Origin of the sequence: Caulobacter sp. X (assembly GCF_002742635.1) — a bacterium.
Classification (GTDB): domain Bacteria; phylum Pseudomonadota; class Alphaproteobacteria; order Caulobacterales; family Caulobacteraceae; genus Caulobacter.
The window spans coordinates 286,218-343,888 of the sequence record NZ_PEGF01000001.1 but is presented as its reverse complement, the minus strand read 5'-3'; the positions used below and the strand labels follow the sequence as shown (position 1 = coordinate 343,888).

The following is a 57,671-nucleotide window of genomic DNA, read 5'->3' as shown; positions in this document are numbered from 1 at the left end:
GATCTCCCTGGGGCATCGCCATCTGGGCTTCATCCTGGGCAATCCCGATCAGGCGGCCAGCGGCCAGCGCCTAGCGGGCTTCCAGGACGCCGTGCGCGAGACCCCGGGCGTGACAACCGTGATCGCCCAAGGCGATTTCAGCTTCGCTTCAGGCCTGGGCGCCGCCGAGCAGCTGCTGGAAGCGACACCGCCGCCGACGGCGATCTTCGCTAGCAATGATGACATGGCCGCGGCGGCCGTTTCCGTCGCGCATCGTCGCCATCTGGACGTGCCGCGCGAACTGACCGTGGTGGGCTTCGACGATACGCCGGCCGCCGTCACCCTCTGGCCGCCGCTGACCACGGTCCATCAGCCGGTCCGCAAACTGGCCGCCGAAGCGCTAGGCCTGCTGACGGCCGAGATCGCCCGGACCTCGCCGGACAGCCCGGCGCGGCGCGAACACGTCCTCGAACACGAGATCGTCGCGCGTCAGTCCACGGCGCCCCTTTCGCTCGGCTGAATCGACGACCTAGGCCCCCTACGCTCACCCCAGCAACCATTATGTCGGAGTATTGACTCCCAAAACGCATCGGAATACCACCGGTATGGTAACGTTACCGTTCCTCGTTGAAGGGGGCTCGGCGACGTGAAAAACGCGCGAGCGCAACGACGTCGCGCGCCTTGGGAGGGAAACCGAAAATGCGTGCCACAGGCATGAACCATACGCGTGCGCCGCTGCCTTCGGCGCGGGCCGAGACTGACAATTTTGCGACTGACGGATCGTCGCCAAAGCTACGGAGGCTGGCGCTGATGTCGGCCGGCGCCGCGGCGCTGATGTCGATGCTGGTCGCCGGGCCGGCCCTAGCGCAATCGACGCCGAAGCCCCCCTCCTCCGCCGGCGACGACGCCACCGTCAGCGAGATCGTCGTGACGGGCACCCGGATCCAGACCACGGGCTTCACCGCGCCGACTCCGACCAGTGTGATCGGCGAGGCCCAGATCCAGAACAACGCCCAGGCGAACATCTTCGCCACCATCGTACAGCTGCCTTCGCTGCAGGGCTCCAGCGGCTCGACCACCAACACCTTCAGCACCTCGAGCGGCCAGCAGGGCCTGTCCTCATTCTCGCTGAGAGGCCTGGGCACGATCCGAACCCTGACGCTGCTGGACGGCCAGCGGGTGGTCGGCGCCTACTACACCGGCGTCACCGACGTCAGTCTGTTCCCGCAACTGCTGGTCAAGCGCGTCGACGTCGTGAATGGCGGCGCCTCGGCCTCGTACGGTTCGGACGCCGTCGGCGGGGTGGTCAACTTCATTACCGACACGCGCTTCGAGGGTCTGAAGGGCAACATCCAAGCGGGCGTCACCACCTATGGCGACAACGAACAAGGCCTGATCCAGCTGGCCGGCGGCCGCAGCTTCCTGAACGATCGGCTGCACGTCGTGGCCAGCGGCGAATACGCCAAGGAGCAGGGCGTCGGCCCCGGCGATTTCGGCCTCGACCTGGCGGGCGATCGCGACTGGTTCATCCAGACGACGATGATCAACCGCAACGTCACCAACGACGGCTCGCCGCAATATGTGATGCGCGCCTACGCCCAGCCCTACAACTACACCAAGTACGGTCTGATCACGAACGGTCCGCTGCAGGGCATCGCCTTCGACCAGAACGGCAATCCGTTCCAGTTCCAGTACGGCTCGAACGGCGCGCCGGCCAAGAACGCCGCAGGCACGGTCAACGGCTGCTATCCGGGCTTCTGCGTCGGCGGCGACCTGTCGGGCAATGTCGACACCGGCCGCACCCTGCAGTCGGCGATCGAGCGCCGCATCGCCTATGGCCGGGTCGGCTACGACTTCGCCGAGAACAACGAGATCTACGCCGCCATCAACCTGGGCCAGGTCAAGACCCACAACCAACCGGTCAATGGCGAGAACCGTCCAGGCCTGACCCTGCAGTGCTCGAACCCGTTCGTGCCCGCGTCGGTGCAATCAGCCTGCGCCGCGGCTGGCGTGACCAGCTTCCAGTTCGGCACCAGCAACGCCGTCCTGCCCAACACCATTGTCCACACCGATCGCCGCCAGGAGCGCCTGGTGGTCGGCGCGAAGGGCCGCTTCGACTTCCTTGGCTCGCCTTGGGCCTATGACGCCTATTACGAGCACGGCGTGAATCGAACGAAGGTCGATGTCGATCACATCATCCTGAACCCGCGCTTCAACCAGGCGATCCAGGCCACGGTGGTCAACGGCGCGATCGTCTGCGCCGATCCGGTGGCGCGCGCCGCCGGCTGCCAGCCGCTGAACATCATCGGCGGCAAGCCCCCCTCGGCGGCCGCCCTCGCCTACGTTCAGCCTGAGAACGGCCCCTTCCAGCGCCTGCGCATGACCCAGGACGTGGCCAGCGCCAACTTCTCGGGCACGCCTCTGAACCTCTGGGCTGGCCCCCTGTCCGTGGCGTTCGGCGCCGAGTACCGCCGGGAGTACTATACCGTTCGCGCCGACGCCTACGGCGCTGGCGTCGCGGAAAAGAGCCCGAACACCGGCGCATATCCGGCCGATCCGGTGCTCTCGACGCTGGGCAACAACTGGTACGCCGGCAACTACAAGAACGGCGGCGGCAAGTATGACGTGAAGGAAGCGTTCCTAGAACTGGACCTGCCGCTGTTCGACAACGACAAGGCCGGCCGCGCCAATATCAACGGCGCTGCTCGCGTCACGGACTACAGCACCTCGGGCACCATCTGGACCTGGAAGGTTGGCGGCTCCTGGGCCACGCCGATCGACGGCCTGCGCCTGCGCGGGGTCACCTCGCGCGACGTCCGCGCGCCCAACCTGTCGGAGCTGTTCGCCGCGCCGGTCACGACCACCCTGCCCAACTTCCTCGACCCGACGCGCAACGTCACGGTCGTGGCGATCCAGAGCGTCGTCGGCAACCCGAACCTGACCCCCGAGATCGCGCGCAACACCGAACTGGGCGTCGTGCTGTCCAACCCGTCGTGGCTGCCGGGCTTCAGCGCCTCGTTCGACTATTACAAGATCAAGATGCGCGACGTGGTCTCGAGCCTGGGGGCGGCGCAGATCGTCGACTACTGCTATCGCAACATCCTGCCGCAGACCTGCGGGACCTATAATCTGAACAACCAGAACGGCCCGAACTACATCAACGTCCAGTCGTTCAACCTGGCCTCGATCAAGACCTCAGGCTTCGACATCGAGGCCAGCTATCGCTGGCAACGCCCCTTGGGCCTAGACGGTTCGCTGACCTTCCGGGCGCTCGCCACCCACATCCGTGAGTACCTGACCGATACGGGCCTGCCAGGAACGATCCCGACCGATTCCGCCGGCGTGAACACCGGCGCGACCCCGCACTGGAAGTGGCTGGCGATCCAGAGCTACGAGAACGAGCGCTTCACCCTCACCTTGCAGGAGCGCTGGTTCAGCAACGGCAACTACGGCAACCAGTACGTTGTCTGCGCCCCCGGCTCTTGCCCGGTGTCGACGGCGAACGCGCCGACGATCGACCAGAACTTCATGCCCGGCGCCTTCTATGTGGACGTCGGCGGCTCGTACAATATCCGCGAAGGCGTGGTCGGTTACGTCAAGGTCGACAACCTGTTCGATCGCGATCCGGCCAAGTCGCCCTCCTACGCCAATCCGGCCCTCTACGACATCATCGGCCGGACCTACCGCGCGGGCGTCCGCTTCAAGTTCTGATCGGCAAGTCGGCGTGGCGTCATGCGGCGCCGCGCCGACACTTTCGGTTGCAGGCGTACGGGCCGATCAACTTGACCCGTCTATTTGTCTGACTATTATCCGACGCGCGCTCGTCGCGCATCAAACAATCCGAGCGCCGCTGACAACTGGCGCCGTCGCGAGAAGGCGATCTCGATCGCCCGCGTCCTGGGAGAAGACATGTTCCGATTTGCCCGTCCGCTGGCCCTCTCCGTCTTCGCCCTGTTGTTGGCCGCGCCGGCGCTGGCCCAGACCAAGGCCGACGCGCCGATCCCGCTGCGGATCGAGACGGGGTCGCCCGGCCCCAAGATCGACCGGAACATCTTCGGCCAGTTCGCCGAGCACCTGGGGACGGGCGTCTACGGCGGCGTCTGGGTCGGCAAGGACTCGCCGATCCCCAATGTTCGCGGCGTCCGCACGGATGTCGTCGAGGCGCTCCGCGCCATCAAGGTGCCGAATGTGCGCTGGCCCGGCGGCTGCTTCGCCGACGAATATCACTGGCGCCATGGGATCGGCCCGGCCGAAGCCCGGCGCAAGACGATCAATTCCAATTGGGGCGGCGCGGTCGAGCCCAACACCTTCGGCACGGACGAGTTCATGGACTTCGTCAGCCAGATCGGCAGCGAGGCCTATATCTCGGTCAATGTCGGCTCGGGCACGGTGCAGGAAGCCGCCGAGTGGGTCGAATACATGACCGCCGATCCGGCCACGACCGCCGGCAAGGAGCGCGCCGCCAACGGCCACGTCGCGCCCTACAAGGTCAAGTTCCTCGGCATCGGCAACGAGAGCTGGAGCTGTGGCGGGGCGATGCGCCCCGAGTACTATGCCGACGAGATGAAGCGCTACGCCCGCTTCGTCCGGAACTACAATCCCAAACAGACCGGCGCCGAGGCGATGCAGCGGATCGCCGTGGGTCCAAACCAGGCGGATCCCGCCTATACCGAGGCGGTGATGGCGGCCCAAAAGTCGCATGACTGGGCCTGGAACATCGAGGGCCTGTCCCTGCACTCCTATACGACCGGCGGCTGGCCGCCATCCTATTCCAGCACCAAGTTCGACGAGACGGCCTACGCCAAGCTCCTGAAGGAGACGCTGGGCATGGACGACCTGATCGCCAAGCACGCAGCGATCATGGACAAGTACGATCCCGAGAAGAAGGTCACCCTGGCCGTCGACGAATGGGGCGTCTGGCTGGCGCCGCTGGAGGGGACCAACCCTGGCTTCCTGGTCCAGCAGAACTCGCTGCGCGACGCGATCGTCGCGGCCCTGAACCTGAACATCTTCGCCCGCCACGCCGATCGCGTGCGGATGACCAACATCGCCCAGATGGTCAACGTCCTGCAGGCGATGATCCTGACGGACAAGGACAAGATGGTCCTGACTCCGACCTATCACGTCTACAAGATGTACGTGCCTTTCCAGGACGCGACCTTGGTCCCGGTCAGCCTGGACAAGGGCGTCTACACGCAAGGCGACGTCACCCTGCCCCGCGTCGACGCCATCGCCGCGCGCGATGCGCAGGGCAAGCTATGGCTGGCCGTCACCAATCTTGATCCGTCGCGACCGGCGAAGATTTCCGCCAATGTCGCGGGCGCCAAGAGCGCTTCCGCCAAGGGACAGGTGCTGACCGCGGCGCGCGTTGACGCGATCAACACGTTCGAAGCGCCGGGCGTCGTTGTTCCAAAGCCCTATTCCGCGAAAGCCGGCGCCAAGGGGCTTGATCTCGATATCCCGGCCAAGTCCGTGGTGGTCGTCCAGCTCGAGCCGTAAGGGGCCTGACAACTTGCCAAGGCTTGCTCGGTTGCGCTTATAGAACCTCGAACGCCGCCAGGAGTCTGACGCATGCCGACCGAAGAGCCTGACACCAAGTCGATCCCCAAGTCGACGAGAGGCTCCGGTCGGCGTCTGCGCGGCGCGGTCGCGCACTATCTTGGCACGGCCATCGTGTCCGGCCAGATCGCGCCGGGCGAAAAGCTGACGGGCGAGATCGCCAACGCCGAGGCGCTGGACGTCTCGCGCAGCGCCTATCGCGAGGCCGTGCAGGTGTTGACCGCTAAGGGCTTGGTCGAGAGCCGTCCCAAGGCCGGTACGCGGGTGCTGCCGCGCAGCCGCTGGAACATCCTGGATCCGACCGTCCTGGCCTGGGCCTTCTCGGCCAGCGAGCCGGACGTCAGCTTCGTGCGGGATCTCTTCGAGCTGCGGTCGGTGGTCGAACCCGCCGCCGCGCGCTTCGCCGCCGAACGCCGCGACAAGGACGACATCAAGGCGATGAAGGACGCCCTGGCCGGCATGCGGCGCCACACCCTGGCGACGGAAGCCGGGCGCGCGGCCGACCGCGCCTTCCACGACGCCCTGCTGCGCGCCACGCACAACGACGCGATGATCGCGCTCAGCGCCAGCATCAGCGCCGCGGTCAGCTGGACGACGGAGTTCAAGCAGCGCTCGCGCGCCCTGCCCCGCGATCCGGTTCCGGATCACGCCAAGGTCTGCGACGCGATCGCGGCCGGCGACCCCGAAGCCGCCAGCGCGGCCATGCGGACTCTCGTCGAACTGGCGCTCGAGGACACTCGCTCGGCGATGTGAGCCTTAGGGCTTCGAGAGCGTTAAACTGTCGACGTCCAGCCGACCTTCGCCGCCGTTCGGGTTATAGCAGAACAGGCCGTACTGCTCGCCCTGGAAGGTCCCCGTCCGCCAGTCATAGGCCAGCGGGAAATCGCCCGGCAGCGTGGTCCAGGCCTTGCCGTCAAGGCTGTAGGCCAGGGCCGACTTGTCGGTGGCGAAGTCCATCTCGACCGACAGCCACAGGTCCTTCAGCGCGATCGGGATCGTGGCGCCGCGCGGCGTGGTGACGGGACCGGCCTGGGTGCTCTCGACGAGCCGGGCGCTCAGCTCCCCCTGCCCTGCTGCGTTGCGGGTCAGCACGATCTGGCTGGAGAACTTGCCGAACGTGCCAAAACCGCAGGCGTCGCCAGCGGCCAGGCCTCGGGCGTCCACCTTAACCACGGCTCGACTCTTGGGCCCCTGCCCTTTCTGCACCAACGTATTGCGCGCGCTCCAGAGCTCGGCGGCCTTCGTTGTCTTGAGTCGCAGGTAGCCGGGACGTTCGCTCAGCGACCAGCGGCGATCGTCTGGATTGTGGTTCCACTGCCATTGGCGGCCCAGCGTGCGACCCGTGAAATCGTCTGAGCTCGGCGGCTCGACGAACGGCTTGCCAAGGATCGGCTTGGCGGCGGTCGCCGGAACCCGGCCAGGCGCCTCGGGCGTGCCCCAGACCGGCCAGTCGTCTTGCCAGAACATCGGGCTGATATTGGTGACCCGGCCGATGGCGCCCGCGTCGCGCATGACGAAGCCGTACCAGCCGCCGCCGGGCAGATCGACCAGGGCGCCCTGGTGGCCGCCCGTCTTGTCATCGATTTGATCGCGGGTCTCCCACGGGCCGGTCAGCGACCGCGCGCGCGACACCGTCATCCCCAAGCGCCGAGGGATAGAATTGAAGATGTAGTACCAGCCCTCGCGCTTGATCAGCTTCGAGCCTTCGGCGCCCTTGATGTAGTGGATCTTCTGGGCGTTCGTGACGGCCGTGAGGTCCTCGTTCAGCGTCAGCAGGGTGATCGTCCCGTCGGACCCGATCGAGGTCGCCATATAGGCTTGACCGTCATCGTCGAAAAACAGGGCCGGGTCGAAGGCCTCGCGATCCAGCTCGTGCATGGCCCATGGACCGCTGATGTCGGTCGCCGAATAGATGCGCGTCGGGCGGCCCACCGGCGTGACGGCGATGTAGAACCGTCCCTTGTGATAGCGAAGGCTCGGGGCATAGACGCCGTGGCGATAGTCGCCGCCGTCGGTGAGATCGTACTTCGGATTGCCCGTCAGCCTGGGCATCACGTGACCGACGATGTCCCAGTTCACCAGATCCTTCGAATGCAGGAGGGTGAGCCCCGGCGCGTTCACGAAGGTGGTCGAGGCGAAGTAGAAGTCCTCGCCCACCCGGATGATGTCGGGATCGGGATAGTCGGCGTTGAGCGGCGGGTTGCGATAGGTCCCGTCGCCGGCGTCCGAGCGCCAGACCTGGGCCTGGGCCGCGCCGGCGCCTAAGGCGAGCGCCGAAGCGACGACCAGCATGGCGCATCCGAAAACCTTGGCCATGCCGGCCTCCCTGAAGCTCTTACTTGTGACTAGTGGTTATCCCTTGGCAGGCCCTTGGTCTGGGCGATGCGCTGGTATTTGACGGCGGGTTCGAGGATGGCGCCGGTTTCGAGCTGACCGACGACGGCGCGCTGGATCTCCTGCCAGGGGGTCTGGCTTTCGGGATAGGCATAGCCGCCGGCCGCTTCCAGAGCCTTGCGGCGCTCGACGATCTCGCTGGGCGAGACCAGAACGTCGACCCGCGACTTGCGCAGATCGAAGCGGACCTTGTCGCCGGTCTTGAGCAGGGCCAGCCCCCCGCCCACGGCGGCTTCGGGCGAGGCGTTGAGGATCGACGGCGAGCCGGAGGTGCCCGACTGGCGGCCATCGCCGATGCACGGCAGCTGATGGACGCCCTGTTTGATCAGGTAGTTGGGGGCGCGCATGTTCACCACCTCGGCCGCGCCCGGATAGCCCACCGGCCCCGCCCCGCGCATGAACAGGATCGAGTTGGCGGTGATGCCCACCGACGGATCGTCGATCCGGTGGTGATAGTCCTCGGGCCCGTCGAACACGACCGCCTCGCCCTCGAAGGCGTCCGGATCGTCGGGGTTGGACAGATAGCGCTCGCGGAACTCTTTGGAGATCACGCTGGTCTTCATGATCGCCGAGTTGAACAGGTTGCCGCGCATGACCACGAAGCCCGCCCGCTCGACCAGCGGCCGCGAGAACGGCCGGATGACGTCCTCGTCCTCGATCTGGACCCCGCGATACTGCTCGCCGATCGTCTGGCCCGAGACGCAACGGACGTCCTCGCAGATCAGCCCCTGTTCGATCAGCTGACCAAACACCGCCGGCACGCCGCCGGCCCGGTAGTAGTCCTCGCCCAGATACTCCCCGGCCGGCTGCAGGTTGACCAGCAGCGGCACCTCCTCGCCCTTCTCCTGCCAGTCGTCGATCGAAAGCTCGACGCCCACGTGGCGGGCCAGGGCGTTCAGGTGGATCGGGGCGTTGGTCGAGCCGCCGATCGCCGAGTTGACGACGATGGCGTTGAGGAAGGCCTCGCGGGTCAGGACGTCGGAGGGCTTGAGGTCTTCCTTGACCATCTCGACGATGCGAAGGCCCGTGCGGTAGGCGTTCTCCTGCCGGTCGCGATACGGCGCGGGGATCGCCGCCGAGCCGGGCAGCGACATGCCCAGCGCCTCGGTCAGCGAGTTCATGGTCGTGGCCGTGCCCATGGTGTTGCAATAGCCCGTCGAGGGCGCGGAGCTGGCCACCAGCTTGATGAAGCCGGCGTTGTCGATCTCGCCGGCCGCCAGCATCTCGCGGGCCTTCCAGACGATGGTGCCAGACCCCGTCCGCTGGCCCTTGTGCCAGCCGTTCAGCATCGGCCCCACCGACAAGGCGATGGCCGGGATGTTCACCGTCGCCGCCGCCATCAAGCAGGCCGGCGTGGTCTTGTCGCAGCCGATGGTCAGCACCACCCCGTCCAGCGGATAGCCGTAGAGCAGCTCCACCAGACCCAGGTACGACAGATTGCGGTCCAGCCCCGCCGTCGGCCGCTTGCCCGTCTCCTGGATCGGATGGACCGGGAACTCCAGCACGATGCCGCCCGCGCTGCGGATCCCCTCGCGCACCCGCTCGGCCAGCACCAGGTGGTGGCGGTTGCATGGCGACAGGTCCGACCCCGTCTGGGCGATGCCGATGATCGGACGACCCGACTGCAGCTCCTCCAGCGTCAGCCCAAAGTTCAGATAGCGCTCCAGATAAAGCGCCGTCATGTCGATGTTGTCCGGATTGTCAAACCACGCACGCGAACGAAGCTTGGGGGGAGCGCCAGACGAAGACGACATGGATAGTCCTGCGAGAGTCTATGATGGCGCGCCGCGTCCGCGCCCGCGAAACCGTGGGGACGCTCGCGATGGCCATCCTTCGGATGATCTTGTCTGAGTATATCCCCGGACAACGAGCGTCAATTCGACCTCAGCGGCGCAGCGCGGCGTCGCCCCAAGTGACCGGATCGGCGTTACCCTGCCCGCTCGTCCGCGCGACCAGTTCGACCAGCTTCACCCCCGAGATATCGACGTCCAGGGCCTGCGGCGCCTGTCCCCACTTGGTCGGTTTCGACCGCGCCAGCAGCTTGCCGTCGCCATAGACCTGGAAGGTCACGGCGCGCGCCTTGTCGACCGCCGAGTCATCGACGCCGACGCTGGCGGTGAAGCGGCGGAAGCCAGCGTTGCGCACTTCAAGGCGCGAATTGCCCAGCACCCCGATGCCGGTGTCGAACGCGCGCCCCGCGATCGCCAGCTCCTGGTCGAAGGGCGTGCGGTCGGCCTGGGCCCCGCCCCAGCCGCCGTAGCGCGGGCGCTCACCAAAGCCGCGCGTGTTCCGCCACGGCAGCGGCGCGCGATGGATCATCGGGTCCGCGATCGGCGTGGCGACGCCATCCACGGCCGGGTTCACCGCCCCCGGCTGCTCGGACAGGAAGAGACCATCAGCCAGGCGACGCGTCCCCTTGGCGCGGAACAGCAGGGTCTGGCGCGGCTCCAGCTTGAACTTTCGTTCGCCCTGGAAGCTCATCCGCTCGCCGGTCCAGAGATTGGTCAGTTCAGTATCGGCCTTGGCCAGAAATTTCAGCTGCTCGGCCGTGAGCACCACCTCGAGCGGCGCGGACGTCCGGTTGAAGATCGCCACGCCCTTCTCGCCGCTGGACAGCGTCTTTACGAAGATCGAGACGTCGTCGGAGTCGTAGGCCAGCACCGCCTGGTTGCCGGCCGGATCCTGGTTCAAGGCGATCACGTCGCGCGCGCCCAGGATCTCCAGCAGCGCCGGCGTCGCCTGGCGTAGGTCGTAGCCGATCAGCAACGGCGCGTTGACCATCGCCCACAGCGCGAAATGCGACCGCGCCGCCTCCAGATGGCCGACGTCGAAATCGCCCTTGCCGACAAACAGCATGTCGGGATCGTTCCACGTGCCCGGATGGGCGTAGAGCGGCCGCCGTGACACGCTGTCGAGATTGTGCAGCATCCGGCCCCAGGTCGGCGAGATGTCTTCGCTGGTCCGCGACATGGCGCCGACGTTCTTCCCCCACGCCCGCACATCGGCCGAGCCCCAGATGCAGAGCGAGAAGACGAAGTCGCCATCGGGATTGTGCTTGTCGAGCGCGCGGCCGACCTCTTCGTAGAGTTCGCGCACCTTGACGATGTCGGTGCGGCCCAGGGAGTCGACGTCGATGATCGGCTCCAGAGCGCGGTACTGACCGGCCTGAACCCGCTTGTCGCTGGCCGGCAGGCCGCGCACGCCGCAGCCATCGACCTTGATCAGGTCGAAACCCCATTCAGCGAAATAGAGGGCGATGTCCTGGTCGACGTGGCCGTAAAGCCCGACCTCGCGCTCGGCGACATTGCCCTCGGGCTGATTGGGAAAGGTCGAGGTGAACACCTGGCCGCAGCTATTGCGGCCGATGTCGGAATAGATGCCGGCCTTCAGCCCCATGCCGTGCAGCCGGTCGGTCAGCGGGCGGAAGCTGGTCGCGCCGTCGGGCGTGGCCGCCGAGGGGAAGCGGGCGGCGCGGGCGATCATCCGACCGTCCGACTCCCGGCGCTTCAGCCACCAGCCGTCGTCCAGGTTCACATAGCGATAGCCCTTCGCCGCGAGGCCCGTGTCGACCAGGGCCTGGGCCGAGCCCATGACCTTGTCCTCGTCGAGATCGCTGGTGAAGGCGTTCCAGCTGTTCCAGCCCATCGGCGGCGTCTGGGCCGCGGCGCGGCTGTAGGCGCTCCAGCGACCGGTCGCCGCCAGGGGATCAGCCGCCGCGACTGACGCCGCGGCTAGAAGCGCCGCGACCAAGGCCGCGCTCGCATTTGAACGCCATCTCATACGCATACTCCCCAAAGTCGCTTAGCGGGCCTGAAACGCGAGATTCTCGCCGAAGAACGGCAGGACATGGTCCTGGAACCGGATCGCCACGTCGCTGGTGTGGTCACCCGGATAGATCTCGAAGCTATTGGCCAGGCCGTAGCGATCGAAGACCTCATGCAGCTTGGTCGCGTCGTCCTTCAGGCCGTCACGATCGCCGACGTCCATAGCGATCGCCTTATAGCGACGCAGGGCGCCGATATACTGATCGACAAAGGCGAGCGGCGCGTTGGCGGCCCACTTGGCCAGGACGTCGGTTCGCACCGCGCCGTTCTCGATCGGCAAGTCCAGATAAAGCGGCGGACGCTTGGGATTGGGCGACCAGGCCGCGGCGGTCGCCAGCTGAGCGCGCAGGCCCCACGGCAGCTTGGTCGCCTCCTCCGGCGTCTTGATATCGGCCAGCTTGGCGGCCGCTTCGGGATCCATCTTGCCCGGCTCGCGCGGCGACAGGCAGCACGGGCTCATCATGTAGAGCGCGCCGAACACGTCGGCGTGGCGCATGCCGATCCGGCTGGTGCCATAGCCGCCCATCGAGTGACCGACCAGGCCGCGGCTCTCGCGCCGGGCCAGGGTGCGGTAGTGCTGATCGACATAGGCGACGAGGTCCCGCGACACGAAGGTCTCGAAGTCGCCGGTGGTCGGCGAGCTCGAATACATCGAGCCATTGTGCAGCGTCTTGCCATCGGGCAGCACGACGATCATCTCGGCCACGCCCTTGCCGAAGGCGCCCTCGATGGTCTGCGGTACGTGAATCTCGCGGCTCCACTGCTCGGCGCCGATCGAATAGCCGTGCAGGGCGTAGATCACCGGATAGCGCTTCTTCGGATTGGCGGCGTAGCCGGGGGGCAGGACGACGAGCACGTCGCGATCGGCGCTCTCGCCTTCCAGATTGCCCTCGATGGCGGCGGAGTGGACCTTGATCCGCTGGATCGTCACGGGCTTGGCGCCCGCCACCTCGGGCGGCGCCTTGGTGCCCACCTGCGCCAGGACGGTCGCCGGCGTCGTCAGCACGCAGGCCGCCATCAGAAGGGCGCGGAGCCCGCCGCGCGGCGTCCTGCGCTTCAAGTTGCGCTGCTTCCCTGCCGTCATCCTGTCCTCCCTGACCGCCGCCTAGGCGCATCGCCTGGCGATCTCGATGTGAGCGTTACCTTTTGTCCGCTTAAACGGATGGGCGTCAATCGCCTTTCCGTCATCCCCACCCCCGACGGGAATGCCGACTAAGATCGTAAAACGCGTGATTTCACCGAAAATCGGACTCGCCGGCCACGCTTCAGCGACCTAAGGTCGAGCAAAATAGACAGAGTAATAGGGAGGGTTTGATGCGTTATAAGCTGATCGTGGGCGCTTGCCTGGCGTGGACATTGACGGGCGTCGCGAGCGCCGCAACGCCGGCGCCGATCAAGGTGGATATCGACGGAACACGCCGTTCGGCCGCCGTCACCAAGTATGAATACGGCATGTTCATCGAGCCGATCGGCGGGCTGGTGGCGCGCACGCTCTGGGCGGAACTGCTGGATGACCGCAAGTTCTACTACCCGGTGGTTCCGGAGGCGCGCGACACGCCTCCGCCCCTGAACGCCGAGGGGCGTCCCGGCGTCTCGTACCGCAAATGGCGCCCGGTCGGCGGCGACGATGTCGTGGTGATGGACACCAAGGCGCCCTATGTCGGCGCCCAGACCCCCAGCGTTACGGTGGATGCGGCCAGCAAGCGAGGCCTCTCGCAGTCCGGGATCGGCCTGGCCAAGGGCAAGCGCTACGACGGCTATGTCCAGCTCTCGGGCGACGCTAGCGCCAAGGTCGAGGTGACCCTGGTCTGGGGCCCCGGACCGGCCGACCGGCAGACGGTCAGCCTGGCCGCGCCCAGCGCCGACTGGAAGCGCGTCGACTTCAGCTTCGCCCCGACCGCCGACGCGACCGACGCGCGACTAGAGATTACCGGCCAGGGCCAAGGCCTGTTCAAGATCGGCGCGGTTTCGCTGATGCCGTCTGACAACATCCGCGGCTGGCGCGCTGACACGACCGCCATCGCAAAGTCGCTGAACTCCGGCTTCTGGCGCCTGCCCGGCGGCAACTTCCTGTCCGACTGGGACTGGCACGGGGCGATTGGTCCCCGCGACAAGCGCGCGCCGATGTTCGACCACGCCTGGAGCGCCATGCAGCCCAACGACATCGGCATGGACGAGTGGCTGGACCTGACGAAGATCATCGACGTCGAGCCCTACATCACCGTCAACGCCGGCCTCGGCGACGCCAACTCGGCCGCCGAGGAGGTCGAATACATCAACGGCCCGGCGACCAGCTATTGGGGCGCTCAGCGGGCGGCCAACGGCCATCCCGAGCCCTATCGCGTGAAGTTCTGGAACATCGGCAACGAGCCCTACGGCTGGTGGCAGATCGGCAAGACCACGCTCGACTACTACATGATCAAGCACAACCACTTCGCGGCGGCCATGCGGGCCGTGGATCCCAGCATCACCCTGATCGCCTCGGGCGCCATGCCCGACCAGCTGCATCCGCGCGACGTGAAGGAAAACCCCACGCTGGAAAGCATCGCCCACAAGTTCGGGACCGAGGAGGACTGGACCGGCGGCTTCCTGGCCAAGGCCTGGGGCAATTTCGACGGCATCTCCGAGCACTGGTACGACCGTCCCGAGGAGCGCCCGAACGCCCCGGCTGACATCGAGCTGATGGAGTGGGCGCGCTCGCCGTCAAACCATGTCCGCATGAAGGCCGAGGAATGGAAGATCTACCAGTCCCGCTTCCCGGCGATGAAGGACAAGAACATCTTCCTGTCGATCGACGAGTACGCCTATTTCGGCCAGGTCAATCTGAAGTCCTCGCTGGCCTACGCCATGGTGCTGCAGGAGATGCTGCGCCACACCGACTTTTTGACGATGTCGGCCTTCACCACCGGCGCCTCGACCATGGACATAACCCCGACAACCTCGGCGATGAACGCCACGGGCCTGGTGTTCAAGCTCTATGGCGAGCGCTTCGGGGCGGGCGTGACGCCCCTGGCGGTCGACGGCGCATCGCCCCAGCCCGCGCCGAAATATGTGGTCGGTTCGGCCCACCCGCAGGTCCGCGCCGGCAGCCCGACCTATCCGCTGGACGTGATCGCGGGCCTTAGCCCCGACGGCAAGGCGCTGCGCATCGGGGTGGTCAACGCCACCGTCGACACCCAGACGCTGGCCCTGAATCTGAAGGCGCTGAAGGCCAAGAGCGCCGGGCGGAAGTGGGTGCTCACGGGCGCCTCGCTGAAGGCCGAGAACAAGGTCGGCCAGCCGGCGGGAGTCACGATCGCCGAGAGCGCCGCCAAGCTATCGGGCGGCCGCCTCACGGCCGCGCCGACCTCGGTCACGGTGTTCGAGTTCCCGCTCGACGGACGCTGATCCAGGAGGGGGCGCCGGTTCGCCCGGCGCCCTACCCGCCCCTTAATGTCCGCATGACGAAGGCGCGGATCCGGCCATAGGCGTCGCCCGCCAGCGAGCCCAGGGCGCCGCGCTTTTCTTCCGGCAGGTGGGCCAGCGGATGGCCGTGCGGGCGGAAGACGTAGTGGTCGTAGAAGGCGCGCCAAGCGAGGCGCTCCGCCTCGGGGCGCTCGGCCAGGGTGATCATCGACAGCATCATCGCCGCATAGGGCGCGTCAGGCCCCGCCGCGAAACCGTCCCACCAGTAGTTGACCAGCAAGTTGCGCGGCTCCAGCGCCTCGACCTGATGCCACCATAGCTTGGGCAAATAGAGGCCATCGCCAGGCTCGAGCTCGACGACCAGGGCGCGCGCCTGGGCGGCGGCGAAACGGGGATAGCGCGGATCGTCCGGCGCGGCGCCGGCCGCTAGGGCGACGGGCTGCCCAGCCATGGTGTGGTCGATCGGACCGACATAGAGGTCGCCAATCGCGTCCGGCGGATAGAGCGTGAAGCGGCGGCGGCCCGCGACGACGCAGGCCAGGTTGTCGAAAGCGTCGTAATGGCAGGCGACATGGCTGGCGTTGCCCAACCACAGCCTCGGTCGCGCGGTCGGTGGCAGGAAGCCGACCGGGTTCTCGGTCGCGAAGGCGGGGAAGTAGTCGTCGGCCGGCAGAGAGCCCAGATAGACGCTCTCCAGCGACGGATCGGCGGCGGCCGCGTCGATGCGCTGCAGCGCCCGCCCGACGGACAGGGACTCGCGCTTGAAATTGAAGCCTTCGAGGTCCTGGCCGTAGTCGTAGCGGCCCGCGATCGCCGGCGCGCCGATGAAGGCCTCGCCAGAGCGACCAGCGTCCAGGCGCGACAAGTAGGCGGCCAGGCGATCCCAGCCCTGCGCCGCCTCCCGGCTGACCGGCCAAGGGCGGCAGACGCCGCGCAGCACAACGGGCTGACAGGCGACCATGATCTCGCGATTGAACGTCGCCGGATCCAGGCCGGCCAGCGCCTCGACCTCGACGACGCGCATGGGCGCCGTCTCGCTCCCCGTCACGCGGCCAGCCTGTCGTTGCGCAGCGCCGCCAGGCGCGAGAGCTGCTTCAGCGAGCCGGCCATGGCGTAGGCCAGTTGCAGTCGTCCGCTGCGAAAGAACTCCAAGACGGCGGCGTCATCGAGCTCCCCCAGACTGTCCAGGCTGACGGTGTAGAGACCGCCGAGACTGAGACTGCGGCCGTCGTCGAACGACAGGTCGATGTCGATCGGCTCGACCAGCTTGTGAGCCAACAGCGCCTGGATGAAGGCGTCGGTATCGCGCACGCCGGCCTGCAGGCGACCCAGGGCCTGCTGGATGCGCCTAGCGGACTGGCTGGGCTGACCGTCGCTTTCGAACAGCGCCGCTCCACGTCCTGTGGAGAATCGCGGATGGCCGGGATCGACCAGCACCTCGCCCTCGGGCCCGATGAAGAAGCCCTGGCGCTCCAGATCCAAGGGCTGGAACAGGCGCGCGCCGCCCTCGGTGGCGTCCAGCAGGTTCTCGCCGGGCTCGAAGCCGAACATGGCCCCGGCGTAGAACTGGCCGGTCTCGGCGTTCTTGGTCAGGAAGATCGGACAGGCCGCCGCGGCCGTCGCGAATTCGGCCGCCACGATCTGCACGAAGTGCGGTCGCCGCCCCGGCGGATCGCCCAGACGTAGGCCCGCGTGGTCGTTGGCGTTCAGCTGTTCCAGGTCGGCCAAAGGCTTCCTCCCCTCGCCCCTTGTTTCCAGGACGATACCTCAACCCACGATCACACGCCCAGGATTTGGCCGCAATAATAACACCGACAAAATATACATTGATACCGCTACCTTTGCGCGTTACCGTCCCTCACATAACAACAATATGCAGGGAGGAGTTATATGCGCCAGGATATCACAGGACCGCCTAAACACCCTCTCTGACAAGGAAATTCGAGACGCATCGCGATCTCGGATCACCCGGCGCTGCATCGCCGGCAAAGAGTCATCCATAACCTCAGGAGGGGAAACGATGAGAGGGACTAATCCTAGTAACCTGAGTAAAATCAGGCGATCAGGCGCATCCAAGGTTGCGCTTGCGGGCGCTTCGAGCCTGCTGGCCCTGACGGTGTTCGGCGTCGCGCAAGCGGCCGAGCGTCCGTCGGACGAAGCGATCGCCACGGCTTCGGCGCTCAACGCCCCGGCCGAGGCGGAGCCCCAGGCGGGCGGCCAGAAGGCCTCCGACTCCAGCGTTGTCGAACAGGTGGTCATCACCGGCCTGCGCGGCTCCCTGCAGCGCAACCTCGACATCAAGCGATCCTCGCCCGGCGTCGTCGACGCGATCTCGGCCGAGGACATCGGCAAGTTCCCGGACGCCAATGTCGCCGCCTCGCTGCAGCGTCTTCCGGGCGTGTCGATCCAGCGGTCCGGCTCGCGCGGCGAACCGCAAGGCATCACCGTCCGGGGCTTCGGCGGCGACTTCAACGAAACCCTCTATGACGGGCGCCGGATCTCGACGGCCACCGGCGGCCGCTCGGTGGACTTCAGCACCGTCGGCGCGGACTTCGTGGGCGGCCTCAGCGTCTACAAGACGCCGGACGTGTCGCTGTCGAGCAGCTCGATCGGCGCCACCGTCAACGTCGCCTTCCCCAAGCCCTTCGACAAGCCGGGCCGCCGCATGGCGGTCACCGCGTCCGGCTCGCTGCAGGACGACGCCGGCAAGATCGTGCCGACCATCGGCGCTCTGTTCAGCGACACCTTCGCCGACAACAAGTTCGGCGTCCTGGTCGATGGCATGTACACGCGCCACGACACCCAGACCAACCGCGTCTATGTCAGCGGCTGGCCGGGCGGCTATTATGCGCCGTGCCAGCTGACCCCGACCTGCGCGCCGGGCCAGCTGACCGCGGCTAACAAGAGTGTTCTCGGCTGGTTCGAGCAGCAGTACGGCGCCAGCCAGATCTATACGAAGGACGAGCGGATCGACGGCCGCATCGCCCTGCAATGGAACCCGGCCGAAGGCGTCACGGTCACCCTGGACGACAACTATTCGCGCCAGAACATCCGCGCCGACAACTTCGGCTTCGGCATCTGGTTCAACCAGGAAGGCCTGCGGAACGTCAAACTGGACCCGAACGGCACGACGGTCGACTTCACCCAGTCGGGCTCGCAGACCGATTTCGTGGCCGGCACCGACCGCTCGATCCTGCAGACCAACCAGACCGGTCTGAACGTCCAGTGGGAGGTCTCCGAAAATCTGAAGTTCGAGGCTGACGGCAGCTACGCCAAGAGTTGGCAGAACCCGGACGGCAAGGTCACCAGCGAGAACGCCGACGTCGGCTACGGCTTCGGCATCGGTCCGTCCCTGGGAATCAGCATCGGCGGCGGCAGCAAGAACACGATCCCCGTGCTGCACAACTACGGCCCGAACGCCGACGCCGCGCGCTGGGCGGACACCTCGGTGCTCGGCTCGCACGTCACGGTCCGCTCGGCCCAGCAGAACACCGACGTGGTCAAGCAGGTGCGCTTCTCGGGCAGCTGGGAGCAGGAAGGGTTCCGCATCAAGGCGGGCGGAACCTACCTGGAGGATCACTACCAGTTCGAACAGGCCAACACCTTCGTCAACAACTTCTGGCAGGTCTACTCAGGCTACGGCCCGCCCTCGGGCAACAACGGCGGCGTGCTGGTTCCGGCCAGCCTGTTCACCGATCGCGTCAGCACCAACAACTTCATCCCAGGCTTCGACGGCGCCCTGCCGCCCTACCTGCTGAAGTTCGACGCCCGCGAGTACCAGAAGTTCCTGGAAGGCCTGGGCAACCCGCAGGCCAAGAACATCCCAGGCTTCAACTACGGCGGCGTCAACGGCTACACGGGCACGATCGATCTGGCCCGCGACAACGGCAGCATCCGGGACATCACCGAAAAGACCTGGTCGCTGTTCGTGAAGGCCAATTTCGACGTCGACGTGGCCGGCATGCCGTTCCACTTCAACGCCGGCGTGCGCGAGGAGAACACCCACGTCACGTCCAAGGGCTTTGGCCAGGTGCCGACGGGGATCACTCGCAATCCAGGCGACCCGACGCTGCTGACCGTCGCCCTCAGCCCGCCTCAGAGCGTGTCGACCAAGAGCAACTATTCGTATCTGCTCCCCAGTGTCGACATGAAGCTGGAGCTGACCGAGGCGATCCACCTGCGGCTCGACGCCTCGCGCACCCTGACCCGTCCCAGCCTGAACCTGCTGACGCCCGTCGCCAGCGTGGGCACGGGCCAGCGGGTCGGCGCCCTGACGGCCAGCGGCGGCAGCCCCACGCTGAAACCCTACCTCGCCGACAACTTCGACGCGGCCGTGGAGTGGTACTACAAGCCGAACTCGTACGCGGCGGTGAACTTCTTCATCAAGGATGTCAGCAACTTCATCGTCGGCGGCACCACGCGCCAGAACATCAACGGGGTCATCGACCCGAGCACCGGCCAGCCGGCGATCTTCGCCGTGACCCAGCAGGTGAACGGGCCCGAAGCCACCGTGCGTGGTGTGGAATTGGCCTGGCAGCACGTGTTCGGCGACAGTGGCTTCGGCTTCAACGCCAACGCCACCTTCGTCGACACCAACAAGCCCTACGATCCGAAGGACATCTCGCAGAGCGGCTTCGCGATCACCGGCTTGGCCAACTCCGCCAACCTGGTGGCCTTCTATGACAAGAACGGCCTCGAGGCGCGGGTGGCGGTCAACTACCGCAAGGAGTACCTGCGCGGCTTTGGTCAGAACCAGAACACCGGCGCCTTTGGGTCGGAGCCAACGTTCGAGAACCCGAACCTGCAGATCGACTTCTCGACCAGCTACGCCCTGACCAAGCAGATCAACCTGTTCTTCGAGGCTCTGAATCTCACCAACGAGACCCAGAGCACTCACGGACGGTTCGACAACCAACTGCTGGACGTCTTCGCGTACGGCCGTCGGTACACGGCGGGCGCGCGCTTCCGCTTCTAGTTGCACTCCCCCTGGCTGGGAGCGTCAATGGCGCTCCCAGCCGTTCTTTACAGCGTTCGATCTCCATGGTCCGTCCGGTCAAGAACATCGTCATCGTCGGCGGCGGCACCGCCGGTTGGCTCACCGCGGGCGTGATCGCCGCCAAGCACAAGGCGCGGCGGGTCTCGGGTTTCACGGTCACCCTGGTGGAGTCGCCCAACACGCCGATCATTGGCGTCGGCGAAGGCACCTGGCCGACCCTGCGCACGACCCTGGCCAAGATCGGGGTCTCCGAAACCGATTTCTTCCGCGAGTGCGACGCCGCCTTCAAGCAGGGCGCCAAGTTCGCCCGCTGGACAACGGGCGCCGAGGACGACGCCTACTACCACCCGCTGGTGCTGCCCCAGGCCTTCGCGCAGGTGAACCTCGCGCCGCACTGGCTGGCCAATGGCGGAGACGTCAGCTTCTGCGACGCGGTCTGCCCGCAGGGCGTGCTCTGCGACGAGGGCCTGGCGCCCAAGACCATCACCGCCGCCCCGTACCAGGGCGCGGCCAACTACGCCTACCACCTGGACGCCGGCAAGTTCGCGCCGTTCCTGCAGCGCCATTGCTGCGAGAAGCTGGGCGTGCGCCATGTGCTCGCCGACGTTCAACGCGTCGATCTCGCCGAAGACGGCGATATCCGCGCCATCATCACCGAGCAGGCCGGCGAGATCGAGGGCGACCTCTTCGTCGACTGCACCGGCTTCCGGTCCCTGCTGCTGGGCGAGGCGTTGGGCGTGCCGTTCAAGGACTGCGGCGACGTCCTTTTCTGCGACACCGCCCTCGCGATCCAAGTTCCGTACGAGAGCGAGAGCAGCCCGATCTCCACCCACACCATCTCGACGGCCCAGTCGGCGGGCTGGATTTGGGACATCGGCCTGCCCACCCGGCGGGGTGTCGGCCATGTCTTCTCCAGCCGCCACATCTCTGACGAGGACGCCGAGCGCGAGCTGCGCGCCTATGTCGGCCCCGCCGGCCGCGACCTCCCCGTCCGCAAGATCGCCATCCGCTCGGGGCATCGCGAGATCTTCTGGAAGCGAAACTGCGTGGCGGTAGGCTTGGCCGCCGGCTTCCTGGAGCCACTGGAGGCCTCGGCCATCGTGTTGATCGAGCTGTCGGCCAAGCTGATCGCCGAGCAGATGCCGGCCTGCCGCGAGGTGATGGATGTCATCGCCGGCCGCTTCAACGCCGCCACCCAGTACCGATGGGGCCGGATCATCGACTTCCTGAAGCTGCACTATGTACTGAGCCAGCGGAACGACTCCGCCTTTTGGCGGGACAACCACGATCCCGACACGATCCCCGAGCGCTTGTCCGACCTGCTGCGTCTGTGGCGGCACCAGCCGCCGTGGCTGCACGAGGAGTTCGATCGCGTCGAGGAAGTCTTCCCGGCCGCCAGCTATCAGTACGTGCTCTATGGCATGGGCTTCCGGACCGAGGTCGAGCGCGAAGCCCTAGCCGACGAGGCGGCGGTGGCCCAGCGCGCCCTGCGTGAGAACGCCCTGCAGACCGAGCGCCTGCGCGCTGCGCTGCCCCGGCATCGCGACCTGATCCGCAAGATCGTCGAGCACGGGCTCCAGCCGGTCTGAGCGCCTCTGGCGACACCCATTCAAGTTTTCAGTTCGAGGGGAAATCCATGTCCAGGTCTTCACGGCGCCGTCTGGGCGCGAGCACCGCGCTGTGCCTTAGCCTGGCGCTGGGCCTCGCGCCCGTCGCACAGGCGCAGACCGCCTCCCCGGCCCGTCAGAAGGCCGACCAGATGGCGGCCAACCTCGTGGCGAAGATGACCACCGAGGAGAAGCTGGACCAGCTGCTCAACACCGCCCCGGCGATCCCGCGCCTGGGCGTGCCCGCCTACAACTGGTGGACGGAGTCGCTGCATGGCGCGCTGGGCTCGTTGCCGACCACCAACTTCCCCGAACCGATCGGCCTGGCGGCCACCTTCGATACCGATCTCGTCAAGGACGTCGGCGGCGCGATCGGCGCGGAGGTGCGCGGCCTGCACACCCTGGCGCGCGCCACGGGCCGCATGGGCCGCATCGGCACGGGCCTCGACACCTGGTCGCCCAACATCAACATCTTCCGCGACCCGCGCTGGGGCCGCGGCCAGGAGACCTATGGCGAGGATCCGCACCTGACCGCGCGCATGGGCGTGGCCTTCGTCGAGGGCGTCCAGGGTCCCGATCCCGACCTGCCCCAGGTGATCGCGACGCCCAAGCACTACGCGGTCCACAGCGGCCCGGAGTCCACCCGCCATCACGCCAACGTCTATGTCTCGCGCCACGACCTGGAAGACACCTACCTGCCCGCCTTCCGCGCGGCGATCGTCGAGGCCAAGGCCGGCTCGGTGATGTGCGCCTATAACCGCATCGACGGCCAACCAGCCTGCGCCAGCGACCTCTTGCTGAAGGACCACCTGCGCGGGGCCTGGAAGTTCAACGGCTACGTCGTTTCGGACTGCGACGCGGTCAAGGACATCGCCGACAATCACAAATACGCGCCCGACGCGGCGGCCGCCGTGGCCGCCGCCGTGCGCGCCGGCGTCGACAACGAGTGCAACGGCGCGACCCTGACCGATACGGCGGGCCTCTCGAACCGGTATCGCGACGCGCTGCGGCAAGGCCTGATCACGATCGGCGACGTCGACCAGGCGCTGGTGCGTCTCTACTCGGCCCGCCTGCGCGTCGGCGACCTGCCGGGCGTGCGCCCCGTCGAGACCGCGCCCAAGGCGCCGGCCGCCGTCATCACGCCCGAGCACGAAGCCCTGGCCCTGGCCGCCAGCGAGAAGAGTCTTGTCCTTTTGAAGAACGACGGCCTGCTGCCGCTGAAGCCCGGCCTGCGCGTGGCGGTGATCGGCCCGCTGGGCGACGCCACCCGCGTGCTGCGCGGCAACTACTCTTCGGCCCTGTCGGCCCCGCCGATCTCTGTGGTCGACGGCCTGCGCCGCGCCCTGCCGGGCGCCAAGGTCGCCTACGCCCCGTTCAGCCAATCCTACACCGACGGCGATAAGGTCCCGACCTCGGCCCTGCGGTCGCCCGACGGCAAGCCGGGCCTGCTGGCGCGCTACTACAACCCGACCGAGCCGCCGCCCAAACGCTTCGAGCCGGGGACCTTCGGCGAGATCGTCTCCAAGATGCGCTTCGCCGACCAGCCTGTTGTCAGCCGCGTCGAGGCCAATGTCGCCGCGCGAAGCCTCGATTTGCCCACCGTGCTCGACCACCATCGCGTGGTCTGGACCGGCTTCCTGGTTCCGCCGGAGACCGGGACCTATCGTCTGGGCCTGACTGGCTTCAACGGCGAGATGAAGCTGGACGGCAAGCCGTTCGCGGACCTGAAAAAGTCCGGCTGGGGCAGCCTGCCGACGATGAAGACCATCAAGCTGGAGAAGGGCCGCCGCTACGCGATCGAGGTGATGTCGGAAGCGCACGCGCTCTCCGGCGTCGATCTCGTCTGGAAGCGGATCTCGACCGATCCGACCGCCGAGCTGAAGGCCGCCGCGGCCCAGGCCGACGTGCTGGTCGCCGTGGTCGGCCTGACCTCGGATCTTGAGGCCGAGGAGTCGCCGGTCGAGATCCCCGGCTTCAAGGGCGGCGACAAGACCACGCTCGATATCCCCGCCGACCAACAAGCCCTCCTGGAGCAGGCCAAGGCGCTGGGCAAGCCGTTGATCGTGGTGGCCATGAATGGCAGCCCGCTGAACCTCTCCTGGGCCAAGGACAACGCCTCGGCGATCCTGGAGGCCTGGTACCCAGGCCAGTCTGGGGGCCTGGCCATCGCCAACGTCCTGACGGGCAAGACCAATCCGTCGGGCCGCCTGCCGCTGACCTTCTACAAGTCGGTCGACGACCTGCCGCCGTTCGGCGACTACCGGATGGACGGACGGACCTATCGCTACTTTACGGGTCAGCCGGTCTATCCGTTCGGCTACGGCCTCAGCTACACGAAGTTCGACTACGCGCCGCTGAAGGTCGAGCCGGTCAAGGGCGACGCCGGCCAGGGCCTGCGCGTCACCACCACGGTCCGCAACGTCGGCGCGCGCGCCGGCGACGAGGTGGCTCAGCTCTACCTGAACTTCCCCGACACCCCGGGCGCGCCGCGCGTGGCCCTGCGCGGCTTCCAGCGCGTCAGCCTCAAGCCCGGCGAGGCCAAGTCGGTGACCTTCTCGCTCTCGCCCCGCGACTTGAGCTCGGTCGACGCCGACGGGATGCGCCAGGTCGCTGTGGGCGCCTATAAGGTCAGCGTCGGCTCGGGCCAGCCGGACAGTGGCGTTCCCGGCCGCTCGGCCGACTTCTCGGTGGCGCAGGCCGTGGCCCTGCCGAAGTAGGAGGACGACTTGAATATCCAGGCTCTTCTCGCGAGCGCCGCCATCCTGGCGCTCGCAACCTCCGCCTCGGCCGCGCCAACCCTCGATGGCGCGCTGGGCGACCACGCCGTCCTGCAACGCGACCGGCCGATCGTTCTGACCGGCAAGGCTCTGCCGGGCGAGACCGTCTCGGCCAACCTCGCCGGCAAGACGGTGAGCGCTCAGGCCGACAAGGCTGGACGCTTCCGCCTCGCCCTGCCCGCGCTGGACGCCGGCGGTCCCTATCGGCTGCTGGTCGAGGCGCCCAGCGGCCAGCAAGTGTTCGACGACCTGCTGATCGGCGACGTCTTCCTATGCTCGGGTCAGAGCAACATGGAGCTGACGACCGAGCAGTCGCAGAACAGCTTTCAGATCTGGGGCGCCAGCGATCCGCAGATCCGCTTGATGACCGTCCCAAAGCGCCTGGCCTTCGCTCCGCAGGACAAGCTGGACGCCCCGCCGGTATGGGCGGCCGCGACGCCGGCGACGATCGGCAAGTTCTCGGCGGTCTGCTTCTACATGGGCCAGTCCCTGCGCGAGACGACCAAGGCCCCGATCGGCCTGATCCACGCCAGCTGGGGCGGCTCGCGGCAGTCGGCCTGGCTGTCGCCCGATGGCCTGGCGCAAGCGGGCCTGGGCGAGCCGGCCAGGACGTTGGCGCTCTACACGCGCGACACGACCGCGGCGGAGAAGGCGGTGGCCAGTCAGTGGGAGGCTTGGTGGCGCGAAACCTCTGGCCTCGCTAACGGCCGCGAACCCTGGCGCGACGATACTAGCCTCGAATGGAAGCCTGTTCCGGTCATCGGCTCGTTCAATCGCTGGGGCCTTCCCGAGATGAAGGGTTATCTCGGCATGGTCTGGTTCAAGACGGAGGTGACCCTGACCGCCGATCAGGCCCGTCAGGCCTCGGTGCTGGGGCTCGGCGCCATCGACGACGCGGACCGGACCTGGGTCAACGGCCAGCCGGTCGGCGGGACCAGCCTGGGCCGCGCGCGCCAGTATCGCCTGAAACCGGGCGTCCTGCGCGAGGGCCGCAACGTCATCCTGGTCAACGCCGACAACGTCTATGCCGACGGCGGCATGCTGGGTCCGGCCAATGCCCTGCAACTCCGGTTCGACGACGGGACTAGCCTGCCGCTCGACCAGGGCTGGCGCTACGCCCCGGCTGGGCGCTCGAAGTCCAACGCCCCGCGCTCGCCATGGGACGACATCAATGGCGCGGGCACGCTCTACAATGGCATGATCGCGCCGCTGGGCCCGGTCGGGCTGGCGGGCGTGGCCTGGTACCAGGGCGAGTCCGACACCGGCCTGCCCGGCTATGACCGCCGCCTCTCGGCGATGCTGAAGGACTGGCGCGCCCGGTTCGAGACGCCGAACCTGCCGTTCGCCATCGTGCAACTGTCGGCCTATGGCGACACCGCCAAGCGGCCGGTCGAAAATGGCTGGGCTGAGGTCCGCGACGTCCAGCGCCGGGTCGTCGAAGCCGACGGCCACGCCGCCGTCGTCATCACCATCGACCATGGCGATCCGCTAGACATCCATCCCGGCGAGAAGCAGGAGGTCGGCCGTCGCGCCGCTCGCGCCATGCGCGCCATCGCCTATGGCGAAGCGGTCGCGCCGTCGGGCCCGCGCATCGCTGCGGCGGCTCGCGACGCCAGCGGCGGCGTCACCCTAACGTTCAAGGATGTGACGGGCGCCCTCGCCCCGCGCAGCGGCGCGGTAGCGATCGGCTTCGAGCTGTGCGGCGGCGGCGTCTGCCGCTTCGCCAACGCCCGCGCCCAGGACGACAAGGTGATGCTGAGCGGCGACGGCCAGCCGGTGGACCGTGTCCGTTACGCCTGGGCCGAAAGCCCGGTGGTCAATCTGTTCGACGACGCGGACCTTCCGGTCGGCCCGTTCGAGGTTCCGGTGCCCTGAAGGCCGGAAGCGGCCGCCGCCCAAGCCAGGCGGCGGCCGCGAGCGCCCTACTTCTTGCTCATGTAGCCGTGCATGGCCATCCAGCTGGCATAGGCGTCGAACCAGCCGGTGCTGGTGGTCTTCTTCTTGTACATGCCAAAGCCGTGGCCGCCCTGTTCGTAGAGGTGGAACTCGACAGGCCGCTTGGCCGCGCGCCAGCTCTCGATCAGGCCAAAGCCGCTGTTGCCGAACAGGGGGTCATCCGCCGCCAGGGCGAAGAACATCGGCGGCGCATCGGCCGGCACGGCCGCCGGCGCCAGCGATCCGTAGATCAGACCGATGAAGGCCGGCTTGGCGTCCTCGACCGCCAGGGTCGTGGTCAGGGTCAGCATGGCGCCGGCCGAGAAGCCGACCATGCCGATACGGTCCGGATCGACATGCCACTCGGCCGCTCGCGAGCGGATCAGGGCGAAGGCGGCGCGAGAGTCGGCCAGCTGCGGCGCCAGCGCCGTGACCGCCGACTGTGGGTCCATGCGCGGCGCGCGGGCGACGCCCGAGAACATCGCCTTCATCGAGGCTTCGAAGCCGGGCATGTCGGCCGGCGTCTGGTTCAGGCGGTACTTCAGGACGAAGGCGGCGACGCCCTTGTCGGCCAGGGCCTTGGCGACGTCCCAGCCCTCGTTCTCCATCGACAGGGTCCGGAAGCCGCCGCCCGGCGCGACGATCACGGCCACGCCCGTGGCCTTGGCGGGATCGGGCAAGAACGGCGTCAGGGTCGCGACCGTGACGTTGCGCGCGAAAACGCTGCCGTACTGGCTGTGCCAGCTCTCCGGATTGGTCGCGCCCGGCAGAGGTCCGGTGTTCAGGGTGATCGCGTTCGGCTGCGCCGGGATCGCGATCGGCGTCATCTTGTCGTTCTGCGCCGAGGCGGGCGTGGACATAAGCCAGGCCATCGCCAAGCCCGTCGCCAAGGCCCCCGCGCGACCGGTCCTTTTACCGAAGAACCCCATTTCGTTCTCGCTCCCAATGCTTGTTATCGACCGCTTGTGGCGCGGCTCAGCATTACTCCTACAAAATCTGGCGCGCCTGTCACGGCGATTGTTAGCGGTCCCATCAATTTTAGGGTCGGGCGCCGTCACCGACGAACCTAGGCGCGAGCAGGGCCGCCCAGCGTCCAGTCGATCACGTCGCCTTCATAGGCGTCGGCGCCCCGACCGATCGCCGCGATCGCCGCGCTCATGGCGCCGCCGCGATGGAGAATCTGGTCGGCCAGAGAGACCATCAGGGCGTTAGGCGTGGCCTTGGGCGACACCATGCGAAGACGTTGCGCGATGGAGGCCTCATCGCCCGACGCGCTCGCCGCGCACGCCAGGACATAGGCGGCGGCCGGCGAACGGCTGACGCCGGCGAAGCAGTGGACCAGCAGGGTCGCCTCAGCTGGAAGTTCCTGACCTAGTGTGATGACCGTACGGATCATTTCGGCGCTTGGCGAGATGAGGCCCGGCCGGGGCTCGGTAATATCGTTGAAGCGCAGCACGGTCGCCGGGACGTCGCGTGCGGCCACCTCGGCGTCCGGCGAAGCCAGCGTCAGCACGTGATCGACAGGCTCGCGCGCCAGCAGCGTCTCGACCGCCGAGCCTGGGCAGACGATCAGCCTCACGCCAGCGCCGCCACGCCCAGGAGGAAGCCGACCTCGAACACCTGCTCGACCGCGCCCAGCACGTCGCCGGTATGGCCGCCGATCAGCCGGATAGAGGTCCGCGCCAGAAGCAGCGCCGCGACACTCCCCACCGCCAAGCCCAGCCCAACGGCAGGCATGGGCAGTAGCAGCAATGGCCAAATCGCGATGACCAGGGCGGCGATCACCTCCCCGGTCCGTACGCCCATCGGCGTTGGCTTCCACTTCCCCGGTTCGCCAGACGGCGCGTAAGGCGTCGTCCGCATGACGACGACCGCCGCGGCCCGTCCCACGCCGTGCGCCGCCACCAGAACAAGGGCGCCGACCTGTGCGGTGAAACTCGCCAGCAGCGCCGCCTTCGAGCCCAGGGCGACGACAAGGGCGCAGACGCCATATGTCCCAATGCGACTGTCCTTCATGATCTCAAGGCGACGCCGCGCCGTCTGGCCGCCGCCCAGACCGTCGGCCGTGTCAGCCAGGCCATCCTCGTGGAAGGCGCCCGTGACCAGTAGGCCCACCCCCAGGGCCAGCACCGCCGCCACGCCCGCGCCCCAGACCTGGAAGCCGAGGAAGAAGACACCTGCAGAAATCGCGCCAACACCCTGTCCAACCAAAGGAAAATAGCGCGCGGCTCGCGTGATCCAGTCGCTCTCGAACCGCTTCAACGCGGGCGTCGGAATCCGGGTCAGGAACTGGATAGCGCAGAGCAACAACCGCGCCTGGCGCGTGAGCCAGCCCACGGTCACAGCCGCCCGTTCAGCACGTCGTCCAGGCTGGCGACGTCGCTCAGCAGGCGCGAGGCGGCCCGCACCAACGGCAGCGTCAGCAAGGCGCCCGTCCCCTCGCCCAGGCGCAGGTCCAGCGCCAGCAGGGGATCCGCCTCGACCGACGCCAACAATCGGCTGTGCCCCTGCTCGGCCGAGCGGTGGCAGAAGACGCAGTAGTCCTTGGCTTCCGGGACCAGCCGGATCGCGACCAGGGCGGCCGCGGAGACGATGAAGCCGTCGACCAGGACAGGAACCTTGGCCGAGGCCGCGCCGATGATCGCGCCGGCCATCATGGCGATCTCCAGCCCGCCGAACTGCGCCAGCACATCCAACGGCTCGGTGGCCGCGCTACGGGCGGCGGCCCGCTCCAGCACGGCGGTCTTTCGCGCCAAACCGGCCTCGTCATGGCCTGCCCCTCGGCCAACGCATTCAGCCAGCGGCGCGGGCGCCAAGCGATGCATCAGCAGGGCCGCCGAGGCGGTGTTGCCAATGCCCATCTCGCCCAGGGCGAGGATCTCGAAGCCGTCCGCGAGCGCCTGACGGGCGATGTCTGCGCCCCGCGCCAGCGCTTGCTCGGCCTCGGCCAGGGTCAAGGCGGGCTCGACGGCGGCGTTGCGGGTTCCGCGCCGGACCTTGGCGTTCGTCAGCTCCGGATGCGGCGCCAGCTCCGCATCGACGCCGGCGTCGACCACCCGCAGGTCCGCCCCGACGGCGCGGGCGAAAGCGTTAGCGCTGGCCTTGCCGGCCAGGAAGGTCGCCACCATCGCCTGGGTGACGGCCGAGGGATAGGCTGACACGCCCTCGGCGTTCATGCCGTGGTCGCCGGCGAAGACCAGCAACAAGGCGCGCTCGAACGTCGGCGGCGGACCGCCCGCGATCAGGCCCAGCCGCACGGCCAGATCCTCGATCCGCCCCAGGGCGCCCAGCGGCTTGGCCTTGGCGTCGAGCTGGGCGCGAAGGGCTTCGGCGCCAGCAAGGTCGACCGGAGAGACAGCGGGCAGGTTCATCGGGAGATCTCCAGGCCGGCGATGGCCGCCAAGGCGGGAATGTCGAACGCCGCCTCCAGGGCGGCCGCGATGTCGTCCAGCGCCTGATCAACACGCGCGGACTGGTCCAGGCGATCCGACGCCGCGCCCAGTTCAGCCAGCAGTTCGGCCCGCGCCTCGCCGGTGTCGAACAGGCCGTGGACGTAGCAGCCGCGCACCTTGCCGTCGGCGGAGATGGCGCCGTCCTCGCCGCCGTCGTCGAACCGCAGCATTGGCCGCTGGCCGCCAGCCGTGCGGCCGACATGCATCTCATAGCCCTCGAAGCGCGCGCCGCCCGGCAGCCGGCCGGTCACATGGCGCAGGGTCTTCTGGTCGGTCATCACCGTCTCGACGTCGAGCAGGCCGAGCCCCTCCGCCGACGCCGGCGCGCCCTCGACGCCGTCGGGATCGGACAGGCGCCGGCCCAGCATCTGCAAGCCGCCGCAGACGCCCAGCACCCGCCCGCCGCGCCGGACGTGGGCCAAGAGGTCGATGTCCCAGCCCTGCGCGCGGAAGAAGACCAGGTCCGCCAGCGTCGCCTTGGTCCCTGGCAGGATGACGAGATCGGCGTCGCCCGGCAGCGGCTGGCCGGGCGGAACGAAGGCGAAATCGACGTCGGGTTCGGCGCGCAAGGCGTCGAACTCGTCGAAATTGGCGATGCGCGACAGCATCGGGACGACGATGCGGACCTTGCGCCCACCCAGGCGGGACGCGCCATCCAGCACGACCGCGTCCTCGGCCGGCAGCCGCCGCGCCGCCGCCAGCCACGGGGCCATGCCGAGGTCCGGCCAGCCCGTCGCCTCGACGATCATCCGACGTCCGTCCTGGAACAGCGCCGGATCGCCTCGGAACTTGTTGATCAGGAAGCCGCGCACCATGGCGCGGTCGCCCTCGTCCAGCACCGCGTGGGCGCCGACCAGAGCCGCGATCACGTGGCCTCGATCAATGTCGCCGACCAGCACGACCGGCACGTCCGCGGCCCGCGCGAAACCCATATTGGCGATGTCGCCGGCCCGCAGGTTGACCTCGGCCGGGCTTCCCGCCCCTTCGACGATGACGAGGTCGCTCTCGGCCTCGAGCCGGCGAAAGCTCTCGACGACGACGCCCAGCAGCTCGCCCTTGCGCGCCTGGTAGCCGCTGGCCTTCCAGGTCCCCGCCATCCGGCCGCGCACGACCAGCTGGGCGCCGACGTCGCTCTGGGGCTTCAGCAGCACCGGGTTCATGTCGACGGTGGGCGGGGTGCGGCAGGCGATGGCCTGCAGGGCCTGGGCGCGACCGATCTCGCCGCCCTCGGCGGTGACGGCGGCGTTGTTGGACATGTTCTGCGGCTTGAACGGCCGAACGGTCAGGCCGCGATTGGCGAACAGACGGCAGAGGCCCGCCACCAGCACCGACTTGCCGACGTCGGAGCCGCAACCCTGGATCATCAACGCGGCCATGCCAGCCCTCCGCACGCCAGAAGCAGCCATAGGATCGCGCAGGCCGCCACGTAGATCCGCAGCGCGCGCGACAGGTCGTCGACCTGGACGGCCCGGCCATCGCCAAACACCGGCCGCTCGGTCCGCTCGCCGTCGTACCAGGCCGCGCCGCCCAGGCGCACGCCCAACGCGCCAGCCATCGCCGCTTCGGGCCAGCCGGCGTTGGGCGAGGCGTGCTTGGGCGCATCGCGAACCATCACCGACCAGCCGCCGCGCCCGGCCAGTGCGATCAGAGCGCCGGCCAGCCGTGCGGGCGCCAGGTTCAAGAGATCGTCGAAGCGCGCCGAGGCCCAGCCGAACGCGCGCCAGCGCGGCTCGCGGTGGCCGATCAGGCTGTCGGCGGTGTTGACCGCCTTGTGGACGAACAGGCCCGGCAGGCCGGCGACCACGAACCAGAAGATCGGCGCGACCACGCCGTCGTTGAAGCTCTCGGCCAGGCTCTCGATCGCGGCGGCGGCGACCTCGCCGGCCTCCAGGCGCTGGACGTCGCGACCGACGATCATGCCGACCGCCTCGCGAGCCGCCGGCAGGTCGCCGGCTTGCAGCGGTCTCAGGACGGCGGCGACATGTTGGTAGAGGCTGCGTTGCGCCAAGCCCAGCGTGCCGACGACGGCCACGACAAGGGGGCCGCCAAAACTCTGGAGCAGCCAACCTGTGAGGCCGCTCACGAAGATGATCGTCAGTAGCGTCGCAACGCCTGTGAGACGTCGCGCGCCGTCGCTCCAGGCCGCGCGGTTCAGCGCCGCCTCCAGCTTCGAGATCAGAGCGCCGATCCAGACGACCGGATGGGGAACGCGCCGGTGCAGCGCCTCGGGATAGCCGATCAAGGCTTCCAGGGCGGCCGCGGCCAGCACGATCCACGGGCTAGTCCACACGGCGCAGGATCTCGATCAGCGGCCCCGCCGCGCCGGCGTGGGTGCGGGTCCGCACGCCATAGGCCATGGCCAGCGCCTGCGGCGTCAGGGCCTGGCCCGGCGGGCCGTCCGCGACCAGGCAGCCCCGATCCAGCAGCAGCACGCGGTCGGCGAAGCGCGCGGCCAGGGTCAGGTCGTGCAAGGTGACGATGACGCCCTTGCCCTCGTCATGCGTCAGCCGGCGGAACAGGCCGACGGTGTCCAGGGCGTGTCGGGGGTCAAGACCTGTGAGAGGCTCGTCGGCCAGCAGCCAGTCGGTCTGGCCCGCCAGCGCGCGGGCGATCAGCGCCCTCGCCCGCTCGCCGCCCGACAGCCGGGTGATGGCGCGCGACGCGAAGTCGCCTAGCCCGGTGGTCGCGATCGCCTGCTCGATGGCCAGGGCGTCCTCCGCGCTAGGCCCGAACGCCCCCAGATGCGGCGTGCGCCCAAGGCCGATGAAGGTCCGAACATCGACGTCCCAGGCGATCTCCGGCGATTGAGCCAGGAAGGCCATCGCTTTCGCGCGATCGCGCCCGGGAATGTCCGCGACGATGGCGTCGTTCAGAGTCACGCGGCCCGTGCTGGGCCGCCTGAGGCCGGCAAGGCAGGAGAGCAGGCTGGACTTGCCCGCGCCGTTGGGGCCGACGATCGCGACGAGCTCGCCTTTACGGAACCGCGCGGTGACTTGGTTGAGGACCGGGCGTCCGCCCAGGGTCAGGCTCACCGCCTCGGCGATCAGGTCATCGCTCACGCCAGCCTCCTGCGCATCGCCACCAGCATCCAGAGGAAGAACGGCCCGCCCAGGGCGGCCGTGGCGACGCCCAGCTTGACCTCCTCGGCGGCCGGGGTCAGGCGGACCAGGATGTCGGCGCCCAGCGTCAGGGCCGCGCCGCCCAGCAGCGACGGCAGGAGCACCGCGCCGGGCCGCGAGCCGACCCAGGGCCGCAGCAGGTGCGGCACGATCAGCCCGACGAAACCGATGACGCCCGTCACCGCCACGCTCGAGCCGACGGCCAGGGCCACCCCGACCGCGAGCAGCAGGCGGGTCCGCGTCAGGCTGACGCCCAGCGACCGCGCGCCCTGCTCGCCCAAGGTGAGCGCGTCCAGGGCGCGGCCTTGGGTCAGCATGACGAGACATCCGGCGACGATGCCCGGCGCGGCGATGCACACCTCCTCGACGCTGCGGTCGGCCAGCGAGCCCATCACCCAGCTGACGATCTCGTCGACCGCCCAGGGGTTGGGCGCGAGGTTCAAAGCCAGCGAAATGCCCGCCGTGCAGACCGTCTGGATGACGAAACCGGCCAGGATGAAGGTGACGATGCTGGACGTCACGCCCGCCAGCGCCAGCAGCGCCGCGACGCCAAGGCCGGCCCCGACCATGGCCGCGGCCGGCAGGATCCAACTGGCCTGGGCCGCGGTCCCCAGATAGAGCGTCAGCACGGCGCCCATCGCGGCGGCCGACGACACGCCCATCGCGCCCGGATCGGCCAGCGGATTGCGGGTGTAGCCCTGCAGCGCCGCGCCGCTCAGGCCCAGAGCGCCGCCGACCAACAGCGCCAGGATCGTGCGCGGCAACCGCAGGCCAAAGACGATCGCCCAGCGGGGATCGGCGCCGTTCGAGACCCAGACGCTCCAGGGCGTCCAGACCCGTCCCGCGCAGAGGCTGGCGACGAACAGCCCGATCAACGCCACGCCCAGGACGCCGCACGCCAGCCATGTCGATCGGGTTCTCATTCGGTCTCTTCCAGGACTTCGGCGCGGGCGCGGGCCATGGCCTGGGCGGACTGGATCAGCACCGGTCCGCCGCAATAGAGCAGCCGCTCGGGAAAGCGGGCCTGCCTCATCCTGCCCTTCAGCGCGCCGAGCGCCGGATGGGTCATGACCCGGTCGGCCCAGCTGCGCGCGCCGGGCGCCGGCTCGCCGACGAGCAGCACCTCGGGCGGATCGGCCAGCAGCAGCTCCAAGGGCACGTTTCCCCAGGACTTCAGGCCATACCGCCGCGCGACATTGTCGAAGCCGGCCAGGGTCATCATCTCGTCGGCCAGCGTGTGAGGTCCCGCCGCGAAGCCATTGGGTTGATAGATCAAAGCGCTCAACCGCCGAGACCCCGGACGCGGCGTCGCTTCGACGATGGCGGCCCGGATCCGGGCGACCAGCTGCTCGCCGCGCTCGGGACGGCCGATCAGCCGCGCCATGCGCCGCACCTGCCCAAGGCTCTCCTCGACCGTCTTGGGCACGGCGAAGCGCTCGACGGGGACATGCAGACGCTTCAGCGCGTTGCGGGTCGCCAGGGCCGAGTGCTGGCTGGCCAGAACGAGATCCGGCTGCAGCGCGATGATCTCCTCGGCGGTCTCCCAGGTAAACGGCAGGGTCCGCGCCTGCGCCGCCACGGTGGAGCCCCGCGGCTCGCGCGCGTAGTGGCTGAGGGCGGCGATCTGCGAGCGGTCGGCCAGATGCACGAGCATCGCGTCGAGGCAGGCGTTCAGCGAGGCGATCCGCCGAGGGCCAGCCACGGCCGGCGTCGCCGCGCCGAGGGCCAGGGCCCCTCCCACGACGTTGCGGCGGCTAAGCGACATGTCGCACCGCCTGCAGCGCCTGGCGCAGCCGTTCGAGGTGGTCGCGCGATGGAATGCCAAAGCGCAGGCGCGTGGGATGCTCCGCGAACGGCCGCGTCAGGACGCCCTGAGCGCAGAGCCGGACGAACAGCCGATGCGCGTCCGGCGTTTCGACCCAACGGAAGAGATCGCAGCCGCCAACGACGCCGAGCCCGGCGGCGCTGAGAACCGCGTCAACATTGCGGGCTTGGGACGCCAGGCAGGCGGCCGTGGTCGCGCGCCAGGTCTCGTCGGCATAGGCGCCAAGCCCCAGGGCCAGGGCGTCTGCGCAGACCGGCCAATCCCCTAGAACGACGCGAAATTGTTGCGATAAGAGGTTGCCGCAGATGACAAATCCCAGCCGCGCTCCTGGCAGGCCGTAGAACTTGCCGAACGAGCGCAGCACGACCAGACGCTCGATCTCGAGATCCGCCACGCTAAGCTGCGGCGTGGTCTCGACGAACGCCTCGTCGACAATCGTCCATTGCCCCTGGGCCGATCGCGCCGCGGCGAGATCCGCCAGCGCGTCGCGCCCCACTTGCCGGCCGTCCGGGTTATTTGGGTTGACCAGGACGAGGATGTCCGCGTCCGCCGCGCGCCGATCATCGATCGTCGCGACCATCTGCGGCTTGCGGCTGGCCCAGGCCTCGACGTGGCCCCCGTAGATCGGCGCGACCAGGGCGACGTCGCCCTCGCCCAGCAGAAGCGGTGGGAGCCTCAGCGCGATATCCGCGCCGCCGACCGCCACGACACGTCGGGGATCGACGACGCCGAAGGCGCGGCCGGCGACCGCCTCCAGCGCCGCGAGAGCGGAAGGATCGGGCAGAGAGCGCAGGGCGCGGTCAGGCGCGCGCGCGCCTGGCCAGGGCTCGGGATTGATCCCGGTCGAAAGATCGAGCCAGGGCTCGCGCACGTCCGGATAGGCGGCCATCGCCTCGCGGAGACGGCCGCCATGTCGGAAGGCGCCGAGGTGGGGGATCGACGCCATGTCCGCGCCCTAGAAGCGCGCCCGCAGGCCCACGAAGGCGCCGCGACCGGGCGTCCCGTAGTTCAGGATGGTCTGATAGTCCTTGTCGAACGCGTTCTCGACGCGGGCGAAGACCTCCAGGCCCGACTTCAGCGGATAGGACGCGCGCAGGTCGACCAGCGTGTAGTCCTTCACCACCTGGGTGTTGAGGTCGTTGTTGTAGGTCTTGCCCACGTAGCGCACGGCGACAGTGGTCGACAGCTTCACCGGCCAGACATAGGTGGCCGACAGGTTGCCCATGTTCTTCGGACGGCGGGTCAGCTGCTTGCCCTTGGCCGAGCCGGAGTCGGTTTCGGCGTCGGTATAGGTGTAGTTGCCCGATAGGACCAGGCCCTCAATCGGCTTATATTCACCAATCAGTTCAAGACCTTGCGTCTTGGTCTTCAGGACGTTGTTGTAATAGCCATAGCGGAACACGCCGCCCGGCGCGCACATCGGTTGCGCCGCGCTTGAGCATGAGAAGTAGCGGATTTCGTTATCGGCCTCGCGGTGGAACCAGGTGGCGACGGCCCGGGCCTTGCCGCCCAGGAAGCGCTGCTCGACGCCGGCGTCCCAGCTGTCGAACTTCTCGGGCGAGAGGTTCAGGTTGCCGTACTCACTGAACAGCTCGTAGAGGCCCGGAGCCCGGAATCCCTGGCCGAAGCTGGCGCGCAGGACCGTGTTCCCCTCGTTCAAGGCCCAGGCGGCCGAGGCCTGGCCCAGGGTGTGGCTGCCATAGGTGTCGTGGTCCTCGTAGCGCACGCCGGCGGTCAGGGTCAGGCCCGGAACGACCTCGGCCTGCAGTTGGCCATAGAGGCTGTCGACGCCGACCTTGCCGGTGGCGAAGGCCGGGTTCGGCTTGCTGGTCGACGGCGAGCGGGTGCGCATCCGAGCCTTCTCGGTCTCGGCGCCGAAGGTGGCGGTCACGAGGTCGGTCACCGCGAACACGCCCTGGTACTCCCAGCGCTTGTTCTTGCCGGCCGCATCGAAGGTCAGCGGCACGGTCGGGCGGGCCGGATTGTAGTTCTCGCGGTCGGTGTCGGTGTAGGCGTAGCCGACCCGGTTGTTCCAGCGGCCGTCCAGCAGGCCGAAGTTCAGGCCGGTATAGATCACCAGTTCCTCGGTGCGGCCGAATTCGGGATCATCGACGTTGAAGCCGTCGAAATCGTTCTTGCCCTTCGAATAGACCGAACGGACCTCGGCCGAGACGTTTTCGGCCAGCGCCACGCGCAGGCGGCCCGACAGGCCGGCGTTCTGGTAGCCGTCCTTCTCCTTGCCCAGCTTGTAGGCCGAGAAGCCGTCGGTGGTGTAGTAGCCGCCCGCGACGCGCCAGGTGATCTTGTCGCTGGCGCCGCCGACGCCGGCCCGCAGATAGCCGGTCTTGCGCGCGCCGGCCTCGGCGTCGATCGAGCTGGAGAACGGCGTGGTCGGTTCGGCGGTCACGATATTGACCACGCCGCCGATGGCCTGGCTGCCCCACAGGGTCGACTGGGCGCCGCGCAAGATCTCGATGCGCGAGATGTCGCCGACCAGCAGGTTGCCGCTGTTGAAGCCGCCTTGCGTCGAGGACGGGTCGTTCAGCTTGACGCCGTCGATCAGGACGACGGTGTGCTGGCCTTCGGCGCCGCGGATGTTGAGCGTGGTCGAAGTGCCCGGCCCGCCGTTGCGGGTGAAGCTGACGCCCGGCGTCTGGGCCAGCAGCTCGACGACCGAGATCGCCTGGCTGGCCTCGATGGCCGGCTGGGTCAGCACGGTCACCGACGCGCCGACCTTCTCGATCGGCTGGGCGGTGCGGGTGGCGGTGACGACAACCTGGGCGACGCCGTTGGCGCCGGTCGCGCCGGCGACGTCGGCCTCGGGGGCCTTCTGGTCATCGGCCATGGCGACGCCGGCGATCAGGGTGGTGGCAAGCGCGGTGGAGCTCAGAAAAGCTCGGATCATGGTTCTTTCTTCCCCTACTGAACGACCCACGCGCCAGCCCGGCTCGCACGAGGCGGACCACGCGCGAACTCGGACCGTCGCGCGGTCCATTGACTGTCGTTTCTCGGGAGATCCCGTTCGTTCGGCGCACCCCGGCCGAGCGATGAACGACCGCGCCGGGCAGGTCTCCTGGCTCGCGGGTCAATGCTCTTGGCGCCGCCTTCCCAGGACCCGAGGACCCCAGTGGCGTATGGCGCTAGAACTCGCCGCTAACAGTTGCGGGGGCAGCCGAGGCCTTGAACCTCGTTCCCTTTTAATCCTCTTTCGAGGAGCCTGACGCGTCGCAAGGCCTATATGCTGCGCCGCACACCGTCAATGTGGAGCTTTCATGACCGTGACCCTGGTGCTTGGCGGCGCGCGCTCGGGAAAGAGCGGCTTCGCCCAGAAGGCGGCGGAAACCGCGGCCGGCGGAGGTCGAACGGTGATGATCGCCACGGGACAGGCCTTCGACGACGAGATGGCCGAGCGCATCGCGCGCCACCAAGCCGATCGCGGCGAATCATGGACCACCATCGAAGCGCCGCTTGAGCTCGCCGCCGCCATCGCCGCCCTCCCCGCAGACGCGATCGCTGTCATCGACTGCCTGACCCTGTGGCTATCGAACCAGATGCTCGCCGAGCGCGATGTCGAGGCGGCGTGCGCGGAACTGGTCGCGGCGGTCGCCGCCTGCCCCGCCCGCCTCTGGCTGGTCAGCAACGAGGTTGGTCTCGGCATCGTGCCCGAGACGCCGCTGGGCCGCCGCTTCCGCGACGAGGCCGGCCGCCTGAACCAGCGTCTGGCCGCGACCGTGGACGAGGTCTATTTCGTGGCGGCGGGGCTGCCGCTGCGGATGAAGCCGCAGGGGTGAACGCTCGTCGGAGGACGAGCGGAGAGAACCCTCTCCCGTCGGGAGAGGGCGGGGCCCGCGCCGCAGGCGTGGGAGGGTGAGGGGATGGCGGAGCCAGTGATGAGTCCGCGCAAGCCTCTGTGTTACCTGCGTTTTTAACGGTGAGGGCTTAGGCCCTCACCCTCCCAAGCTTCGCTTGGGCCCCACCCTCTCCCCGGGGAGAGGGTGATGGAAGGAACGAGCGTTCGCGCGATCTTATCCTCCCCCTCGAAACCTGCCGTATCCTCTACCCACCTCGTCGCGAGGAAAGGGCGCATGGCCAGCGACCATCGTGGCGGCGGGGGGCGATCGAGCGGGGACAGGTTCGAGGGGGATACTCGGACGGTCCGGGGCTGAGCTTGCTGGGCTCACCCGCCCGCCGTCGGCGTGGTTGAAGGCAAAAGGGCGTGTCTGGCTGGAAGCCCGTCCTCTTCGACCGCTGGGCTTTGAGGAAACTCACAAGCCCGGGTCCCGGTAAGGCCTGAACAGGGCCACCCGACGGGACGCTGGCGGATAACGGTCGCGCGGAGCGTCGGGCTTCGTCGAAACGGTATTTATTCAATTCTTCCGGACGGATGTCCGGCGCTCCGCGTCCCTTTCCATCCCTTCAGCGGGCGACCGCGTGAAGCGCGGCGCCACGAGTCGGATGATAGAACGGGCTAGCGCTTGACGAACAATGCTCGCACACTTGTTTGAAATGACCGTCTCAGGTCGGGTACGAAGCGCGAGCAACGGCGCGGGAGGAGTAAGGCGATGACGGAGCGTGAATCGTCATGGACGCTGGCCAGGTTCGCCGTGCCGGCCGTCCCGATCGCGGCGATGGGCCTGCCCCTGGTCGTCTACCTGCCGGAATACTACGTCACGTCGCTCGGCCTTTCCCTGACCACGGTGGGCGCGGCCTTCCTGATCGTGAAGCTGCTCGACATGCTTCTGGATCCGGTGCTGGGCGGGCTGATGGACAACACGCGGTCGCGCTTCGGTCGCTTCCGACCGTGGCTCGCCGCCGGCGCTCCGGTGATCGCGATCGGCGCGTATGCGCTGTTCATGGCCAAGCCTGGCGTTGGAGCCGTTTACCTCTGGTTCTGGCTGTCGGTCGTCTATGTCGGCTATTCGATGGTCGTGCTGTCGCAGACCGCCTGGGGCGCCGTCCTGTCCAGCGACTACCAGCAGCGCTCTCGCATCTTCGCCTGGTGGCAGGCCGCCAATGTCGTGGGCATGATCCTGGTGCTGTGCCTGCCGCCGATCGTCACTGGCGTATTCAAGGGCGACCATCTGGACAGCATCGCCGCCATGGGCTGGTTCATCGTCCTGCTGGCGCCTCTGGCGGTCCTGCTCGCGGTGACGACGGTGGGCGAACCCATCGCGCCGCCCAGGCGCGGCAAGACAGGCCTCAAGCAGTATCTTGACCTGCTGACCCGTCCCTCGGTGCGACGCCTGCTGATCGCCGATCTGCTGATGGGCTTGGCGCCCGGCATCGCCGGCACGCTGTTCCTGTTCTTCTTCGAGCGGATCAAGGGCTTCGACAAGACCCAGTCGGGTGTCCTGCTGCTGATCTATTTCATCGCCGCCCTGGCCGGCGCGCCGATCTGGCCGATGCTGGCCAAGCGCATCGGCAAGCACCGCGCGCTGGCGGTGGCGTCGGTCGTTTACGCGTTCGTGCAACTGGCGACCGCCTTCATGCCGTCCGGAGAAGTCGTACTGGGCATGATCATCCTGATCCTGGCCGGCCTGCCCTACTCCGCCGCGCAACTGCTGGTGCGGTCCATGATGGCCGATATCGGCGACGAAGAGCGCCTGCTGACCGGCGTGGACAAGACCGGCCTGCTCTATGCGATCGTCACCGGCACGGTGAAGCTGGGCTACGCCCTGGCTGTCGGCGTCTTCATCATCCTGGGCGCGATGGGCTTCGATCCGAAGACGCCGACCGCGGCGGGCGATGCGGCGCTGGTCGGGCTCTACGCCTTCGCTCCGGCGGCGCTAGGACTGATGGTCGCGGCGGTGATCATGCGCTATCCGCTGGATGCGAACCGTCTCGCCGAGATTCAGCGCCAGCTCGCGGCGCGGGATGCGGCCGAGGCCTCGTCCAAGCCCGTAGCCGAGCCGGATCCCCATGCCCCTGACGCCTTCGTCGCCCCCGCCGAGTGAAGACCAAAGCCCGATCGCCCGCCTGGTCGAGATCATGGCCAGGCTTCGCGACCCGAACGGCGGCTGCCCGTGGGACTTGGAGCAGACCTTCGCGACGATCGCACCCTATACGGTCGAGGAGGCCTACGAGGTCGCCGACGCCATCGAGCGCGGCGATCTCTCGGACCTGAAAGAGGAGTTGGGCGACCTGCTGCTGCAGGTGGTGTTCCACTCGCGGATGGCCCAGGAGCAAGGGGCGTTCGACATCGACGACGTCGCGACGGCGATCTCGGACAAGATGATCCGCCGCCATCCGCACGTGTTCGGCGACCATGCCTACGAAAACCTCTCGGCCCAGGTCGAGGGCTGGGAGGCCCTGAAGGCCCAGGAGCGCCAAGCCAAGGCCAAGCACGGCGTACTCGACGACGTGCCCACGGGGCTCCCCGCCCTCACCCGCGCCGTCAAGCTGACCAAGCGCGCCGCCCGCGTGGGCTTCGACTGGCCCTCGGCGACCGAGGTGCTGAAGAAACTCCGCGAAGAGACCGAGGAAATCGCGGTCGAGATCGAGGCCGGCGACATGGCCAAGGCGCGCGAGGAGTTGGGCGATATCCTGTTTGTCTGCGCCAACCTGGCGCGAAAACTGGACGTCGATCCGGAGGACGCCCTGCGCGCCACCAACGCCAAGTTCACGCGCCGCTTCGCGTTCATCGAGGCTGAATTGGCCCAGCGCGGCAAGACGCCAGACCAGTCGGACCTCGCCGAGATGGACGCGCTGTGGAACGACGCCAAGGCCGCCGAGAAGGCGAAGGGCTAGCTGGCGGCCGGCTCGACTCGGGCGTCGGGGAACTGGCGCTCGAACCGGCCGAGCGCCTGACCGTCGAGGCGCGCGACCAGGGTGACCTCGCCGCCCTCGCCGTCGTAGCGGCCCAGCACGCGGCCGTTGCGATAGATCCAGGCCAGGGCCTGGCCATCCTGCGGTCCGAGGCGAACTTCAACGGGCGGGGAGTCGTCGATCAGCCCGCCGACCCGGCGCAGCAGGGCCTCGCAGCCCTCGCCCGTGACCGCCGACACCGGCGATGCGCCGACGCGGCGCGCCTGGCCCTCGATGATCTCGCGATCGTCCTCGGACAACAGGTCGATCTTGTTCCAGACCTCGACCACGGTCTTGCCGCTGTCGAGGGTGACGCCCAGCTCGGACAGCACCGTCTCGACGTCGCGGGCCTGGGCCTCGCTGTCGGGATTGGCGACGTCGCGGACGTGCAGGACGACGTCGGCCTCCTGCACCTCCTCCAGCGTGGCGCGGAAAGCCTCGACCAGCTCGTGCGGCAGATCGGAGATGAAGCCGACGGTGTCGGACATGATCGCCGGCCGTCCGTCGGGCAGCTTGACCGTGCGCAGGGTCGGATCCAGCGTCGCGAACAGCATGTCCTTGGCCAGCACCTCGGCCTCGGTCAGGCGGTTGAACAGCGTGGACTTGCCGGCGTTCGTGTAGCCGACCAGGGCGACGGTCGGGTACGGGACCTTCTTGCGGGCGCTGCGATGCAGGGTCCGCGTGCGCCGCACCTCCTCAAGCTCCTTCTTGAGCTTGATGATCGTGCCCGCGATCAGTCGCCGGTCGATTTCGATCTGGGTTTCGCCGGGACCGCCGGTCGAGCCGGTGCCGCCGCGCTGGCGCTCCAGGTGGGTCCAGGTGCGGACGAGGCGCGAGCGCTCGTACTCGAGCCGGGCGAGTTCGACCTGCAGGCGGCCCTCGCGGGTGCGGGCCCGCCGGGCGAAGATCTCGAGGATCAGGCCCGTTCGGTCGACGACCTTCACCTCCAGCGCCTTCTCGAGATTGCGCTGCTGGATGGGCGTCAGCTGATCGTCGAACACCGCGACATCGATGTGCTCGACTTCGCAGATCGACGCGAACTCCTCGACCTTGCCCTTGCCGAACAGGGTCGCGGGCGTGACGGCGCGCAGGGGCGCGATCAGCGCCTCCACGACCTCGAGGTCGAGCGCGACCGCGAGGCCGACAGCCTCCTCCAGCCGGGAATTGGGATCCCGGGCTTCAGAGGCCGCCTGACCGCGCAATTGCCGCGCCGGATGGATGACGAGCGCCTTCAGGATCGGCGCGGCGTGGTCAATCGACCGGGATGTGGATTTTGACAAGCGTCTCAGTCGTCGGAGTCGGCGCTGGGCTCATAGAGCTGGACGGGCTGCGCCGGCATGATGGTGGAAATGGCGTGCTTGTAGACCAGTTGCGACTGGCCATCGCGACGCAGCAGGACGCAGAAATTGTCGAACCAGCTGACCACGCCCTGCAACTTCACGCCGTTGACGAGGAAAATGGTGAGCGGCGTCTTCGACTTGCGCACGCTGTTCAGGAACGTGTCCTGGAGGTTTTGCTTCTTCTCGGCAGACATCGGGGGTTCCCCTCTCATTGTTCACGGAGGGCCACACGCCCCCCACACAAACAGGTCCATGCTAGATGATTTTTCGCTGAAAGCGACAAGGCCGCAGCGAAAATTTCCGCAAGGTCACGCGGCGAACCGACGCTCCTGGCTAAAATTGCTCAGGCTTCAGACGGCTTTCTCACGTGCTCGCGCTATATAGGCGCCCCGGAGCTTCATCGCCACTGGGCCAGGCTTTCCGTCCCCAAGCTTGACTCCGTCGACTTGAACCACCGGCGTCACCAGCGAACCCGCGCCGGTGATGAAGGCCTCCTTGGCGGCCTGCGCCTCGGCGATCGTGAAGGGTTTCTCGCTGATCGGTAGGCCGGCTTCTCGGATCACCTCCAGCAGGGTCGAGCGCGTGACGCCGCGCAGGATGTTGGCGTTGGTGTCGCGGGTGCGGAGCATCCCTTCCGCATCCACGATCCAGGCGTTGGAAGACGCCCCCTCGGTCACCAGGCCCGTGTCGTCGACGAACCATGCCTCGACGGCGCCGCGCTCGCGAGCCGCCTGCTTGGCCAGGGCGTTCGGCAGGAGACCGATAGACTTGATGTCGCAGCGCGCCCAGCGGTTCTCCGGCACCGAGATCACCGAACCGCCCTTTTCGGCCTTGGCGTTGGTCGCGGCGCGGTCAATCGACTTGGCCGTAATGACCACGGACGGCGGCACGGAGGGATTAGGGAAGGCGTGATCCCGGCGCGCCACGCCACGCGTCACCTGCAGGTAGACCAGGCCCTCACGCACCTTGTTCCGCCGAACCGCTTCGCGCAGGACCAGGGTCAGCGCGGCCTGGCTCATCGGGTGTGCGATCCGCAGTTCGTCGAGGCTGCGCCAGAGACGGGCGAAGTGCCCCTCGGCGTCGGCCAGCTTGCCGTCGAACACCGCCCAGACCTCGTAGACGCCGTCGGCCAGCTGGTAGCCGCGGTCCTCGATGTGAACGGCGGCCTCGCCGTGACGCACGAACTGACCGTTCACATAGGCGAAACGCGACATCTACTCTTCCTCTTCGGCCCGGGCGCCGGCGACGCCCAGGGACTTAAGCTTGCGGTGAAGCGCCGAACGCTCCATGCCGATGAAGTTGGCGGTGCGCGAGATGTTGCCGCCAAACCGCAGGATCTGAGCGTTCAGATACTCCCGCTCGAACAGTTCGCGCGCCTCGCGCAGCGGCAAGGCGATGATCCGCTCGGCGCCGATCGCGCCGGCGTTGCCCGCGGAGGGCTGGTCCCCCCCGGACAGCATCTCGGCGGTGATCACGTCGCCCGGCTCGCCGGACGCCATGATCAGCATACGTTCAACATTGTTGCGCAGCTGGCGGACATTGCCGGGCCAGGTCTGGACCTGAAGCGTCGCCAGGGCGTCCTCACCGAGACGACGGCGCTGCAGGCCGGTCGCCTCGCTGATCCGCTCGATGAAGAAGTTGATCAGCTCCGGAATGTCCTCGCGCCTCTCGGCCAAGCCGGGCACGCGGACAGGCACCACATTCAGGCGATGGAACAGATCCTCGCGGAAACGGCCGGCCGCGATCTCGTCGCGGAGGTCGCGCGACGTGGACGAGATCACTCGGACGTCCACCTGAACGTCGTTGTCGCCGCCGACGCGGCGGAAGCGCTGCTCGACCAGCACGCGGAGGATCCGCCCCTGGGTCTCGCGCGGCATGTCGGCCACTTCGTCGAGGTAGAGCGTGCCGCCGTGGGCGCGCTCGAACACACCGATCTTGCGCGGGCGACCGCCCTCGCCTTCCTCGCCGAACAGTTCGACGTCAAGCCGCTCCGGCGCCATGCCGGCCGCGCTGACCGCGACGAACTCCTGGCGGGCGCGGGTGCTGGCGCCGTGGATCAAACGCGCCACCAGTTCCTTGCCTGAGCCGGGCGGACCGGACACCAGCACGCGACTATTGGCCGGCGCGACCTTCAGGATCATTTGACGCAACGCCTGAGACGGCGCCGACTTGCCGATCAGGCCATCCGGGGCGAGGGTCTGGGTGCGCAGTCGGCGGTTCTCGCGCCGCAGGCCGGCGGCCTCCAACGCGCGTTCGACCACCAGCAGCAGTCGATCCGACTTGAACGGCTTCTCCAGGAATTCGTAGGCGCCACGCTTGATGGCGCTGACCGCGGTCTCGATGTTCCCGTGACCCGAAATCATGATCACCGGAAGATCGGCGTCCAGCGCCTTGACCATGTCGAGCAGCTCGAGACCGTCCATGCCGCCGCCCTGCATCCAGATATCCAGGACCAGCAACGAAGGCTTGCGCGCGCGGATCGCCGCGAGCGCCTGATCGGAGTCAGCAGCCGTACGGACGGCGTACCCCTCGTCTTCGAGGATACCGGCCACCAATTCGCGGATGTCGGCTTCGTCATCCACCACCAGAACGTCGGCGCTCATATCATCTCCTCAACGCCACTTTGGGCCGCGGCGGGCAGACGCGCGGTCGTCGGAAACTTCAGGATCACGCGAGCCCCAGGCGGCTCTCGCGCGTCGGTGAGGGCCAGGCTGCCGCCATGGTCCTCCATGATCCGCTTGACGATGGCCAGGCCGAGGCCCGTGCCCTTCTCGCGGGTCGTCACGTAAGGCTCTGTCAGCCGATCCCGGTCCTTTGGGGGAAGGCCTACGCCGTTGTCCTCGATGGTCACGCACAGATCGTCCGCGTCCGAGATCAAGGTCGCGGTGATGCGGCCTCGCAGGTCGGGATCGGCCAGTCGCCGCGCGCCGACCGCCTCGCCGGCATTCTTCAGGATGTTCGTCAGGGCCTGGCCGATCATGCGCTCGTCGCAGGTCACCCAGATGTCGCCGGCGCCGGGCTCTTCCAAACGGACCTCGATTTCCGCGTCTTGAAAGCGCTGAGCAAAGACCGCCTGGCGCAGCATCTCCGTCAGGTTCGCCGGCGCGAAGCGCGGCGCCGGCATGCGGGCGAAGGCCGAGAACTCGTCGACCATGCGGCCGATGTCGCCCACCTGCCGGATGATGGTGTCGGTGCAGCGATCGAAGGTCTCCAGATCGCTGGCGATCTCCTTGCGATACTTGCGACGCAGGCGCTCGGCCGACAGCTGGATCGGCGTCAGCGGGTTCTTGATCTCGTGGGCGATCCGGCGCGCAACGTCTTTCCAGGCCGCGTTTCGCTGGGCGGCGACGAGACGGGTGATGTCGTCGAAGGTCAGGACAAGACCGGCGGCGACATGGCCGGCGGCGCGAACGCGAAGACGCCGCGTCTCGCCTTCGCGCATGATGTCGATCTCGACATCCGTGTCGGGCCTGCTCTCTTCCAAAGCCTCCATGACGACCGCGAATTCCGGGGCCAGGGTGATCAAGTCGACGCCCAAGGCGTGCTCCGGCAATCCCAGAAGCGCTGTCGCCCGACGATTGACCGCCGACACCCTGCCTCGCTCATCCAGACTGACCACGCCGGCGCTGACGCCGGAGAGCACGGTTTCGATGAATTGCCGACGACTCTCGGCGTCGAGGCTGGCTGCTTTCAAGGCCGCCTGCTGCAGCTGCAGCTCGCTGGTCATCATGTTGAAGGCGTTGGACAGCGCGCGGATCTCTTCCGGGCCGGAACCGGCCTCCACCCGCGCATCCAGGTCGCCGCCCGAGACGCGTCCCGCGGCCTCGACGAGATCCGCCACGGGTCCCGCGATCGAGTTCGCCGCGGCGATGCCGACCCAGATGGCGGCGACCAGCACCAGAAGCGCCGTCTCCAGATAGCTGAGGCCAAAGATCGCCTGGATGCGGCCGCGACTGCGCTCGGCGTCGCGATAGGACAGCAGCGCGTCCTGCGTCTCGATCAGGTGGCTCAGGATGCCCTGCTCGATCGGCCGCACCACATAGAGGTAGCCGTCCGGGAAGGCCTTGAGCTTGTAGAGCGCTCGGAACAGGTCCTTCGAGACGAAGCGCTGGGCGCTCACCTCGCCGCCGTCCGTGGCTTGGTAGCTGGATGGCGGCGGCGCCAGGAACGGCGGCGCGGCGGCGGTCTCGGCCCGCGCCAGAATCCGACCATCCCGATCCAAGACATAGGCGGCCGAGAACCCGTTGTCCTCCATCACGCCCGCCAGAAAGTGGCCGAACGCCACCGGCGACTGCGACATGGCGGGCGCGGCGCGGTTCAGATCCGCGGCCATCGGCGCGATGTGCTCGGAGATGTAGTTCTTCTGCTGCTCGACGTAGGAGTTGGCGACCTTGGCCGAATTGCCGACCACGGTCTGGACCTTCTGACTGAACCAGCCATCGACGCCGCGATTGACGAGCACACCGAAGAACAGCGCCACGATGACCGCCGGGGCCACGGCGGCGAGCGAGAATAGCCCCACGAAACGCAGGTGCAGGCGCGCGCCTTCGTCGCTGGCCCGAGCGTCAATCAGATCGTAGAGGCGCAGGCCGACAATCGTGGCCACGCCCAGGATGAGGACAAGATTGAAGCCCAGCACGACCAGAATCACCGTGCTGGCGGTGCTGATCGAGTCGGTCTTGGGCGGAGACGAAGCCAGCGCGACGCCAGCGACCGTCAGGAGGACGGCCAGCGCATAGCCGCCAGCCATCAGGTAGCGCGACCGCAAAAGCTCTCGCCACCAGGCCCGGCTGAACCGGGTCGGCGGGGCTTCCGATCCGGTCGCGTAAGCCACTGAAGCCATCACCCCTGATTTTAGGGGGGTGTGCCCTGAATTCAACAGCTATGTGCTACGAATGCTTCAGCTCAGCGGCGACCGCGGGTCATTTCGACGCCGAGGTCCTGAATTTTCTTCCGAAGCGTGTTGCGGTTGAGGCCCAGGATTTCAGCCGCGCGAACCTGATTGCCGCGCGTCGCCGACAGCGTGAGCTGGATCAAGGGGCGCTCGATCTCCTGCAGGACGCGGTCGTAAAGCCCAGGCGGCGGCACGCCATCGGGCTGGTCGGCGAAATGCGACGCCAGGTGCCGCTCGACCAAGGTCGAGAGCGTGACGGGCCCCTCTTCCGAGCGCACGGCCGGCGTATGGTCCTGAAGCTCGCGATCGACGATGCGGGCGGTGATCAGCTCCTCGGCGTAGAGGGCGCACATCCGGCGCATCAGGTTCTCAAGCTCGCGCACATTGCCCGGCCACTGATAACTCTTCAGGCGGTCCAGAGCGCTCTGGTCGATCGTCTTGGCCGGCAGGCCCTCCCGGGCGGCGCGCAGCAGGAAGGTCCGCGCCAGATCGGGGATGTCCTCGGCTCGGTCGCGCAGCGGCGGCAGGCGCACCGGCGCGACGTTGAGGCGGAAGAAGAGGTCCTCGCGGAACAGGCCCTGCTGGATCAGGCCGCGCAGGTCGCGATTGGTGGCGGCGATGATCCGCACGTTCGGCCGGCGGCCGGTCTTCGGATTGATCACGGGTTCGGTGCCGTCGATCACCCGCAGCAGGCGAGTCTGGGCGTCCAGCGGCATGTCGCCGATCTCGTCCAGGAACAGCGTGCCGCCGTCAGCCTCGACGAGACGGCCGTTGTCGCCCTCCCCGCGACCGAACAGCTCGACCTCGACCCGCTCGCGCGGCACGGCGGCGAGGTTCAGGACCACGAACTTGCCATCGCGCCGGCGCCCAAGTTCATGCAGCGCCCGGGCGACCAACTCCTTGCCGGTGCCGCTTTCGCCGAGGATCAGAACGGTGAGGTCAGCGCCGACCAGACGCGCGATAGTGCGATAGACCTCCTGCATCGGCGCGGAGCGGCCGATCAGCGGCAGGCGCTCGTCCCGCATGGCGCGCGCCTGGGCCTTCGAGGCCTCGGTATCGGCAGGCCGCGACAGCGCCCGACGCGCCGCCGCCGTCACATCATCCAGATCGAACGGCTTCGACACATATTCGAACGCGCCCGCATCCGCCGCGTTGACCGCGGTCAGCAGGGTGTTCTGCGCGCTCATCACGATGATCGGCAGCTTGGGCCGTTCCTTGCGGATGCGCGGCAAGACGTCGAAGACATTCTCGTCGGGCATCATCACGTCGGTGACGACCAGGTCGCCCTCGCCGTCGGTGACCCACTTCAGAAGCGTGGTCGCGTTGCCGGTGGCGCGAACCTGATAGCCCAGGCGGGTGAAGGCTTGACTGAGCACCAGGCGGACCGAGCTGTCGTCGTCGGCGATCAGGATCTTCTTGCTCGCGGCGTTCATATTCACGCGTCTCCGGAAACAATATCGGGAGCGCCATTTTGCGGCGCGATGGGCAGCAGCACGCGGAACACGGTGCGGCCGGGCTCGGATTCGAAATCGATCAACCCGCCATGAGCGGTGACCAGCTTGGTCACGAGCGCCAGACCAAGACCGGTGCCGTTGGCCTTGGTCGTCACGAAGGGCTGGAAGAGGTGGTCGCGGAGGGTGGTCGGAACGCCGGGGCCGTTGTCGATGACCCGCACCTCGATCGGCGCGCCGCTCGTGGTCTTGCCGTCCGCGCCGCGAACACGCACGCCGGGACGCCAGGCCGTATGGATCGAGATCGCGCCGCGCCCGTCACCGCGCATATGCGCCGCCTCGGCCGCATTCTTGGTCAGGTTCAGGAAAATCTGGATCAGATGATCCTCATCCCCCCAGACTGGCGGCAGCGAAGGGTCGTAGCTTTCCTTAAGCTGCAATCCGTCGGCGACGCCATTCGCCACGAGGGCCCGCACACGGTCCAGGACCTGGTGGATGTTGACCGGCTCGCGCGGGGTCGGGGCGTCGTCCGAGAAAGCCTCCATGCGGTCGACGAGCCGCCGAATGCGATCGGTCTCGTCGACGATCAGTTGGGCCAGCGGCTGATCGACGGCGCTGGCGCCCGTCTTGAGCAGCTGCGCGGCGCCGCGAATGCCGGCCAGCGGGTTCTTGATCTCATGGGCCAGCATCTTGCCGAGCCCAACAACCGAGCGAAGGCCCGCGGAGTCCGCGCCGCGATCAACACCCAACACGCCCTTGACGTGAAGGGTCAGCAAAACCGAACCGTCCCCTAGCGGCGCGGCGGCGCCGTCGGCCTCGAATGGCGGCTGGCCGAAGAGATTGACCTCGACCCCGTGCTCACGAACCAGCGCGCCCTTGGAGATAGCCCGATCGAGCAGGGAGACCAGCACCGAACCCGGCGGCAAGGCCGCGCGGAAGCGACCGCGCGCCAGCAGGGAAAGACCATGGCCGAACAGCGCCTCGGCCGCCTCGTTGACGGCGACGAGACCGCCATCGCGATCCACCACGAGCGCGGGCTCGGGGTTCAGATCGAAGGCCGCCGACTTCAAGGCGTCGGCGGCGACACCGCCCAGTACGCGGGCTCTGTCGGTCATGCGGCTAATCTCCCGCCCACCAGCCAGAGGTCGCGCAGGGCGGCCTCAACGGCGGCGGGATCTTCCAAGCGACACAAGGTGGCGCGCGCCGCGCGGCGCGCTTCGGGCGTTTCGGGCCAAGGCGCGGCTTCGATGTACGAAGCCAGGTGCTTGCGGAACATCTTCAGGCCCAGCCGTTCGCCATAGAACGACAAGCTCCGTCGGAAGTGGGTGAGCGCGATGGCGAGACGCTCCTCGGCCTCGGGCTCCGAGAAGCCGCGGCCGTCCAGTGCGGCTTCAATCGCTCCGGCGATCCAGGGACGGCCATACACGCCGCGCCCGACCATCACGCCATCCGCGCCAGACTGTTCGAGCGCCGCCCGGGCGCTATCGCCATCGACGATGTCGCCATTGACCAGCAGTGGAACCGAGACGGCCTTCTTGACCTCGGCCACCGCGGACCAGTCGGCGACGCCTTTGTAAAACTGGTTGCGCGTGCGTCCGTGAACCGTGATGGCCTTGGCGCCGACCGCTTCGGCGCGCGCAGCGATCTCCGGCGCATTGCGGCTGGCGTCGTCCCAGCCGAGCCGCATCTTGACGGTCACCGGTACGTCGACCGCCTCGACGGCCGCCGCGACCAGCGCCTCGGCCAAGTCCGGCTCGCGCATGAGGGCTGAACCACAGGCCGCGCCGGCGGCGACTTCCTTGGCGGGACATCCGAAATTCAGGTCGATGATTTCGGCGCCAGCCTCGGCGGCCATCCGCGCGCCCTGGGCCATGAAGTCGATGTCGCGGCCGACGAGCTGGATCACCGTCAGCGGCAAGCCATCGCCGACAGCCGCGCGACGGACGACGTCGGGACGCCCCTTCGCGAACTCCGCGCTGGCCACCATCTCCGTCGCCACATAGGGCGCGCCGAGCGCCGTGGCCGTTTCTCTGAAGGGCAGGTCCGAGACCCCGGTCATGGGCGCGATCCACACCCGACCGGGGACGCAAACCCCGCCGACATCGAGCTTGTTGCTCATTTTCTGATCATCCCCGTAGCATTCTTTTTAGGCACATTGTGCGGCGCAGTAAAGCCCGGATCGACTGGACATGAGCCGTCGTCCGACTAAACACCCCCTATGACCTTCTCCGCCGTGATCGTCGCCGCCGGCTCGGGAACCCGAGCGGGCCCGGGCCAGGCCAAGCAATGGCGCATGCTGGCCGGCAAACCCGTTTTGAGGTGGTCGGTCGAGGCCTTCCTCGCGGCCGGCGCGTCCGAGCTCGTGATCGTGACGACGGAAGATGGCCAGGCGGCCCTGCCCTCCGTCCTTGAAGGCCTTGGCGGCTGGCGGCCGGCGCGAGGCGGCGCCACCCGAGCCCTTTCGGTCCAGGCCGGCCTCGCCGCCCTGGCCCATCGACCGACGGACGAGCCTGTCCTGATCCACGACGCCGCGCGCCCGCTGCTCGCTCAGACGACCATCCATGATGTCCTGGATGCCCTGGAAGACGCCGACGGGGTGCTGCCCGCCCTGCCCGTCGCCGACACGCTAAAGCGCGCCGAGCCGGACCAGAACCCGGTCACGACCTCCCGCGAACACCTGTGGCGCGCCCAGACCCCGCAGGCCGCCCGTCGCCAGACCCTGCTGGACGCCTACGCCGCCTGGACCGGCGGCGAGCCCACGGACGACGTCCAAGTGATCGAAGCCGCGGGAGGGCGCGTCGCGATCGCGCCGGGCGACCCGCTTTTGATGAAACTGACCTACCCAGAGGACTTCGCCATGGCCGAACGCCTAGCCGGCGCCGCGCGCGTCACCCGTGTCGGCCAAGGTTTCGACGCCCACCGCTGGGGGCCGGGCGAAGAGGTCTGGCTGTGCGGCGTCGCGATCAAGCACGATGAGACCCTGATCGGCCATTCGGACGCCGACGCGGGCCTCCACGCCCTGACCGACGCCATCCTGGGCGCGATCGGCGAAGGCGACATCGGCGACCACTTCCCCCCCACCGACCCGAAGTGGAAGGGCGCGTCTTCGGACCAGTTCCTCAAGCACGCGGCCGATCTCGTGACCGCCAAGGGCGGCGCGCTCGTCAATGTCGATGTGACGCTGATCTGCGAGCGCCCCAAGATCAAACCGCACCGCCAGGCCATGCGTGAGCGGCTGGCGGAGATCCTGGGCCTTCCGGTCGATCGGGTCAGCGTCAAGGCGACCACGACCGAGAAGATGGGTTTCACCGGTCGCGGCGAAGGCTTGGCGGCCTCGGCCGTCGTGGCGGTCGAGACTCCGGCCTGAACCGGTTAGGCTGAAGCGCGAAGACGGAGACCCGCATGTTCCCGCTTGAGATAGAGACTCTTGCCCGCCTGCTGATTGATGAGGCGCGCGGTCGTTCGCTGCGGCTGGTGACGGCGGAAAGCTGCACGGGCGGCCTGGTGGCCGGCGCGATCTGCGCGATCCCCGGCGCGTCTGACGTCTTCGAACGCGGCTTCGTGACCTACACCAATCGCGCCAAGTCCGAGATGCTGGGCGTGCCCGGCGACCTGATCGCCGACCACGGCGCGGTCTCCGAGCCCGTCGCCCGGATGATGGCCGAAGGCGCGCTGCGTGAGAGCAATGGACACGTCGCGGTGGCGATCACGGGCGTCGCTGGCCCTGGCGGCGGCTCCCCGTTGAAACCAGTCGGAACCGTGCACTTCGCCGTGGCCCGCGCCAACCGTTCGGTCGTCCACCGACATGAGCGGTTCCTGGGCGACACGCGCCAGGCCGTGCAGCTGGCGGCGATCGTCACGGCGCTGGAGATGCTGCGCGAGGCGGTGGCCTAGTGCCGGAGACCGCGCCCAGCGACTGGCGGCGCTTCACCGGCGCCAATCTCTCGCAACGGGCGCTGAAGGCGGCCGCCACTCGCAAGACCGAGATCCGTCACGCGATCCGCGTCTCCGCGGCCGTGGGCGGCGCCTATGCCTTGGCGACACTGCTTCGCCTGCCGCAGGGCTATTGGGCGGTATTCACGGCCGTGATCGTCGTCCAGGCCAGCCTGGGCGCGACGATCACCGCCTCGATCGAGCGCTTCCTGGGCACTGTTGTCGGCGCGCTGGCTGGCGCCGCGGCGGCCTATCTCCACTCGCGGTGGCCCGAGTACGGCGGCGTCATTCTGTGCGTGACGGTGGCGCTGCTGGCCTTCGTGGTCTCGATCCGGCCCTCGCTGAAAGCCGCTCCGGTCACCGCCGTGATCATGCTGATCGGCACAACGACGCACATGGATCCGCTGATCGCGGCTGGCCTGAGGGTCGCCGAGATCACGGTCGGCAGCCTGGTCGGCGTTGCGGCGACATTGTTGATCTTTCCCGCCAGAGCTCACGCCTCGGTCGTGGCGAGCATCCAGAAGATCGCCGGCCTGCAGGCGAGTATCCTCGAGGGCCACGTCACCGCGCTACGCGGCGCGCCGGACGCCACCGACTATCTCAAGGCGCAGGACGACCTGCGCGCCGCGCTCGCCAAGCTCCAGACGGCGATGACGGAGGCGGATCGCGAAAGCGCCACCCGCCTGAGCGACCGCTCGGTGTCAGACGCCCTACCCCGGACGCTATGGCGCCTGCGCAACGACACGGTGATGGTCAGCCGCGCTCTGCGAGGCCCATTGCCCGACACGATCGGTCCAGCCGCCGCGGACATGCTGGAAGCCAGCAGCCGCTTCCTGAGAGCCTCCGCGGATTTACTAGGCGGCGGTCCGAAGCCCGACCGCATCGCCTTCGCCACGGCGCATCAGGCTTTCCAGACCTGTTTCCAGGGGCTGCGCGAGAAGGGCGTCACCCGCGACCTTGAGTTCGACGGGGCGGCCCGCGTCTTCGGCCTGGTGTTCGCGATCGAGAACCTGTTCGCCAATCTCGGCGACTTCGAGGAGCGGATCGAGGAGGCCGTGGCCCAGAAGGACTAGGCTCGCGCGCCGTAAATCTGGCGCGCGCGGTCTTCAAAACAAGCGATGAGCTTGCCAGCGGCCTTGTCGACATTGGCCGCTAGCAGCGCATCGAGCATCAACGACTTGAACGCGAATTCGATCGTGAATTCGATCCGGGTCGCGCCGTCTTCGGGAATGAAGCGCCAAGCGTTCACGAGCCGCTTGAAAGGCCCGTACAGCAGGTTGACGTCGATGCTCAGGGCCTCGCGGTCGCGACACACGCGGGTCGCGAACTTCTCGCGTAGGAACGAGAAACCCACTTGGGCCTCGGCGTCGACCGTACTGACCGCGCCGTCCTCGCGTCCGTTCCAGGTGCGCATGCCCGTGATCCATGGCACGAAGCTCGGATAGGCCTCGACGTCTCCGACGAGCTGGAACAGCTCTTCCGGCGCGTACGGCAGCACGCGCGTGACCACGTGACGATGCAAGGCGTCAAGCCTTGCGGGCGTCGAGCGCGCGGCGAGCGGCCTGCAGCTTGGCGAAATCGTCGCCTGCGTGGTGCGACGAGCGCGTCAGCGGGCTGGACGAGACCATCAGGAAGCCCTTGGCCCGGGCGATCGCCTCGTAGGCCTTGAACTCCTCGGGCGTGACGAAGCGTTCGACCGCTGCGTGCTTGCGGGTCGGCTGCAGGTACTGGCCGATGGTTATGAAGTCGACACCCGCCGAGCGCATGTCGTCCATGACCTGCATGACCTCCTCCTTGGTCTCGCCGAGGCCGACCATCAGGCCGGACTTGGTGAATTGGGAGGGATCGCGCTGCTTCACGCGGTCCAGCAGGCGCAGCGAATTGTAGTAGCGCGCGCCGGGGCGGATCTTGAGATACAGCCGCGGCACGGTTTCGAGGTTGTGGTTGAAGACGTCCGGCTTGGAGTCGATCACCACGTTCTCCGCGCCTTCCTTGCGCAGGAAGTCGGGCGTCAGGATCTCGATCGTGGTCCCCGGAGCGGCCGCGCGGATCGCCGTGACCACCTCGGCGAAGTGGCGGGCGCCGCCGTCCAGCAGGTCGTCGCGGTCCACCGAGGTGATGACGACGTGCTTGAGGCCCATCTTGGCGACCGCCTCGGCCACGCGGCGCGGCTCGTCCGGATCCAGCTGGGTCGGCAGACCGGTGGTGACGTTGCAGAAGGCGCAGGCGCGGGTGCAGATCTCGCCCATGATCATCATGGTCGCGTGCTTCTGGCTCCAGCACTCGCCGATGTTCGGGCAAGCCGCCTCTTCGCAGACCGTGTGCAGACGGTTCTCCCGCACGATGCTCTTGGTCTCGTTGTACTGACCCGAGCCCGGGGCGCGGACCCGCAGCCATTCCGGTTTGCGGAGCACCGGCGTGTCGGGGCGGTTCTGCTTTTCGGGGTGGCGCGCCGCCCGGTCTTCCGGGCCGCGAGCCTTGAGGGTGTCGATCACCGTGGCCATGGCGCCTAAATCGGTCTTCTTGGCTTCCGGATCAAGCGCTTGATCCAGCTTAAGACCCATTCGGCGACGGAATCACTTTCGGGTCAGGAAGCGGCCACCATGGAACCGGAGGGGTTGCTCAAGCCCTTACGCTGCAAAGGCCGAAGCTCACGCTTTGTGACTCATTCTTGCAAAGCGAGACCTTCCTCGGCAGAGTCGGCGTTTAACGAACGAAAGCGATCTTCGCTTTTCGGGGAGGTTTCGGCGGGATGCCGGTAGTTTACGACGCGCGAAACGGCCAAAAGGCCATCTTCGACGCCCTGATCGACGCCCGCGACAAGTACGGCGCTAAGAAACAGATCCTGGAGGACCAGGATCGCAATCCGCTGACCTATACGGACCTGATCCGCGCCAGCTTCGCGCTGGGCCGCAAGATCGCGGCCATGACCCGGCCGGGCGAGAATGTCGGCGTGCTGCTGCCCTCCGGCGCGGGTTCTGTCGTGACCTTCTTCGCCCTGCACGCCTTCGGCCGCGTGCCGACCATGCTGAACTTCACGGCGGGCCTGCGGAACATCAAGGCCGCTTGCCGGCTGGCCGGGATTCGCCACGTCCTGACGGCGCACAAGTTCGTGGAGCTGGGCAAGCTGCACGACATCATCGACGCGATCAGCGTCCAGGCCGAGATCGTCTATCTGGAAGACGTGCGCGCCACGATCGGTCTGGGCGACAAGCTGTTCGCCGCCGCCGCGGGCCTGTTCCCGCGCCGGTTCCGCGCGCCGGCCAAGCCCTCTGACAAGGGCGTGGTGCTGTTCACCTCCGGCAGCTTCGGCGCCCCGCGCGGCGTAGTGCTGACCCAGGAGAACTTGGTCCAGAACGCCATGCAGGTGGCCGCGCATATCGAGCTGAATCCCAACTGGGTGATGTTCAATCCGCTGCCGGTGTTCCACTGCTTCGGCCTGACGGGCGGCGTGATTCTGCCGATCCTGACGGGCATGAAGGCGTTCCAGTACCCCTCGCCGCTGCACACCAAGCAGATCCCGCCGCTGATCAAGGATTCCAAGGCCTCGATCCTGCTGGCCACAGACACCTTCGTGAACCAGTACGCCCGCGCCTCCGAAGCCGACGAGCTGTCGGGCCTGGAGTTCATCGTCTGCGGCGCCGAGAAGGTGCGCGACGAAACCCACGCCCTGATCAAGGAGCGGTTCGGCGGCGTGCCGGTGCTTGAAGGCTATGGCGCCACCGAGGCCTCGCCCGTCATCGCGGTCAATAAGCCGACCGACAACCGCCCCGGCACCGTTGGCGGCCTGCTGCCCGGCCAGGACGTTCGCATCGAGCCCGTGGAGGGCATCGCCGAGGGCGGCCGCTTCTTCGTGCGCGGGCCCAACATCATGGCCGGCTACCTGCGCGAGGATGGCGGCGTCGATCCGCCCGAGGACGGCTGGCACGACACCGGCGATGTGGTCACCATGACCGATGACCAGTGGATCACGATCAAGGGCCGCGTGAAGCGCTTCGCCAAGATCGGGGGCGAGATGGTGTCGCTGACGGCGGCGGAGGATCTCGCCTCGGCGGTCTGGCCCGACGGCCGCCACGCGGTGATCTCCCTGCCCGACAAGAAGAAGGGCGAGAAGCTCATCCTGGTCACCGACCGTCATGACGCCGACGTCGCCCCGCTGGTCGCCCACGCCCAGACGATCGGCGCGCCGGAGCTGGCCGTGCCGCGCAAAATCCTCAAGGTCACCGAGGTGCCCGTGCTGGGCAGCGGCAAGACCGACTACGTCGCCATTCAGCGCATGGCGGAAACTGACACCCGCGCGGCCTAAAACGTCGCGCCCAGGGCTTCCAGCTCCACGCGGAAGCCCTGCTTGCGGCTGTGCAGCGCGCGCAGGTCGGC

At 68.0% G+C, this 57,671-nt stretch carries 44 protein-coding genes, 1 pseudogene and 1 riboswitch (2 of these 46 cut by a window edge); of the genes and pseudogenes, 17 read left to right on the top strand and 28 right to left on the bottom strand.

Annotated features, from left to right (window positions below):
- From CSW60_RS01455 to CSW60_RS01440, 4 genes are all read left to right on the top strand, one after another.
- Window positions 1-499, top strand: partial view of a LacI family DNA-binding transcriptional regulator gene (locus tag CSW60_RS01455; RefSeq protein WP_099535523.1) — the 3' end only. Its footprint begins 542 nt before the window's first position; only the last 499 of its 1,041 coding nucleotides appear in the window; its start codon lies off the left edge, out of view; it ends in the stop codon at window positions 497-499.
- A gap of 290 nt (window positions 500-789) precedes the next feature.
- Window positions 790-3,690 (top strand): TonB-dependent siderophore receptor, encoded by a 2,901-nt coding sequence (locus CSW60_RS01450; RefSeq protein ID WP_236634195.1) that lies wholly within the window; start codon window positions 790-792, stop codon window positions 3,688-3,690.
- Window positions 3,691-3,888: 198 nt separating this feature from the next.
- A complete protein-coding gene (locus CSW60_RS01445) occupies window positions 3,889-5,478 on the top strand; it encodes an alpha-N-arabinofuranosidase (RefSeq protein ID WP_099537515.1) in 1,590 nt (529 codons plus the stop codon).
- 72 nt (window positions 5,479-5,550) lie between these two features.
- Window positions 5,551-6,291: a FadR/GntR family transcriptional regulator gene (locus CSW60_RS01440; protein WP_099535519.1), complete on the top strand. Its 741-nt coding sequence runs from the start codon at window positions 5,551-5,553 to the stop codon at window positions 6,289-6,291.
- A 3-nt stretch (window positions 6,292-6,294) separates the two neighbouring features.
- Here the strand turns inward: CSW60_RS01440 and CSW60_RS01435 are convergent, their stop codons facing one another.
- From CSW60_RS01435 to CSW60_RS01420, 4 genes are all read right to left on the bottom strand, one after another.
- Window positions 6,295-7,854 (bottom strand): glycoside hydrolase 43 family protein, encoded by a 1,560-nt coding sequence (locus CSW60_RS01435; protein ID WP_099535517.1) that lies wholly within the window; start codon window positions 7,852-7,854, stop codon window positions 6,295-6,297.
- Between the two features lie 29 nt (window positions 7,855-7,883).
- On the bottom strand, window positions 7,884-9,686 hold the full coding sequence (locus CSW60_RS01430) for an IlvD/Edd family dehydratase (protein ID WP_099535515.1): 1,803 nt from the start codon (window positions 9,684-9,686) through the stop codon (window positions 7,884-7,886).
- 130 nt (window positions 9,687-9,816) lie between these two features.
- Entirely contained in the window at window positions 9,817-11,712 is a 1,896-nt protein-coding gene (locus tag CSW60_RS01425; RefSeq protein WP_201722944.1) for an NPCBM/NEW2 domain-containing protein, read from the bottom strand.
- Window positions 11,713-11,733: 21 nt separating this feature from the next.
- On the bottom strand, window positions 11,734-12,774 hold the full coding sequence (locus CSW60_RS01420; RefSeq protein WP_201723022.1) for an alpha/beta fold hydrolase: 1,041 nt from the start codon (window positions 12,772-12,774) through the stop codon (window positions 11,734-11,736).
- 296 nt (window positions 12,775-13,070) lie between these two features.
- Here CSW60_RS01420 and CSW60_RS01415 point away from each other — a divergent pair, with 296 nt between their 5' ends.
- Window positions 13,071-15,143, top strand: coding sequence for an alpha-L-arabinofuranosidase C-terminal domain-containing protein (locus CSW60_RS01415; RefSeq protein ID WP_099535508.1), 2,073 nt, complete (start codon window positions 13,071-13,073; stop codon window positions 15,141-15,143).
- A gap of 31 nt (window positions 15,144-15,174) precedes the next feature.
- Here the strand turns inward: CSW60_RS01415 and CSW60_RS01410 are convergent, their stop codons facing one another.
- Together CSW60_RS01410 and CSW60_RS01405 are read right to left on the bottom strand one after the other, a co-directional pair.
- Complete coding sequence (locus CSW60_RS01410) at window positions 15,175-16,185, bottom strand: cupin-like domain-containing protein (RefSeq protein ID WP_099535506.1); 1,011 nt, start codon at window positions 16,183-16,185, stop codon at window positions 15,175-15,177.
- A 20-nt stretch (window positions 16,186-16,205) separates the two neighbouring features.
- A complete protein-coding gene (locus CSW60_RS01405) occupies window positions 16,206-16,889 on the bottom strand; it encodes a SapC family protein (RefSeq protein WP_099535504.1) in 684 nt (227 codons plus the stop codon).
- A 388-nt stretch (window positions 16,890-17,277) separates the two neighbouring features.
- On the opposite strand from CSW60_RS01405, the gene CSW60_RS01400 reads away from it, so the two are divergent.
- The 4 genes from CSW60_RS01400 (at window position 17,278) to CSW60_RS01385 (ending at window position 26,416) form a co-directional block, all read left to right on the top strand.
- Entirely contained in the window at window positions 17,278-20,136 is a 2,859-nt protein-coding gene (locus tag CSW60_RS01400) for a TonB-dependent receptor (protein ID WP_099535502.1), read from the top strand.
- 65 nt (window positions 20,137-20,201) lie between these two features.
- A complete protein-coding gene (locus CSW60_RS01395) occupies window positions 20,202-21,746 on the top strand; it encodes a tryptophan halogenase family protein (protein WP_099535500.1) in 1,545 nt (514 codons plus the stop codon).
- Between the two features lie 47 nt (window positions 21,747-21,793).
- On the top strand, window positions 21,794-24,481 hold the full coding sequence (locus CSW60_RS01390; protein ID WP_099535498.1) for a glycoside hydrolase family 3 C-terminal domain-containing protein: 2,688 nt from the start codon (window positions 21,794-21,796) through the stop codon (window positions 24,479-24,481).
- Window positions 24,482-24,490: 9 nt separating this feature from the next.
- Window positions 24,491-26,416, top strand: a complete 1,926-nt coding sequence (locus CSW60_RS01385) for a sialate O-acetylesterase (RefSeq protein WP_099535496.1) — start codon at window positions 24,491-24,493, stop codon at window positions 26,414-26,416.
- A gap of 47 nt (window positions 26,417-26,463) precedes the next feature.
- On the opposite strand, the gene CSW60_RS01380 is transcribed toward CSW60_RS01385, so the two are convergent.
- From CSW60_RS01380 to CSW60_RS01330, 11 genes are all read right to left on the bottom strand, one after another.
- Window positions 26,464-27,348, bottom strand: a complete 885-nt coding sequence (locus CSW60_RS01380) for an alpha/beta hydrolase (RefSeq protein ID WP_236634194.1) — start codon at window positions 27,346-27,348, stop codon at window positions 26,464-26,466.
- A 194-nt stretch (window positions 27,349-27,542) separates the two neighbouring features.
- Window positions 27,543-28,055, bottom strand: coding sequence for a tyrosine phosphatase family protein (locus CSW60_RS01375; protein WP_099535492.1), 513 nt, complete (start codon window positions 28,053-28,055; stop codon window positions 27,543-27,545).
- Window positions 28,052-28,813: an adenosylcobinamide-GDP ribazoletransferase gene (gene cobS, locus CSW60_RS01370; protein WP_099537514.1), complete on the bottom strand. Its 762-nt coding sequence runs from the start codon at window positions 28,811-28,813 to the stop codon at window positions 28,052-28,054. Before cobS ends, CSW60_RS01375 begins: the two co-directional genes overlap by 4 nt.
- A 2-nt stretch (window positions 28,814-28,815) precedes the next feature.
- Window positions 28,816-29,847 (bottom strand): nicotinate-nucleotide--dimethylbenzimidazole phosphoribosyltransferase, encoded by a 1,032-nt coding sequence (cobT, locus tag CSW60_RS01365; RefSeq protein WP_099535490.1) that lies wholly within the window; start codon window positions 29,845-29,847, stop codon window positions 28,816-28,818.
- Window positions 29,844-31,304, bottom strand: coding sequence for a cobyric acid synthase (locus CSW60_RS01360; protein WP_099535488.1), 1,461 nt, complete (start codon window positions 31,302-31,304; stop codon window positions 29,844-29,846). The genes cobT and CSW60_RS01360 overlap by 4 nt, the downstream gene beginning before the upstream one ends.
- Entirely contained in the window at window positions 31,292-32,218 is a 927-nt protein-coding gene (cbiB, locus tag CSW60_RS01355) for an adenosylcobinamide-phosphate synthase CbiB (protein WP_099535486.1), read from the bottom strand. Before cbiB ends, CSW60_RS01360 begins: the two co-directional genes overlap by 13 nt.
- Window positions 32,208-32,987, bottom strand: coding sequence for an ABC transporter ATP-binding protein (locus tag CSW60_RS01350; RefSeq protein ID WP_099535484.1), 780 nt, complete (start codon window positions 32,985-32,987; stop codon window positions 32,208-32,210). The genes cbiB and CSW60_RS01350 overlap by 11 nt, the downstream gene beginning before the upstream one ends.
- Window positions 32,984-33,970 (bottom strand): iron ABC transporter permease, encoded by a 987-nt coding sequence (locus tag CSW60_RS01345; protein ID WP_099535482.1) that lies wholly within the window; start codon window positions 33,968-33,970, stop codon window positions 32,984-32,986. The genes CSW60_RS01350 and CSW60_RS01345 overlap by 4 nt, the downstream gene beginning before the upstream one ends.
- Window positions 33,967-34,812: an ABC transporter substrate-binding protein gene (locus CSW60_RS01340; RefSeq protein WP_099535479.1), complete on the bottom strand. Its 846-nt coding sequence runs from the start codon at window positions 34,810-34,812 to the stop codon at window positions 33,967-33,969. Before CSW60_RS01340 ends, CSW60_RS01345 begins: the two co-directional genes overlap by 4 nt.
- The gene (locus tag CSW60_RS01335) at window positions 34,802-35,818 is read right to left on the bottom strand and encodes an aminotransferase class I/II-fold pyridoxal phosphate-dependent enzyme (protein ID WP_099535477.1); all 1,017 of its coding nucleotides are present in this window, start codon (window positions 35,816-35,818) and stop codon (window positions 34,802-34,804) included. Before CSW60_RS01335 ends, CSW60_RS01340 begins: the two co-directional genes overlap by 11 nt.
- Window positions 35,819-35,827: 9 nt before the next feature.
- Window positions 35,828-37,777 (bottom strand): TonB-dependent siderophore receptor, encoded by a 1,950-nt coding sequence (locus CSW60_RS01330; RefSeq protein ID WP_099535475.1) that lies wholly within the window; start codon window positions 37,775-37,777, stop codon window positions 35,828-35,830.
- A gap of 140 nt (window positions 37,778-37,917) precedes the next feature.
- A riboswitch (cobalamin riboswitch) is annotated at window positions 37,918-38,108 on the bottom strand.
- A 36-nt stretch (window positions 38,109-38,144) separates the two neighbouring features.
- Between CSW60_RS01330 and cobU the strand changes: the two genes are divergently transcribed.
- The 4 genes and pseudogenes from cobU (at window position 38,145) to mazG (ending at window position 41,619) form a co-directional block, all read left to right on the top strand.
- The gene (gene cobU, locus CSW60_RS01325; RefSeq protein WP_099535473.1) at window positions 38,145-38,663 is read left to right on the top strand and encodes a bifunctional adenosylcobinamide kinase/adenosylcobinamide-phosphate guanylyltransferase; all 519 of its coding nucleotides are present in this window, start codon (window positions 38,145-38,147) and stop codon (window positions 38,661-38,663) included.
- Window positions 38,664-38,973: 310 nt separating this feature from the next.
- Window positions 38,974-39,093: pseudogene (locus tag CSW60_RS23775) on the top strand (hypothetical protein); the annotation flags it as partial.
- Between the two features lie 341 nt (window positions 39,094-39,434).
- Window positions 39,435-40,826: an MFS transporter gene (locus CSW60_RS01315; protein ID WP_099535471.1), complete on the top strand. Its 1,392-nt coding sequence runs from the start codon at window positions 39,435-39,437 to the stop codon at window positions 40,824-40,826.
- Window positions 40,792-41,619 (top strand): nucleoside triphosphate pyrophosphohydrolase, encoded by an 828-nt coding sequence (gene mazG / locus CSW60_RS01310; protein ID WP_099535469.1) that lies wholly within the window; start codon window positions 40,792-40,794, stop codon window positions 41,617-41,619. Before CSW60_RS01315 ends, mazG begins: the two co-directional genes overlap by 35 nt.
- On the opposite strand, the gene hflX is transcribed toward mazG, so the two are convergent.
- The 8 genes from hflX to dusB form a co-directional block, all read right to left on the bottom strand.
- The gene (gene hflX / locus CSW60_RS01305) at window positions 41,616-42,956 is read right to left on the bottom strand and encodes a GTPase HflX (protein WP_099535467.1); all 1,341 of its coding nucleotides are present in this window, start codon (window positions 42,954-42,956) and stop codon (window positions 41,616-41,618) included. The genes mazG and hflX overlap by 4 nt on opposite strands.
- Before the next feature lie 5 nt (window positions 42,957-42,961).
- Window positions 42,962-43,210 carry an RNA chaperone Hfq gene (gene hfq / locus CSW60_RS01300; RefSeq protein WP_013079113.1) on the bottom strand — a complete coding sequence of 83 codons (249 nt, stop codon included), beginning with the start codon at window positions 43,208-43,210 and terminating at the stop codon, window positions 42,962-42,964.
- A 156-nt stretch (window positions 43,211-43,366) separates the two neighbouring features.
- Window positions 43,367-44,230 carry a D-amino-acid transaminase gene (locus CSW60_RS01295; RefSeq protein WP_099535465.1) on the bottom strand — a complete coding sequence of 288 codons (864 nt, stop codon included), beginning with the start codon at window positions 44,228-44,230 and terminating at the stop codon, window positions 43,367-43,369.
- A complete protein-coding gene (gene ntrX / locus CSW60_RS01290) occupies window positions 44,231-45,619 on the bottom strand; it encodes a nitrogen assimilation response regulator NtrX (protein WP_099535463.1) in 1,389 nt (462 codons plus the stop codon).
- Window positions 45,616-47,859, bottom strand: coding sequence for a PAS domain-containing sensor histidine kinase (locus tag CSW60_RS01285; protein ID WP_201722942.1), 2,244 nt, complete (start codon window positions 47,857-47,859; stop codon window positions 45,616-45,618). The genes ntrX and CSW60_RS01285 overlap by 4 nt, the downstream gene beginning before the upstream one ends.
- A 62-nt stretch (window positions 47,860-47,921) precedes the next feature.
- On the bottom strand, window positions 47,922-49,343 hold the full coding sequence (gene ntrC, locus CSW60_RS01280) for a nitrogen regulation protein NR(I) (protein WP_099535461.1): 1,422 nt from the start codon (window positions 49,341-49,343) through the stop codon (window positions 47,922-47,924).
- Window positions 49,344-49,345: 2 nt separating this feature from the next.
- Window positions 49,346-50,476 carry a nitrogen regulation protein NR(II) gene (locus CSW60_RS01275; RefSeq protein ID WP_099535460.1) on the bottom strand — a complete coding sequence of 377 codons (1,131 nt, stop codon included), beginning with the start codon at window positions 50,474-50,476 and terminating at the stop codon, window positions 49,346-49,348.
- Window positions 50,473-51,480: a tRNA dihydrouridine synthase DusB gene (gene dusB, locus CSW60_RS01270; RefSeq protein WP_099535458.1), complete on the bottom strand. Its 1,008-nt coding sequence runs from the start codon at window positions 51,478-51,480 to the stop codon at window positions 50,473-50,475. The genes CSW60_RS01275 and dusB overlap by 4 nt, the downstream gene beginning before the upstream one ends.
- Window positions 51,481-51,579: 99 nt before the next feature.
- On the opposite strand from dusB, the gene CSW60_RS01265 reads away from it, so the two are divergent.
- The 3 genes from CSW60_RS01265 to CSW60_RS01255 are packed head-to-tail and all read left to right on the top strand — an operon-like array spanning window position 51,580 to window position 54,367.
- Window positions 51,580-52,728: a bifunctional 2-C-methyl-D-erythritol 4-phosphate cytidylyltransferase/2-C-methyl-D-erythritol 2,4-cyclodiphosphate synthase gene (locus CSW60_RS01265; protein ID WP_099535456.1), complete on the top strand. Its 1,149-nt coding sequence runs from the start codon at window positions 51,580-51,582 to the stop codon at window positions 52,726-52,728.
- A gap of 35 nt (window positions 52,729-52,763) precedes the next feature.
- Entirely contained in the window at window positions 52,764-53,255 is a 492-nt protein-coding gene (locus CSW60_RS01260) for a CinA family protein (protein ID WP_099535454.1), read from the top strand.
- A complete protein-coding gene (locus tag CSW60_RS01255; protein WP_099535452.1) occupies window positions 53,255-54,367 on the top strand; it encodes an FUSC family protein in 1,113 nt (370 codons plus the stop codon). The genes CSW60_RS01260 and CSW60_RS01255 overlap by 1 nt, the downstream gene beginning before the upstream one ends.
- Here the strand turns inward: CSW60_RS01255 and CSW60_RS01250 are convergent.
- Both CSW60_RS01250 and lipA read right to left on the bottom strand, forming a co-directional pair.
- Window positions 54,364-54,816: a type II toxin-antitoxin system RatA family toxin gene (locus CSW60_RS01250; RefSeq protein ID WP_099535450.1), complete on the bottom strand. Its 453-nt coding sequence runs from the start codon at window positions 54,814-54,816 to the stop codon at window positions 54,364-54,366. The two genes, CSW60_RS01255 and CSW60_RS01250, sit on opposite strands and share 4 nt — an antisense overlap.
- 4 nt (window positions 54,817-54,820) lie before the next feature.
- Window positions 54,821-55,798 carry a lipoyl synthase gene (lipA, locus tag CSW60_RS01245; RefSeq protein WP_099537512.1) on the bottom strand — a complete coding sequence of 326 codons (978 nt, stop codon included), beginning with the start codon at window positions 55,796-55,798 and terminating at the stop codon, window positions 54,821-54,823.
- A gap of 248 nt (window positions 55,799-56,046) precedes the next feature.
- Here lipA and CSW60_RS01240 point away from each other — a divergent pair, with 248 nt between their 5' ends.
- Window positions 56,047-57,600: an AMP-binding protein gene (locus CSW60_RS01240; protein WP_099535448.1), complete on the top strand. Its 1,554-nt coding sequence runs from the start codon at window positions 56,047-56,049 to the stop codon at window positions 57,598-57,600.
- On the opposite strand, the gene CSW60_RS01235 is transcribed toward CSW60_RS01240, so the two are convergent.
- Window positions 57,597-57,671, bottom strand: partial view of a DUF6880 family protein gene (locus CSW60_RS01235; RefSeq protein WP_099535446.1) — the 3' end only. The gene runs 1,386 nt beyond the window's last position; the window shows 75 of its 1,461 coding nt (coding positions 1,387-1,461); its start codon lies off the right edge, out of view; its stop codon occupies window positions 57,597-57,599. The two genes, CSW60_RS01240 and CSW60_RS01235, sit on opposite strands and share 4 nt — an antisense overlap.

Excerpts from the sequence above, each read along its gene's own strand:
- CSW60_RS01340 (WP_099535479.1), bottom strand. The coding sequence starts at position 34,812 with ATGTCGCTTAGCCGCCGCAACGTCGTGGGAGGGGCCCTGGCCCTCGGC.
- CSW60_RS01295 (WP_099535465.1), bottom strand. The coding sequence starts at position 44,230 with ATGTCGCGTTTCGCCTATGTGAACGGTCAGTTCGTGCGTCACGGCGAG.
- lipA (WP_099537512.1), bottom strand. The coding sequence starts at position 55,798 with ATGGCCACGGTGATCGACACCCTCAAGGCTCGCGGCCCGGAAGACCGG.
- CSW60_RS01420 (WP_201723022.1), bottom strand. The coding sequence starts at position 12,774 with ATGGCGGCCTGCGTGCTGACGACGCCGGCGACCGTCCTGGCGCAGGTG.
- CSW60_RS01330 (WP_099535475.1), bottom strand. The coding sequence starts at position 37,777 with ATGATCCGAGCTTTTCTGAGCTCCACCGCGCTTGCCACCACCCTGATC.
- CSW60_RS01380 (WP_236634194.1), bottom strand. The coding sequence starts at position 27,348 with ATGGCCTGGCTTATGTCCACGCCCGCCTCGGCGCAGAACGACAAGATG.
- ntrX (WP_099535463.1), bottom strand. The coding sequence starts at position 45,619 with ATGAGCGCCGACGTTCTGGTGGTGGATGACGAAGCCGACATCCGCGAA.
- CSW60_RS01450 (WP_236634195.1), top strand. The coding sequence starts at position 790 with ATGTCGGCCGGCGCCGCGGCGCTGATGTCGATGCTGGTCGCCGGGCCG.
- dusB (WP_099535458.1), bottom strand. The coding sequence starts at position 51,480 with ATGAGCAACAAGCTCGATGTCGGCGGGGTTTGCGTCCCCGGTCGGGTG.
- CSW60_RS01410 (WP_099535506.1), bottom strand. The coding sequence starts at position 16,185 with ATGCGCGTCGTCGAGGTCGAGGCGCTGGCCGGCCTGGATCCGGCGACG.
- hfq (WP_013079113.1), bottom strand. The coding sequence starts at position 43,210 with ATGTCTGCCGAGAAGAAGCAAAACCTCCAGGACACGTTCCTGAACAGC.
- CSW60_RS01360 (WP_099535488.1), bottom strand. The coding sequence starts at position 31,304 with ATGGCCGCGTTGATGATCCAGGGTTGCGGCTCCGACGTCGGCAAGTCG.
- cobT (WP_099535490.1), bottom strand. The coding sequence starts at position 29,847 with ATGAACCTGCCCGCTGTCTCTCCGGTCGACCTTGCTGGCGCCGAAGCC.
- CSW60_RS01430 (WP_099535515.1), bottom strand. The coding sequence starts at position 9,686 with ATGTCGTCTTCGTCTGGCGCTCCCCCCAAGCTTCGTTCGCGTGCGTGG.
- CSW60_RS01395 (WP_099535500.1), top strand. The coding sequence starts at position 20,202 with ATGGTCCGTCCGGTCAAGAACATCGTCATCGTCGGCGGCGGCACCGCC.
- CSW60_RS01345 (WP_099535482.1), bottom strand. The coding sequence starts at position 33,970 with ATGAGAACCCGATCGACATGGCTGGCGTGCGGCGTCCTGGGCGTGGCG.
- CSW60_RS01390 (WP_099535498.1), top strand. The coding sequence starts at position 21,794 with ATGTCCAGGTCTTCACGGCGCCGTCTGGGCGCGAGCACCGCGCTGTGC.
- CSW60_RS01260 (WP_099535454.1), top strand. The coding sequence starts at position 52,764 with ATGTTCCCGCTTGAGATAGAGACTCTTGCCCGCCTGCTGATTGATGAG.
- CSW60_RS01435 (WP_099535517.1), bottom strand. The coding sequence starts at position 7,854 with ATGGCCAAGGTTTTCGGATGCGCCATGCTGGTCGTCGCTTCGGCGCTC.
- CSW60_RS01440 (WP_099535519.1), top strand. The coding sequence starts at position 5,551 with ATGCCGACCGAAGAGCCTGACACCAAGTCGATCCCCAAGTCGACGAGA.
- mazG (WP_099535469.1), top strand. The coding sequence starts at position 40,792 with ATGCCCCTGACGCCTTCGTCGCCCCCGCCGAGTGAAGACCAAAGCCCG.
- CSW60_RS01240 (WP_099535448.1), top strand. The coding sequence starts at position 56,047 with ATGCCGGTAGTTTACGACGCGCGAAACGGCCAAAAGGCCATCTTCGAC.
- cobU (WP_099535473.1), top strand. The coding sequence starts at position 38,145 with ATGACCGTGACCCTGGTGCTTGGCGGCGCGCGCTCGGGAAAGAGCGGC.
- CSW60_RS01445 (WP_099537515.1), top strand. The coding sequence starts at position 3,889 with ATGTTCCGATTTGCCCGTCCGCTGGCCCTCTCCGTCTTCGCCCTGTTG.
- ntrC (WP_099535461.1), bottom strand. The coding sequence starts at position 49,343 with ATGAACGCCGCGAGCAAGAAGATCCTGATCGCCGACGACGACAGCTCG.
- CSW60_RS01335 (WP_099535477.1), bottom strand. The coding sequence starts at position 35,818 with ATGGCGTCGATCCCCCACCTCGGCGCCTTCCGACATGGCGGCCGTCTC.
- CSW60_RS01265 (WP_099535456.1), top strand. The coding sequence starts at position 51,580 with ATGACCTTCTCCGCCGTGATCGTCGCCGCCGGCTCGGGAACCCGAGCG.
- CSW60_RS01275 (WP_099535460.1), bottom strand. The coding sequence starts at position 50,476 with ATGACCGACAGAGCCCGCGTACTGGGCGGTGTCGCCGCCGACGCCTTG.
- CSW60_RS01285 (WP_201722942.1), bottom strand. The coding sequence starts at position 47,859 with ATGGCTTCAGTGGCTTACGCGACCGGATCGGAAGCCCCGCCGACCCGG.
- CSW60_RS01425 (WP_201722944.1), bottom strand. The coding sequence starts at position 11,712 with ATGAGATGGCGTTCAAATGCGAGCGCGGCCTTGGTCGCGGCGCTTCTA.
- CSW60_RS01415 (WP_099535508.1), top strand. The coding sequence starts at position 13,071 with ATGCGTTATAAGCTGATCGTGGGCGCTTGCCTGGCGTGGACATTGACG.
- CSW60_RS01315 (WP_099535471.1), top strand. The coding sequence starts at position 39,435 with ATGACGGAGCGTGAATCGTCATGGACGCTGGCCAGGTTCGCCGTGCCG.